This is a genomic window from Paenibacillus farraposensis (assembly GCF_020736845.1).
Taxonomy (GTDB): domain Bacteria; phylum Bacillota; class Bacilli; order Paenibacillales; family Paenibacillaceae; genus Paenibacillus; species Paenibacillus farraposensis.
Genome location: NZ_JAFFQR010000112.1, coordinates 1,072,461 through 1,130,131 on the forward strand (window position 1 = coordinate 1,072,461; position 57,671 = coordinate 1,130,131).

Genomic DNA, 57,671 nt, shown 5'->3' on the forward strand with positions numbered 1-57,671 from the left:
TAAAGAACATGAGGATGAGATTGATAGGGCTGCACAGTGGATGGCACGTTGTTGGATTGTCAACAGTAAATCAGACAGCTTTTTTAAGGGCCTCTTAGCGGTACTGAACAGGTGTCATGTATCCCAGTGTTCCGTGAATGCGATGCTAATTAAATCAGTTGACGTAATCATATAGTTCGACCTCCAAATGATGAAAGCTCTGAAATTCCATCTGGTTTACGAACTCGGTTTTCATGACCTTGTAGGTGGCTTCCGCTACGGCATTGTCATAGGGACAGCCTTTCATGCTCAGAGAACGACCGATCTCAAAGGTTTCCAGAAGCTCGTCCATCTTTTCATTTTTAAATTCACTGCCACGGTCTGTATGAAACCACTGAATTTGATGCAGATCACCCTGTACTGTGCTTGTAAGAACACCGAGCTTCGACGCGAGTACATTGAGAATTTACATGCTGGCGCAGCTCCAAGAGAAGAATTTCAACGATGAAGCCAATTCGTTTCTCGCGAAGCAGCTAAGGGATTTTCAAGCGAAGAAGGACGAGTCTTACAAGATCGAGGGAACAAGGCTAGAAAAGAATCTGCATGCATGAGACTGAGAAGCAGAAAGACAATGCCATCGCTGGCGGCATGACGCACTTGAGGCTACTGCAGAAGCTAGAGAGCCCGGAGCAGCAGAAAGCTTCGATCGGATCATCAAGTCGCTCAACATAATGCCTAATTTAAAAAGCAGCGGTCACAGAGAATTCTCTGAAACAACTGCTTCTAGCGCTTAAATATCATGTAGCCGATCGGAACATCAACGAAATCAAGAAGTTCATCAGCAGCTATGTAGAGAAGGTTATCGTCTACAAGGAGCATGCAGAGCTTATCCTAAAGCTAAGTGTCGATGAAAAGCAAAATCCACAACCTCATGCGGTTGTGAATCTACATGGTGGAAGCGAGCCGTGGTGTGCCAAATCCACATTCGCCGCCGATTGACGCTACGGTTGTTCGAGGGTGTTACATAGACGACTGCTTCTAATCCATGAATTGATCCGAGATGAGTGACGCTCAAAAGCGACGACGATCAGATTATTGAGCGCTTGCCTTGCCAAGCAGTCCCTCCTCTTGCGCTTTGTTTATAGCGTCATCCCTGTTATTGACCCCAAGCTTTGAATAGAGGATCGATACATAGTTACGAATCGTACCTTCCGAGAGGATCATGTTGGCAGCAATAGTTTTGTAACGGAGTCCCTGAAAAAGCTGCTCCAATATGTCCAACTCGCGTCTTGTTAATCCGTACGGATTAGATCCTACAGATCCTCCCCCCTCCATTAGACGCAGGCTTTGCTGCTTCATCTCCTCAAACACCTGTTCCGCGATTTCTTGTGTAATAGACGTACCCCCCATATGAATGAGCCGGATTGTTTCTATTAATTCTTTTGGCTGGATAGACTTCAACAAATAGCCGACTGCTCCGTTCTGAAGTACGGTTACCGCTTGTTCTACCTCACTGAAGGTGCTCATGATAATAACTCGAAGATCAGGCCACTTTTCTTTTATCACTTTCAAAGCTTCGATACCATCCATTTCGGGCATACGGACATCCATTAAAATGACATCCGGATGCACTTGTTCGCACAAGTCGATTGCGGCTTTCCCATTCTCCGCCGTACCTACAATCTGCAGATCCTCTTGTTCATCCAGTATCATCCTAAGGCTGTCTACAATCAACTGTTGATCATCTACGAGCACAATCCGAATCTTGCTCTGCAAATTTTCATGTCTTGGCACGGTACACAGGACGACAGTCCCTTCATCAGGATCAGAATGGACAGACATCTGGCCTGACAGCTCTAACATCCTCTCCTTCATTGTAGAAAGTCCGAAGCCTGGCAGAAGCTGTTCAGCGCCTTTTCCATTATCTTGAATTTGAATCCTCAATTGCTTACTTTCGAAGTGCAGTTGAACCTGAATGGATGTTGCTTGTCCGTGACGCGCCGCATTCGTTAACGCTTCCTGAAGACAGCGGTACAGCGCCAGTTTAATTTGATTGGGCACGGAATATTCATCACCCATTGTACGAAACTTGACTTCTACGCCCGTTGTATCCTGAAATTTGTTCACCAGCTTTTGCAGTGATGAGGTAAAAGATGCATGGAGGCTGGACATCGACATCTGATGCAGATGTTTCCGAACCTCATCAAGCCCATTGCGGGAAGAGTCCAGGAGGGCGTCCAATCGCTCCAAGTGATCGCCGGTGACCGCTGGACGTAACGACTCCATCCCCATAATAATGGAAGTCAGTGTATGGCCGATCGTATCATGCAACTCCTTCGAAAGCCGGTTACGTTCTTCGATTAACGTCATCTGCTCGATTTGGACCACGTGTTGCCTCAGAATACGATTTTGCTCCCGAATGATTCTGCCTTGGTTATGAGCGAGAATAGCTAATTGAAAAGCATAGCCTAATGTAAAAACGATCCCGTAGTTCAACATGACATTAAAGAGGATTTCCGTCCAGTCCTTGCCGGTTACGGAGCAGACGATAAACGGTACGACCCCAATAGATAAAAACGCTGTCCATCGAGAGGACTTGTTAATGCTTAATATGCCGATAACAAAGCCAATCGGGATAAACCCCCATACATTAGATAAAGAATACAGGTTTAAGAAAATAACGAAACCACCCGATAAAACAATCTCTGAAATCAAATACCATCGCAGATGAAATTGTTGAAGCAAGAACGGTATAGAGAAAGGAACAAAGGAAAGCGCAATAGCTACCCAAAGTGGCATCGGCAATTCATTCGTATAATTCCTGCACAAGCCGATAACTTGCGTGATCCACCATACGATACGTATACCAAATACGACCCAATCCGGCCACGACCAGCGTATAATCATTTGTTTCATAGAGTACCTCAATCCTTCACCTGATTGTTATCAGATTGTACCATATTCTGTTCCTTAAGAGGAGCAATCCCTGTCCCGGTTGCCCAAGAAAGGGATTGTCGTCATGCTCTTACTTCATATGGGACGGGCTTGTTTTGCGAATTTGGAAAACAATGTCGAACTGCTCTAACAGGGATGCTTCAAAGTAAACCGGCGCGTTCGGGACGAGTTGTCCCCCAAGGCTCAGCAACGGCCGCTTCTCTTTGACCCATTGATCAGCCTGTCCCTTAAGATGGCGATTATCCAACAAGAACATATCATATGGGACTTTTCCAAGCGTATCATTGGTACTGTTCACATCCTGTGGAATCGTTTCCGCCTTAGTCTTGCCAGAAGCGACATCGCTGAATAAGGTAAACTGGCCCTCCGACGTTGTGCTGCCAACGACGACATAATCATCACCTAAACGTTCTTTCAAAAATTTTCCTGATCCATCAGGGTAGAATTTTTTATCGATAATGCCTTTGGCTACGTGGACATTGTGTGCCCATATCATCGATTTACCGCCTAATGCCTCTTGGGCCCATATTAAATGATCGGCCATAAATTGTTCATGCAGCTTCAACATACTTGGATAGTCACTAGGCACCAACATGGTTGTGAAGTTCTCTATCGCCTTCGCTGTTGCTTTCGCCCAGATTAGCTCAGATGAATCTTTCTCTGTATTTGCCTGTTTGGTCTTGCCATCGAGCAATCGGACCACGTTCTCAGCGTTAGCCTTGAACTTTTCTTTCGCTTCTGGAGTCAGCTTCATATAATCCTGCAAGCTTCCAGTCACAGCCGGCATATCTTTATAATTTTTTTCCACTTCTGCCAGTACATCAGGCTGATGCTTCTTCACATAATCTAACACTTGATTATAGGTATTCTGATCCATCCCCTTCAAGTCAAGCCCGATAAATTGGATTTTCTTCTTGTTTGATGGATCAGCATTATAATCCTTCATCCAATTTAGCATGGCTATAATTTCCTCGTTCGGATACAATAGTTTCAAAAATTCTCTTGGATTTCCTTTTCCTGTTTGTATGTATTCATTCAGCTTTAAACCGTCTCCCCAATCCAATTCTATTCCGAAATTCGTAAAGCCCATCTGGGTGACCATATATTTCACAAGGCGAAACTTCATGGTGAAAATTTCGGAGCTTCCGTGCGTATTCTCCCCCAATCCCACGTAATGGGCACTCCCAATCATGTTCTCAAACGGCTTTAGATCATCGAATGGTTGTGTCGGGTCTATCGTCTTCAACGGCTTTGCCTGTGATTCAATCGATTTGACGATATTATTCTCGACCGGTTGTGCTGATTGGACGACTTCTACTGGTCGAGCTCCCTTGTCCCCGGCGCATCCTGCTGTTAGTATGGCTGCACTAACCAAGGCAACCATTCCACTGTACATCTTTTTCTTATTCATCTTCATCGTTTCCACCCCATCGAATTATTTAAGCAAGATTGGTCTGCAAGCTAACACCATGCATCAATTGCTATAATCCGATTGTCACTCATGCACCATCACTTTTCATAGTTACGAACTGTCATGAATTTTTTTGACAAGCATCACGAGAATTTGATTACTGTTCCTCACTATCGGAGATGACAACCCGTGAATGATAATGGTTTCATCGAATCGATAACAGAGAAGGTTAGAATAAAAAATGGAAAAGGAGTTTTGAAGAGATATCAATCGATTCGACATGCTAACTAATTCATTGGAAAGGAAGAATTTTTAATGAGATCGTACACAGCAACACCACGAACCGAGGATCGAGTCCAACGTGCCAGAACAGGACTTCGGCTCTACCTAGGCATCTTATTCGTCATTAGTATTATCCTGAATACAATAGTAATCATGACTAAAAGCATCCCACTTATCGTGGTGTACATGTTTACACCCGCACTGTCTTCCATTCTAGCGCGCATCCTACTGCGTGAGGGATTTAAAGACGTATCATTCAGTCTTAACAATACGAAAATATGGAAAGGCATTGGATTAGCCCTGCTATTGCCTATGGTCATCTGTGGGATCACTTACTCCATTGCCTGGCTTAGCGGACTGGCTGTGTTTCAACTTCCTCAAGGTGGTACGTTAGAACCGGTCTATCATTTACTTGGACTGCAGTATCTACCGACACCGCTGCACTTCGTTTTAATAGTCGTTGTGACTGGAATCTTAGGAAGCTTGATCAACTTGATCCCGGTTATGGGGGAAGAACTCGGCTGGCGAGGTTATATGCTCACACGGTTGGTCGATGCCAAAGTTAAGCGCCCAATTCTTATTAGCGGATTAATCTGGGCAACGTGGCACGTTCCAATCGTGATTGTCGGTTTATACGCCGCAGGATCGTCTGTCATTCTTTCCGTGCTTGGCATCTACCTATGTATCGTGCCATTCAGCTTTATTACCGCCCGTTTGCGATTAATCACAGGCAGCGTCTGGCCTTCGGTCATCATCCATGCCACATGGAATGCCACTATTCAAGGGCCTTTCACACGTGCAACTACAGGAAATCAATCTGAGATTTGGATCGGAGAATCCGGCCTGATTACCGCTCTGATTATCTTGATTACTGCAATCATTATGTCCCGAGCAACGATGCGCGGGCACAAACCATTAAATAATTGATTTTTAAGTGATGAAACAAAAAAAATAAATTTGAAGGGTTGAATCTACCTGCTGTTCTACAGGATTGCAAATATAGCTATAGTACCCCTCAATGAGATTGTTTACCTGGTCTAATGCTATATCGTCTACAGCACTTCTCTAAAATAATGTTAAAAATCCTTTCGTCTACCAGCCGTCTGCAAATAGTCCGATAAACAGCAAAAAAACCGCTATTAAGCGGTTTTTTCTAATGGAGGTGAGGGGAGGCGAGCCTCTGTCTCAATAATTGAAAACGCCCGATTCAAGAATCAGGCATCTCCCTAGTTAATCTATTAATTCGTCAACAATCGGTCAACTCTACTATTTCCTCGCCACTGTTTCAAGCTTTCAATTCATCTGTACTACTCTCAAAACCCGCTCCAACACTGCAATATCAGCGATCTGTACCATTCCTAACCAGCAAAGCCACCGATTCCACATGTGTCGAGACGATGGAAAGGATATACTCCCTGTTTCCTCCTATTATATGCTTTTTTCTACTCTACATTTCCCTCCCGTATCACCTGCTTCCAAAAATACACATAGTAAATACCCCAACCAATGGGGTCATTCTGTAAAATAAATATCTCTTTTAACCGATAAATACATATGCTGGATTTAATGATAACATTATATGCTAGATGGAAATCTTTAAATGAAATTTACCAAAAACAACTACAAGAAGGAGACTCACATGGAAAACACCGTGACTTACGGTCATATTGAAGTGATACCTTATGAATTCGTTCGCCTTCACGAGCTTAAAATCCTGAAGACATTTAATGATCATGCCCGCATGATTTGTACAGGTATCATTTCGGAAGATAAGCGAGAAATGTATGTACGTGCTTCGGATGAAGAAACTCAGGTCAAAGCTTTTGTCACAGATAAAAATGGAAACCGACACCCCTTGTTTCGAGGTATTGCCTTAGATGTCGAGGAGAAGGTCGTTCATGGCATCCATTACCTGACCTTTGAAGCTATATCTCATACTTATGAACTGGATATCAAGCGGAATAAACGCTCCTTTCAAAATCCCAAGCTCACCTACACGGGGCTGATCGAAAGTATTGTATCTAGCTACCCCAAAGCAGAAGCCATGGATATGGTGTCCCATAAAAAGCCTATCGGCACCTTTATCATGCAATATGATGAAACCGACTGGCAATTTCTGAAACGGATGGCGTCTCACTTCTACTCGCCACTCATTCCTGCGGTGGGTTATGGGGTACCAAAGTTTTATTTTGGCCTACCTATGGGACTCAGCAAAGGAGAAATACATGCTACCAATTATAAAGTAACCAAACGAGTAGCTGACTTCCAAACCGCCTCGGAGAACCATATCCCCGGTGTGCGTGATGCCGATTTTATCCAGTATGAAGTTGAAACGGAAAAGTTGCTAGATCCTGGCTATGAAGTAACCTTTCAAGGTCATAAGCTGATCGTAGCTGAGGTGCTGACAGAGATGAAAGACGGGGTGCTGACCCATACCGCCAAGCTGTCACAACGAAGCGGTCTACGTCCTATTAAAGACTACAATCGTTCCATTATCGGTGCTTCCATTCAGGGCAAGGTACTGAGCGTTCGTCGGGACAAAGTCCGCGCCCAGCTCGATATGGACGATCAGCAAGATCCAAATACCGATTACTGGTTCCCCTACTCTACGATTTATGCATCTGCGGATAACACGGGCTGGTATTGCATGCCTGAAGACGGAGACAGCATTCGTATCTATTTTCCGAGTTATAAGGAAGAAGAAGGGTACGCGATCAGCTCAGTTAAAAGAGAACCGCAGCCTCCCGCCAGAAAATCTTCTGCCGCTTCTGGACATGCGGCAGCTTCTGCTTCACCTACCGGACCAAAATCTAGTGTGCCATTGTCTGCGGCAGCTCCTGCACCGGATCGAATGGCTGATCCCGCCATTAAGACACTACGAACCAAATATGGCAAAGAAATCATGCTCGCCCCGGATCAAATCGTCATCTCCGGCAACGGCATGTCCATTGTCATTAACGATAAAACGGGCATTGATATTGTAAGCGGGAAAAATGTAAGCATTAGCGCAGCCTCCGATATCGTTATGAGTTCCGGTAACATCCAGCTTTCCGCCGGAAAAATCGAGCTATTTGGTAAAGGTAATACCATTACGCTGGATGATAAAACGACCTTCTCTGGTACGGAAATCAAGATGAACTAACGGGAGGTTAGTAGATGGATAAACAAGCAGCATTACACCATTTTAAGGAACATCATTTTACACCTTTGCTAGACATTCAGTTGGACATGCTGGAAGCCAAGTTTCATCGCTACCAAGCTCAACTGATCTCTGATTTCAAAGAATCGTTCATGAATTTGTGTGTACACATTCTGAGCATACAGCAACAAGGTCAAAAAGAACCGATTGGTTATATCCACTATTCTTTCTTGCGCACGCAGATTCTTGAACAATCCTACCTATATATGGTCGAGGCTTATTCAGCAGAATGGTACGAAGATGTTTCGGATTGTAAGTTAACCTATGACGCGTCATGGGCCTATGCACCGATGAGTGCCATGTTGGAAACCTTGGAGCAGGAACGAAAAATATATATGGGGACGATCACTTCTGTGGACGTTGAACGACTAATGCTGGAATCCGCTCCTTTTTTCCACCAGTTTGTGAACTCCCTCCTGCGCTTAGGGATGGCAGAAGTGGTTCAAATGCCTGAGTATCTCGCCATTCATAAAGCTGATCGTTTAGCCATCCGAACGGGCGAGTACAAGGATATCAGCGAGAATCTATATGTCGAAGATCGGGAAGCTCTTCTTGCAGATCATGTGAGAGAGCAATTGATGCAATCCAGTGAAGAAGAGCCTTATGTTTACGAAAACCTAAAGCGGCTCTCTCTTCCCCACCTCCACTTGATCCAAAAGGATTTACGCTATAACGATTTTAGCCACAGTGACTTACGGGAAAGCCAGTTTCACACCTGCATATTGATCGGGAGCATCTGGCAACGAGCGAATCTGGAAGGAGGCAGCTTTCAGGGATGCCTACTGACCGACACGGATTTTAGATATAGCGATTTGAAAGGTGTTAACTTCACCAGTGCCAGCGGACAGCCGTATCGGGAACACGGAGTTCGAGTACCGGGGCTATGCGGGATACGTTTTGAACACGCCAATCTGGATGGGGCTGATTTTACGGATGTACATTCGTTTGAACATGCGTATTTTGAGGGGGCTTCGATGCAAGGAACCCTTGTCCCGCGAAAGTACCAACAACATTGGAAGCTGAATGAAGCACAACGTCAATCCATCGTGTGGACAGAGTAAGGAGGAATGTATATGCGCCATTATTATGTGCTGGTCGACGACAACCGGGTTTCGCGCCATATCAAACCTGTGAATATGGATTCTTTTAAAACGCCATTTGTTGGCATGCCTCCGGCTCAAGTTTTAGATGTTCATGCGACAGAAGATGCCGAGTACACGGACTGGCTACCGTTTTCAACCTCACAACCGCTATTTTCCGATCCTATGAAACGGATTCTAGAACTATACAATACACAAGCCCGTTTTAAGCAGGTGTATATTGTGAACCGGGAACCTAGCCGTCAGGAATTATATTGGATTTCATCTGTTCCCTCTGTGGATGGTATTTCAGAGCAGACTGAATTTTACCCGCATGATCAAACCCTAAAGCGTCTTGTTCTCGATAGCCAAAAGGTGAATGGACACCATTTTTTTCGACTGTCCAACGTGAGGGAACCTTATTTCATCGTTAGCCTGGAGGCTGCTGAAAGCTTGCTGCGGCGGAGCTTGAGTGGTTTTCGGCTGCAGAAGCTAGAACTTGTATAAGGAGGTTCAACCTTGACGGAGCATTGGGATGAATTTTTTTTGAAACTGCATCATCAACAAACATTGAAAGAGCAACTAAGTACAACGGAGAACGATGAAAGCTGGATGATGATATCGATTGAAGAAGCGATCAAGGGAATTTCGAAAGGCTCACTAACGCTACCGAATAAACAGGAAATTCGGTTTCAAACCATTCCTGTTTTTGGAAATCAACTCACCATTTCCCTGCCTAACTCTCTTATTCCGGAAGTTCGGGCTGGACAGACGGTAGATCCGTCGAAAAGCTTCGTTGTCCAGGACAAGCTGGGCGGAGTCCTATTCGGTCTGCACCAAAGTGGGCAAGAACTGGATTCTGAGCAAGTGGAAGTCTATCAAAAACAGATAATTGAGCAAACGAGTCGCGCACAACCAAGTATGAAGCTCGTGGATGAAAAGGCTCTTTCTATTCAAGATACTATCATTGGCTGTTATGAAGCTATTTTTCTAGTTTCCCCCTCTCCCTATTATCAGATTGTCTTTGTGCGTTCCTGGTGTGGCAAGGCTGTGATCGGGAGTTGCCAATTTAAGCTGGAGGATGCTCCCCTATGGGTTCCCTTAACCTATGCCATGCTGCACACCGCGACATGGTCGGAGCTTTCTTAAATGTTTACCTTTTATCCAAGGAGGTTGCTTATATGTTTTTACCCCTACTTATTAAGGCTCTGGCCCAAGGTGCGCTCAGCGGAGAGCATTCCTATGTGGTAAGAGGAGCCAAGTTACAGTGCAGTCAAGGTACAGACCCTGGTGTACTCAATATGATGTACAGCCACGGTGTCTACATTAAAGATAAACCCGTCCTAAACGTGGACGATGCCATTTGTGGAGCGAATATTAGCAAAATCAATGCCTTTGGCTTGTGTAAATTGAAGCAGGGTCTTCCCTGTGAACCAGAAATTGCGTTTGGGTCCAAGTGGACAGGCGGGAAAGAGGATGTGTTGATCGAGGGTGCCCCTACTCTGCTCAGTAATTCGACCTTAATGTGTAGCTGCCAAGGTGTACCTGGCATTTCTTCTTCAGTTCAAGGTGGTGGAGGAATCATCTCCATTATAGATGACGGACAGGATGGTTGAATTTATCAAGCAAGGAGATTATGTAATGAACATCGTAGCGAAAGATCGCTTTACGTATCAGCATTTGCACGTCAACTGGCCCTATGGCAAACTACGTCTTAATAGCATCCACATGAGTCACGAGCTGGGGGAACATGCCAGACTAATGATCACGGGCAGCATGGAAGCCTCACTCGTTAACTCTATCATTACGAAAGCAAGCAGCGACGACGAAGTTGAGCTATGGTATACCGATGCCAAAGACCAGAAGCATCCCTTATTCATCGGGCAACTATACCGCGTAGATGTGCAGCACATACATCATGAGATTAAGGTGACTCTCGACGTCATTTCTCATACTTTTAAACTGGATACACAGCTCAAAAACCGCTCCTTTCAACATATCCATCAAAAATATGTGGAGATTGTAGATGCAGTACTAGCTGATTATAAAGGCTCAGACAAGATCGATGAAGCTTTTGAGAAAAAAGAAACGGGCCAGTTCATCATGCAGTATCAGGAGACGGATTGGACCTTCTTAAAACGGTTAGCTTCGCATGTAGGAGCCCTGCTCGTTCCTAATATCGTTTCACACCATGCGCAAATTTGGATCGGTATTCCTCAGGGCAGGCAGCATATTCAATTGAAAGAGGTTCCTTTTACATTGCAGCGCAAGATTGCTCCCTATCTGGATCAGGAGGCGAACGGCTGGAAATCGGCCACAATTGGAGATTACACCCGGTATACCTTTGAATGGGATCAAATGCTGCAACTGGGAGATGAAGTTGAGCGCAATCACGAAACCTATGTCATTACCAAACGTGAAGGCCAATTGATTGGTGGCTTGATGACCTGGTCGTATGAATGCGCCTTGCCGCAAGGCTTAAAGGTGCCTAAAATATACAATCGAACCATTATCGGTGCATCCATTGAAGGAAAGATACTGGAGGTCAGCCGAAATCAGGTTCGATTGCATTTGGATATGGACGATCAGCAGAATCCCAAGGATGCCCAGTGGTTCCCCTATTCTGCCGAAGGTAATCAGGTCTGGTATCTGATGCCGGAAAATGGTGCGCAGGTGAAGCTGTATTTTCCAAGTGCAGACGAAGACGATGCGATGGTCATCCAATCGGTACGAACGAAACCATCTACGGTTGCCGTCCCTTCATCTCACGCAGTTCATGGTACCGTGGTCGAATCACCAGCAGAACGCCACCAGCGTAAAACTGCCGATCCCGGGGTCAAATCCTTTGCGAACCCGCAAGGAAAAGAAATTTCCTTAGGGAACTCCGAACTGTCGATGATTGCACAAGAAGGATCGCTATACATCTCCATGAACTCCCATCATGGTGTCAGCCTGAACAGCACCCAACGTATACAAATTCAAGCCACAGGCAGTCTTAGTCTTTCTGCAGGTAGCATCCTGCTTAAAGGAACCAACGGCTTACACTTGAATACAACCACCGATACGCTGGATTTGGAACAGGAAGTCAACAGTGTGAGTTCGGAGATTCAACTCAAAGCTTCCCTCCATCAATACTACCCTGAGCCGCTTTTGTCTGATTTTGAGAAGCAGGTAAATTCCATAGGGCTCGAAAAGGTTATACATCAGCGTAAATTATTAAATGAGGATAAGTGGGCTGAAGGAGCACTAAATGTCTTCACTAATGCAGCGAAGGAACTATGGGGAACAATAGTGGATGTCGGAGATATATTAATTACGGACTCCCAAGATAAGCAATCTCGTGAGCTTTACAAAGTATTGAATGGCGGTAAAGAAGTCGCACCTATTCTTGAACGCAATTCCACCCTAGCTGGAATTGAACGTACAGTGAAATACGTAGATGATCTTTCCACAGGACAAAAATCAATTAGTGATGAATTCCATAAGGCCACTGAAAGCTTCAAAGAAGCGGATACAAGTTTTTTTGAACGTTCGTTAAAAGCGAATAATTACAGTAACCCACTGACCAGAACGCCCGAAGAAAGCTATGAAATTGGAGAGACTAAAGCCGGAGAAGAACTCCTTAAGATGGATATAGCCAGTAACTTCATTCCCGGTCTAGGAGCAGCACGAGATTCCAAAAAAGCACTTTCTCTCGCGCGCGAACTTGATCTGCCAGATCCTAAAATACATGTATCCGAAAAACATGTTCCCTCTTCTACCATTCTCAGAGGGTCAGAAAAATTAGATGCACAAGTAGCTAAACTGGGAAATGGAAAATTCAAAACGAACGCCATCCGTCTCCCAACCAATTTCGAATCCTTGGGGAGTTACTTGCAAAGTATATCCCGAAAGATGAATATCCGTATAACTAAAAGATCACCGATCCTCGCAACAGATAGAGGTCATTATCGGTTTCATGATCCTGGTCCTGACGTCCCGCATTCCAAAGGTTCGAGTGCAAAAATTTCACCTGAGAGACAAAAACAGATTGATGCGTTAGAATCAGGAGAGTACTCTGGTAAAAGTACTAAGGGGACGGGTAAAGCTAAAACAGATTATGATAAACTTAAAGAAAGGCTCAATGAACGTTACAAAAAATTTGCCAATGATAAGAAACAAAATATACCTCAGACAAGCAAAGATTTGCTCCCGAACGAATTGAATCATGGGAAATATGGGAAATTACCTAATGTAACTGGCGATAATATAACAGGTCACCATATGCCGTCTAATAAATACATGCAAGATGAGTTTGGTATTAAGACTAAAGATAGCTATTCTATGTTTCTAGAGCACCCACATCCAGGACAGGGCGGTAGACATAGAAGAACATTTACCTATGGGCTAAGTAAAGCAACCAGACCAGAAGATTTTACTTTATATAAATCTTTGATGCCGCGTGATGGCCTAGCATTTGATATTAATGATTTAAGGCGGATTCTCAAAGAAGATAGTTTGTATAACAAAACGACTAGAAAAAGGATTCAGGAATATATTGACTATTATAAAAATTATGAACACAATGGTTTAAATATCTTTAGAAAGTCCAAATAGCAGTTGTGTTAAATAGAGAGGAGAAACCTTATCTTGAATGAGAAAATTAATATACTATATAAAATGCGCTTTATGGAAAAAGAGGGAGACAATATAGAGGTATTTGAGAATATTCTGAATGAATTGTCCCTTGAAGGAACGAATGATATAATTCCCGATCTCTGTACAATCTTCGAAGATGAAGTTGCTGAACCAACAACTGATGATTATCTTATCGAAACTATATTTTATATTGCAAAACGTAATGATTTAGAAGATGGCTTATACAAATTGGCTTTGGGTACTCCCAAGATGCTACCCCATGCGGAATTTTGGGCAGAGAGAATCCATCGGACACTTTTAAATTCAAAAGATTTAGTAATTTCTTACGGTAAAGTTTTGGGCAAATTAGAAAGTTCGACTAAGCAGACGATTAAAGAAATTTTAATGATGATTAAGGATGACGATCCAGATTTATATTTAGAAAAGGCTAATTTCCTTTTAGAAAAATTAAGATGAATAAAGATTAATAGGGTTGAGTATAAATTTTTGCGAAATAAGGTGATATTGCTATGAATTTACCAAAGATTATTTTAGGAATACCTGGTTATTGGAAAACAAGAAATGAATTTATAGAGGCAATGGCTCGAGAGGGAAACGGTTATATATATGCAGGTAACCATATCGGAAACCTTAAAAATCCAAAAGATTTCTTTGACGTGGACATGAGTGAATATAATCCTTATGTTGCAGAAGCTTTTGAAGTAGCTGGAAATGGCTCATTTAAAAGGAAACACATCGACCAATTAAATGAACATAAAAGCATCATTTATCTTTTTGGTGAGGGTGGTTCTATAGAAAAGGTTTTGGATATTATGGAGGCTGCTAGTGCAGTACTACATGCAGGAGGAATCGCAGTAAATGTTGAATCTTCTGGAAGAGCAAGTACAAAAGAGGAATGGTTAGAAATAACAAGTAGTAGAGACATTGCTCAAGTATTTACTGCATTTATCCAAATGTCCCGCGAAGAAAACACATTTTACACTACTGGCATGCAAAGCTTTGGTTATCCTGATGTAGAAATAACATCTGAAAACATAACAGGCTCGGAAGTGTCCACATTATTCAGGGTATTTTGTTTATATAATATTGTAGAAAAACCAAAGATCACTGACGGAGAAACATTTAGTACAGACCCAAGCTCTCCAATATATTTATTAAAGCATAAAAAGTGCAAAATGTTTGAGGAAGAAGATCCATTCTATAATCCACTCGGAGTATGGAATTTAATTCGAAACCACCGTCCTAAAAAATGAGATTTTTTATTTGATATCCAGCTATACTTGATATATTCCTAAAGGCTTATTTCAACTTGATTCATGAGGAGGAATAAGCTTTTTATATGTTCTTAATCAGTAACTAAGTAACAGAGCAAGCCACTTACTGCACAAACAATGACTTGCCATCCCTCCCCATCAGAGTTAACATACACACACCCAAACCACGGAAGGGGAAGCACACAATGTCAAATTGGCCAGATTGGTTTCAAGAAGCATTACGCCAGAGATTTTATCAATTAGAACTCGCCAGTGAACAACAGGCTTCATGTTCATCTGAGGACAACAATCTATTCACTCAAATGAATCAATTCAAAACCGACCAAAACGAGGATATTCAACGTCTGCTATCCGAATGGGAAGAAGCCATAGGCGATCAGCTAAGTCAGGATAAACAATCTATCTATATGGAAGGAGTTAAAGACGGGATTCAATTGCTCCTTCCCGTCATACACTCCACAAATATTCGTTAGCCTATTGATCGTTTTAGCCTATGAATTTCGTTAGTCCAATATTTCCTCTATGCTCATTCCACTTTTCAAGGAGGCTTTATGATTTGATTATTACAATAATTCTATGCAAAGCATTATAGGAGTTCAGTTTGGTTTACATCCTCTAGAAAATTCCTACACTTAGCAAAAACACTCAGGTACATCATTAGATCCCTTTTGAGACTTATTTTCCTCACCTTCTTCGTAGGATATCAGAGCGTTAACTCCGTGGCTGAGAATGGCACCGGCTCGGGTTGATGCTGCCACAAGAAGGGCTTCCATTATTTCTTCCATGGTACCTCCCAGAGCCTTATATTTTTTCACATGAACATCGATGCAATAGGGACATCCCGTTACGTGGGCTACTGTTACGGCAATTAATTCCTTTGTCTTTTGAGGTAACGTATTTGCTGTTTGATAAACTTGATGCTCGAAATGAAAATAAGAAGCGGCTGTCTCGGGACTTAATTTGATTAATTCCGGAATCCGTTGTAGATTAGCTGGGGATAGGTATGATTTCATATCATTTACCTCCTTTTCAATACGATTTGGTAGAGCATGTACGGACGCCAAGAATCCGATAGACGAAGCAGGTACCTAGCAGACTAGTCAGTATAAATGGAATACCTATTAGTCCTACGTATTTCCATGTACTTTCGACAAATACAAGCATTGATACCAGAACAATCCCAATTATGAATCGTATAGTTCGATCCAAATATCCGACGTTTTTCATGTTTTCATCCCTCCTGTGGTCATTTTAAGGAATAAAAACGCTTTGCTTCTGTGACATAATCACTTTACTTGAGCCAACTGTTCAAGCTCGGAGCGCTGTAGCAAATAAATTTTACCTCGTCCCAATTGAATCCATCCAAGCCTCTCAAATTCCTTCAGTACCCTGCTTACTACTTCCCTTGCTGTGCCTAATTCCAAAGACAATGCCTCATGGGTAGCATACAGGGGTGCTTCTGAATTGGTATTGGTATTCGTTTTCCGTAGTAACAGTTCCGCCACTCTGCGGTCCATAGGAAGGAACGTAATATCTTCAATAAGACTAGTAACCGAAATCATTCTTTTAATGAACAGACGGTAAATGAATTGGTTTAGCTCTTTATATGTATCCATCCAGTGTTTAAACAAGGCGACGGGAAGTACGAGCAATTCCGTTTCTTCTTCCGTTTCCGCTAACGCTTCGTACCCTGTTTCACCTAGAATGCTGGCCATCATAATGACGCAAACTTCGCCACTTTTCACCCGATACAGTGTCAATTCTTTCCCAGACGGGCTTATTTTGTAGATGCGCACACTCCCCCGTAACACGAAAGAGGCATGTTCGAAAATGTGTCCCTCCTCCAGAACCGGTTGGGCGGAAAGACTTATGATGGAAGCCCCTGTATTTTGCCACTTTTCGAGAGGAACTACGGAGAAGCAGGGGAATTTGGATACAATGTTAGCGAACTTCTCAGGATCCATTCAAGCAAAACCTCCTAATTAGGTTGTTTTTAAACATATGCAAAAACGATAGATTTCATTTAAAAAACAAAAACCCTTCCGTCATTGCAGAAAGGGACTAGGCATCGATGCTTCTTGTTAAACATCTCACTTTACTCGTTTCAGCAAAGCAACCGACTTACATGTATGGATTACGTATTATTGACAACAAGGAAGTGGCAATTACAACAATACAGGATTAGCAGATGTTTTTCCATTTTCAACCTCTGTTTAGTGACCAGCATCACATTCCAGCCTATAAGCTAAGGTTAAAATATACAGAACTAGCGTATCCTTCATTTTCATCCATTCTTTTTCGCTCAATTTTCATCGTTTTCAAGTCTAAACAACTTTCCATAATGAACTTTTCGTATTCTCTTCTTTAGTGCTAAAGCCGTACTCTTCATACCAATTTTCCTCAACCAAAACATTATTATTTTGAGAATAAAGAATTGGAATAAAAACAGGGGAAAACTTGAGGTTGTTGGTTTTCCCGTTTTCCTCAATCATTTACCCTGTCAGTGTCAGATGTTTATTTTGAATGTCAAAAGTTTATTGCTTGGCTACACCTTAATTTCATCAACGCCACGCACTCCACATGCACCGTATGCGGAAACATATCCACGGGTTGCACTTCCACCGTTCTGTACCCGCCATCCTCCAAAATCCTTAAATCCCGCGCCAGGGTGCTTGGATTGCAAGATACGTACACCACGCGCTCTGGCTGCATCTCCAGAATGGTGTCGAGCAGGCGGGGATCGCAGCCTTTACGGGGCGGATCGACGACGATGACGTCGGCGGTGATGCCCTGCTGTTTCCAGGCAGGAATGACGTCCTCGGACGCGCCTACCTCAAATTTCACATTACGCATGTTGTTCAGCAACGCATTGCTCCGCGCATCCTCAATGGCTTCTTTGACGATCTCCACCCCATACACCTGATCCGCATGCTGAGCAAGAAACAAAGAGATGGTGCCGATGCCACAGTACGCGTCGATCACCGTTTCTTTGCCTGTCAGTCCGGCATATTCGACGGTTTTGTTATACAGTACCTCCGTTTGAACAGGGTTCACCTGATAAAAGGATCTCGCGGAAATCGCGAACTGGACGTTTCCTATATAGTCATAGATCACGTCACGGCCCCACAGCACACGAGTTTCATCGCCAAAGATAACGTTCGTTCGCTTGGTATTCACGTTCTGGCAAATGCTTGCCACGTGGGGGATATGCTCACGGATGCTGCCGATCCAGGCATCGGCATGCGGGATATCTCGTCCATTGGTGACGAGGACCAGCATCATTTCACCTGTGCGAAAAGCGGTCTTCACGACGACATGGCGCAGCAGCCCGCGTCCAGTTTCCTCATTATATGCACTGATGCCCAGCATCCGGCCGATCTCTTTGACACGCGCGACAACCTCGTCGTTACGCTCGTCCTGTATAAGGCAAGTGTTCATATCCACGATCCGATGGCTGCCACGTGCATAGAAGCCGCCGACAAGCCCGCCCTCGGTGACACCAATCGGCACCTGGGCTTTGTTGCGGTACCGCCAAGGCTCGCTCATTCCGAGCGTAGGATGCACCACTACGCCTTGCTCACGCGCCAAATTTACGGACATGCTGTCGGCATTCGGGTCCGCACTTGTCGCCGAGGGGAAGGCCACAGTGGTGTCGGCCTTTACACTCGTATTCGCAAGGGCAGCCAATACCTGTGCTGCCTGGTTACCGGATTCGGTAGTCGCGTTTGCATTCGCTCCCGAATCCTTTTCGGCACTGGCGCTTCCAGCCACGCTCAGCTTGCCGATACGCTCCAGCACATCCACGACATGCTGGCGCTTCCAGCCTAGCTGCGCTTCGTAGCTCATATGCTGAAGCTGGCAGCCGCCGCACTGGTCGTAAATGGCGCAAGGGGCCGCAATCCGGTCACGGCTGGCCTGCACGATCTCCAGCAGCTTGGCATAGCCATACTGCTTTTTCGTTTTCAGCACCTTGACTCGTACCTTTTCCCCCGGCAGCGCGCCTGGAACAAACAGTGTAAAACCCTCAGCACGTCCTACACCCTCGCCATCATGGTTCATGCCGATAATGTCTATTATGACTTCATCGTTTTTTTGCACAGGCAAATCGCTACGATCTGTACGGGAGCGGTTACGATTGGAAGCATGACGGCCCTGTCTATCACCGGAAGAATGGTGAACTTCTCGCTCATTATCGATTCTTTTCCGATTCACACCTCTCATATTTCCGTCCAAATTTCCATGTCCAATTCGCAGTGATTCCTTTGCGGTCCCACCTCGGAACTCTGCTTGTTCTTTTTCCCTTTTCGGCTGCATGTTCTTTTTCTGCGGTTTTCCTTGAACAGGAGCAACTGCATCCCGCCGGCTTTTTCCACGTCCGCTGCGGTTATTCGTCATGATTCATGTCACTTCTTTCTGATCATCTTTTTATATCCAGCTTTTCATTCCATACAAGCCATCCAAACGGCCTGCAATCAATATAAATGTCAAACCCGAAAATGCCGTTACTCCCCACGGAGAACGGCAAGGACCAATAACTAATAGGGGCGAAACGACGTAATTTATACCTCAAATCTCTATGCTTTTCTTATTACCATTAGAAACGTCAACCTTTTCCGAAATTAATATTTGCTCCAACGAAAACATTACTATTCGGAAATAAAAGCCTTTCCACATGATATCTCACCGTAGATTCTGAAAAATTAGATTCTAGTCGCTCCACGGTACAATATATGGACGAATAAAATCATTTCATTCTATCTATTTGCTGATAACAAGCCGCTTTCTAAATTTTCGCAAAATCCTCACCGAAATACATTCAAGTGATGCGGTAAATTCCGGAAGGTTGCAGGCAAAGTCCCCCCCAGTTCGCCATCCAGGTTAAGCTGAACATAGCCGGGTGAGGTGACCTCCATGTAATCTGTTTTGAAATGGATGATTTTCTTGTCCTGCAAATGCTCGCCACGCAGGGCAAGGGTCACCAACCGGATCATTTCGGCCAGGTTACATTTACGGACAGCAATGACGTCGAGCAGCCCATCATCTATTGTCGCCCCAGGAGCGAGCTTTTCAAACCCACCCACCGAATTCGTATTCGTAATCAGGAAGAGCATGAACTCATCATGGATCACTTCCAGCCCCGATGCTTTAATGACCAGCTCTTGCGGAGCAAGGCTGACCATTTTCTCCATGCCTTTAAAATAATAGGCCAACTGGCCGATCATCGTTTTTAGCTTGCTGGGAACTTCATACGTAAGCTCGGTTAAAGTCCCTCCACCCGCAATGTTGATAAAGTAGCGGTCATTGGCTTTTCCGATATCGAGCGGCTTTGGGTTTTGGCGAATAACCAGATCACAGTAATCCCCCCATTGCCTGGGAATTCCCAATGCTCTGGCAAAATCGTTCGTCGTTCCTACAGGGAACACACCCAAGGGCGGGCGGTTTTCCCTTTCAGCCATCCCGTTAATGACCTCATTCAAGGTACCGTCACCGCCAGCAGCGATAATCATATCATACCCACGCTCAACAGCCTCCGTTGCAGCACGCGTCGCATCCCCTTCCCCCGTCGTTGCATGGCAAGAGGCTTCAATGCCGCCTTCATCCAGACGCTGTAAAACATCCGCAAGCCGACGTCTCATTTCCTCACGTCCGGAGGTCGGATTATAAATTAATCTAGCTCTTTTCATCCCGTTACGCCACCCGTATATATAATGATATTTTATTCACATTCCAGTTCATACATTTCGTCTGTACAAAATATCATCATACTGGAATAAGGCCTCTTTTACAATAAAAGAAGCCAACGCCAAACTAAATATGGTAAATTAAGGATTACCATCGTGCTATAGTTAACTCATACGAGTTGAGCTGCGATCTACGGTTTGCCCCTGCTCCTTCTGCATACCTTGCAGCAGCTCGCAAATTTGACTGTCCATCCAGGTGGTGAGCAAAGGATGCGGCAGCAAAGGAGCCCCTGAATAACGGTACTCAAGCCCCTCCAGGCGCTTGGGAATAACGCGGCTTGTAAAATAACCGGAACTCAAAAAAAGCGGCGCCACCAGTACATCATGATTCCGCTCCTGATTCCAGTACGCTGCCTTGTCATGTACACTTTCGGGATTTAGCAAAGCATAGTCTGTTCGTATACCGCTCACGCTTTGCACCGTACGGGCCAACGAAGAAATTCCCTGCTCCCACCGCTGAAGAAAGCTGTTATGTACGCTGCCGTGTCCAACGAGTAAAATGACTTCTTTCGCAGGATCGAGTGACAATGGGCGAACCTTGTCCCATACCATGCGTGCAACATCTTCTCCATCATCCAGCGGGCTGCCAAAATGCACTCGCGCCTTCCTCCGAAAGGGCTTCAAATCCGTTTCTTTGCCCGGTGCATCCTTGACTCCAAGCGCATAGCTAATCTCATCTACATGTGTACTGCCTGATGACATAAACATAGGGATCACCAGTAAATCCGTTACATCCAAAGCTTCGAGATGGTCAATACCATCCTGAATCAATCTTCCTTTAACCGTTTCCAGAAATGAAACCACTACCGGTATATCCTTCGGCAAATGAAGCTTTGCGACTGCCTGATCCACCTGTTCCACCCAATACGGCTCCCTAGAGCCATGGCTGATGACCAGTATACCAGGGCTCCGCATTAGCGTCCCAGACGTTCCAAAGTCATTTTGTACCCGTCATTGCCATAGTTCAGACAACGTTTAACGCGTGAAATCGTCGCTGTACTTGCGCCGGTCTCCGCTTCAATCTGATTATATGTGCTGCCTTTGCCCAGCATACGGGCAACCTCCAGACGTTGGGAGAGGGATTGAATTTCATTTATCGTACACAGATCATCGAAAAATACATAGCATTCTTCCAAATTTTTAAGAGTTAAGACCGCTTCAAACAATTGATCAATACTTTTATCATTAAGCTTTTTGAGCTGCATGGATATCATCTCCCAAGTTACAATCTCTCCTCATTGTACCTGAGAAATAGTTAGTATTTCAAGCATTAACGATTTCACGCATTACAGAATAACATTACATGACATGGCATTACTGTACGAACGCCCAAATCCGCTATTATACCTGATTTCGGGACACGTGCCTAAACCCACTGTGCGTTTGTAACATACAGTAGAGTATCAACCTGCAAAGGAATGTGATCTCATGTCTGGACACTACTATCATCGGAGGCCGCTACAGCGTTCCCTTTCCGATCCGTATAGTTCAACCCCTTATCCCGGAATCGCTCCATACAACGAGGTTCCACAAGCGGATGCCTCCGCGGTCGTGCCTTATGAAGCACCATCGACTATTACGGATGCCGCTGTCGTTACACCGGATCCCGCTCCAGCGAAAGGCGGACTGCTCGGCAACCTCGGCAACCTCGGCAATCTCAATAATCTCAACGAGATTAAAGGTTTTATTGACCGCATGGGTGGTATTGACGGAATTGTGGCTACCCTCGGCAAGGTACAAAAAGTCATGAGCAGTGTACAGCAATTTGCTCCAATGGCAAAGCTCATTATGGGTGCGCTCCCCGTATTTGGCAAATCGGGTAGCAAAAAGTCTTCTTCCGCATCCGAGGAATTGGATGAATACACACCACCTTCACGCCCCCGCCGGAAAAAAAAGCAACGCAAAAATACCAGTACAACACGTAAACGTTCGCTTAAGCGCAAACGCCGTTAGTCCATGTTATTTGAACCAGCCTCGACGCATAAACCAGACCACCATCGCGACACTCAGCAAAAGCATGAGCAAGAGTACGCCAAAATAGCCGTATTTCCAGCTTAACTCGGGCATATACGAAAAATTCATGCCATAAATACCGACAATGAGCGTCAAGGGCATAAAAATCGTCGTAATGACGGTCAATGTCTTCATGATCGAATTCATGCGGTTGGAATTGAGCGAAATATAACTGTCTCTCAGGTCGGCTGTCATTTCGCGGTCGGCCTCCAGCATGTCCGTCAGCTTTAACAGGTGGTCATAAATATCCGTAAAATAGGCGGTATGCTCCCCTTTGCCCTGCACATGCTGCGAATTCAGGACCCGGTACATCAGATCACGCATCGGCACAATTGTACGCCGCAGCTTAAGCAGTCTAGCTCGCAGGGCAAATACCTGCTTCATCAATTCCTCTACCGATTCGTGCCGGCCCAGGCCCTCCAGTTCGGCCAATTCATCCTCAATCATGAACAAACTTGGAAAATAGTTATCCACCAGTTTATCCATCACAGTGTAGGCCGCAGCCAGCGGTCCGCGCGACCATATTTTGCGTTCATTCGCATGCTGAGCAATCCGTTCCCAGGCCTGATTGATCTCCTCCAGTTCACGATTGTGATAGGTCACCAAAAAACGGTTGCTAATGAACAAATCCACTTCTTCCGCATCCAATGTATCTGCATCAAGCGCGTGCACTACCAGGAACTGTACATCCTCGTAATAATCCAGTTTAGGACGTTGCAGGACATGCATACAATCCTCCACAGCTAATGGGTGGAAGTGGAAATAACTCGTCAGCAGTTCCGATTCATGATCTGTAGGCTCGCTAAAATCCACCCATGTCCATATGTAATTTTCCATGTCTATTTGCTCCAGTGACTGTCCTACCTTCACTTGATGATCGCGACCTATAGCCATTGTACGTATCACCGAATGTCCCCCTCGTCTACACTGCTGTATGTAATGTTTTTTATATTGTATATAAGCCATTTCGGATTATACAAATTTCAAGCTCTATATTCCACACGCTGAAATAAGAAAAGGATATCTCCGGGCTAACCTGCCTCTCCAAGATATCCTTATAAGATGATAAATTCGTTATCACTTAAATCTTTTTTCATTTCTTCTACAAATGTGGCATACCCGAATTCCAGTCATTCAAATCGAATGATGCTTACCTCGCTATTTCCCCCGGCGCAGCAAGCAAAGCGCTGCGCCAATCCTCTTTCTGCTCCACCCCCAAATGAATGGGGCAGGCTTTGTGAAGAAAGGAGGGGTCAGCGAGTAGTAGCGCAGCGGTACATTTGAATCTGGAGGAGCGAAGCGCTCACCTTTTACCTTGAATTTCAACCTTTTCATGTCTTATATAATCCATGGAAATTCAAGGGCAACAGCGATCGTAAGATCAAATGGACCGCGGGGCGTTCACACGAGCACGTTGCCGACCTCATCCATTTTGCCTGCCTCAACTACAATACTTTTTCCAAAAAACTGATCGTCCGTTCATTTTTCGGATTACCAAATACCTCTTGTGGCGTTCCTTCTTCCACAATGTAGCCACCGTCCATAAACACGACCCGGTCGCTGACTTCACGTGCAAAACCCATCTCATGCGTGACGATCATCATCGTCATGCCTTCACGCGCCAAATCCTTCATTACACCCAGCACTTCGCCGACCATTTCCGGGTCAAGCGCCGAGGTAGGCTCGTCGAACAGCATGATGTCCGGGTTCATCGCCAGTGCGCGCGCAATCGCTACACGCTGCTTCTGACCGCCGGAAAGCTGGCCTGGCAGTGCATCTGCCTTATCAGCCAAACCTACACGCTCCAGCAGCTTCATAGCCGTTTCCCGGGCCTCTGCCTTCGTCTGCTTGCCCAGTTCTGTCGGGGCGAACATAATGTTCTTAAGCACCGTCATATGCGGGAACAGATTGAAATGCTGAAACACCATCCCTATATTTTCACGGACCTTGTTAATGTCCACGTTTTTGTCGCTCAAGTTGTAGTCGTCGACGATGACCTCACCAGCGGTAATTTCCTCAAGCATATTCATACAACGCAAAAACGTGCTTTTCCCCGAACCCGAAGGGCCGATGACGCATACAACCTCGCCTTCGCGCACTTGCATGTCAATGCCTCTCAGCACTTGGTTGCTGCCATAGCTTTTTTTCAAATCCTTGACGATAATTTTACCCACGGCGAGTTCTCCCTTCAAGACGGTTGGAAATTTTGGTCAGGACTGTAATGACGATAAGATACATTATCGCAACGACCAGCCAAATATCAAAGGATTGGAACGTCCGCGCAATAATAATCTTACCCGATTGGGTCAACTCGACCAGACCGATAACAGACAAAATGGACGTATCCTTCAATGTGATAACCAACTGATTGATAAACGACGGGATCATCACTTTTACAGCCTGCGGCAAAATGATTTTGAGCATAGCCGTCCGGTATGGCAAACCAAGCGAGCGAGCCGCTTCCATTTGTCCCGGATCAATCGACTGGATACCCCCGCGGATAATTTCCGTCACATAAGCGCCCGCATTTAGGGACAGCGTCAATACAGCTGCGACAAAAAGCGGCATTTTGAAATCCAGTGCCTGTGGAATACCAAAGTAAATAAAGAATGCAAGTACGATCAGTGGAATACCGCGGAATACATCAACGAACACGGTCGCAATACCACGGAGCGCCTTGTTATGGCTCACCTTCATAAAGCCAAACACCAGCCCGAGCAAGAAGGCTATGAGAAGCGATACCAGGGTATACAGGAGTGTATTCCCCATCCCTTTGATCAATGCAGGCAGCGAAGCGGAAATCAGCTCCCAGCGTCCGCGCTCGACAGGCGCCACGCCTTTGCCGGATTCGCCCAGGTACTTGGACATGATTTTGTCATATTCTCCGTTGTTGCGAAGGTTAACAAGCCCGGCATTGAATTTCTCCAGCAGTTCCCGATTATTGCCTTTGTTGACAGCAAAACCGTAAGAACCGCCTTTTTCCTTATCCGTCACCAGCTTGAGGCCATTATTTTGCGTCACCCCGTATGCCAATACCGGAAAATCATCAAAGCAGGCAACTGAATTCCCCGTTTTGACTTCATCATACATTTGGGAAGAATCATCGAATGGTACCAATGTAAAGCCGTATTTGTCCTTAATGGATTCTGCAAAGGTGTAGCCTTCCGTTCCTGTTTTTACAGCTACACGCTGGCCCTTCAAATCCTCATAGCGTTTAATCGTGTCATTATCCTTACGGACCGCCATAACGACCCCTGAATCAAAATAAGGCTCGGAAAAATCGAAACTTTGCTTGCGCTCATCGGTGATGCTCATGCCGGCAATGACGCCATCCACTTGATTGGTTTCAAGGGCTTGTACTGCTGCGTTAAAGCCAAGAGGTTTAATGGTATATTCAAAATTCTGGTCCTTGGCAATAGCCGCCAGCAGATCCATGTCAATTCCGACAAACTTGCCATCTACATCTTCGAACTCAAAGGGCGCGAACGTCGTATCCGTGCCGATATCATATTTTGTTTTGTTTTCTGCATGGGCCACTGCACCGAAATTACCGGCCAGGGCAACTACAAAAAACAAACAAATCATGAGAGCTGTTAGTTTTCTAGATTTTTGCATGATTTCCTCCAGTCAGTTGAAACGGAACAAAGTTTTCTGTTTATTTTACAGGAGTTATTAAAAATTGACTACTTTGATGTCAGCTATTTAAAAAAAAATATTTCATGGAACTATCTGGGCTGTAAACTTTGAAGGTGAAAATATGGCACCATAATGCCAATAAGCCCCTGCCGCAAAAACGGACGGAAGCTTATTGTGTATGCTATAGTGTATGTTTTTTTTATAAAAAATATAGAAAATTAGAAAAGAATTTTAAAAATCAATCCGGACAGCAGTGCCGAAATAGGGATCGTTATTACCCAGGTTATCACAATACGACCAGCTAATGACCAGCGTACAGCACTGAATCGTTTTGCAGAACCAACCCCCAAAATAGCCGAAGTAATGGCATGAGTGGTACTTACTGGCAAATGGAGCATTGTGGCTGTAAAGATAACTGACGCTCCCGACAGATCCGCTGCGAAACCATTAATCGGATCAATTTTAAAGATCTTGGTTCCCATCGTCTTGATGATTTTCCAGCCCCCGATGGACGTGCCCAGCGCCATGGCTGTAGCGGCTGAAATTTTTACCCACATCGGTACTTCCAAATGATCCTGATAGCCTGCCGAGACGAGTGCAAATGTGATAATTCCCATCGCTTTCTGAGCATCATTCGTACCATGCGTGAACGATTGAAGCGCCGCCGTAATGACCTGCATCGTTCGAAACCCTTTGTTCACCGTATGCGGACTTCGATAAGCAAAGATGTATTTCAAAATCATCATCACGATGTAACCGACAACAAAAGCAATCAGCGGAGAGAAAACAAGCCCCTCCACAATTTCGATAAAACCGCTCCAATTTAACTTATCCGCTCCCGCCCCTACATACACCGCTCCGGCCAGCGCACCAATAAGCGCATGGGAAGAGGATGAAGGAATACCGAACCACCAGGTTAGAAGATTCCAGATAATCGCTGCAATCAGTGTTGCAATGACGATATCAATCCCGTTCGTAAGCTTGGCAGGATTAGCAACGCTCCCGCCAATCGTCTTGGCAACCCCCGTGAACATGATGGCCCCGAGAAAGTTCATGATCGCAGCCATAATAATGGCACGCCGAGGCGTCAAGGCACGAGTCGACACTGAAGTTGCAATCGCGTTGGCCGTATCATGGAATCCGTTAATAAAATCAAAAGCCAGAGCAAGAAAAATAACTATACCCAGTACTAATAAACTTGTATCCATTTATAAAGGACTCCCTTACGAGTTACGCATAATAATGGATTCCAGCACATTAGCAACATCCTCGCATGAATCCGTTGTCGTTTCAAGGCGTTCGTATATTTCTTTACGTTTGATCAGTTCAATTGGATCCGTTACAGTTGCAAACAGGTTTTTGATGCAAATACGCAGCAATTCATCCCCCTGATTTTCCAAATCATTCAGGCGAATGGTGTACTCACGAACAGCCAGCAATTTCTTTTGCGAAAGCAGATGTACAGCTTTTTGAATTTCGTAAGCTGATTGGCGCAAAATATCAGCGAACTGCACAATATACTCATCCAGCTCCGTAATGTTGTACATATAAAAACGTGAGGCAGTTGCTTCCAGACCGTCCAGCACATCATCCATGGTTGTTGTCAGTTCCATGATATCGTCGCGTTCCAGCGGCGTGATGAAAGTCTTGTTCAGCTCTGTAATAATCGTGTGTGTGTAATCATCACACTTATTTTCATACTTCTTCATCTCATTGGTAAACAAAGTTACATCTTGAAGGTTTGAAGTATGTTGGGCAAAATAATCCGCTGCTTGCACGATCGTATCTGCCATATTTTCCAACGTCTCGAAGAATATATCCTTTTTCTTCAATCTCATAGCGATTACCCCTTTACGAAAATATCCGCAACCTGTTTCGACTGCAATAGACAACCTTTGCTATCTTATCACACTCATCAATGTTTTTGTAATGTTTACAAAAGCAAATTTCAGGAATACGTATACAGTACCCGACAAAAAAGTCCATTATCCGACACTTGTCATTTGGCTTATGTAGTCACGTGCTCTTGTAGTGGGGTATCTGCCGGTACCACATGAATATAGGATGTACCTGGAGTTAACGAAATTTCAACCCCATTTTTCATAAAACGAACCACATCACCAGACGTATGCTGCCACCCTGCATGTATGAGCTGTCCTTGCTGAAACACCATAGCCTCTCCACTGCCGTTCAGTTCAACACTCAACCTGCCTGCATCATCCAATGTTCGGTGTGTGGCGCTCATTACAATAACATTAGCCGCAGATAGCTGCTGGTTATTATTTTGATCCAGATGTGGCTTTCCGTTTACAAAACGTTTATATTGCTTATTCGCCGGATCGTAGGTGTATGAAACGCGATAGTTTTTGAGCAAAAAGCGGATTTGCAAAGATGCTGCACTCTCATCGGCCATGACTGGAGTTTCTCCAGATTTAAGGTAACGATATACCGGAACCTCCGTCTGCATGATATATCCTTTACGATCGATTCCTTCGCGCAGTCTGCTTACATCCGTATACAGATTATGGGGAGGACGGCGATCCTTGCTTCGCCAAAAATAAGCCCCTGCATTTGAAATTTCATCCAGATGCTCCTTGTGCTGCTGCTGTAAAATCGCATAGGCATCCGTGCTTCCCCCAGCATGTACCGGCAACGCACCATAAGTTTCGCCAAGCTCAATCAAATAAGGCCGGATGCTGCGAACCGGACCGATCTTCACTTTCCCGCCATAACTTTGGAAAAAAGCGATCAAACGGGTAATTCCCCCTTCGGCAAGCACCTCATAGACCATATCTGCCTGACTTAGCCCTGCCTGTGGACGTGCAGCCGGAGCATTGTTGATCATAATCGCGAGCGGTCGCTCCACAACAGCGTGATCTGCCGGAAGACCGGTTAGAGGAGCTGTAAATGCCGGAATGGACGGCTCCTTGGGCGGATTAAGCGACTCCAGTTCTGTTTTTGGCTTGTTAGGTTGGGGTGCGGATTCAGATTCACCCGTTTGGGACAAAGCAGAACAAGATACCAGCGTCATGCATAACAGAGTTGAAACCAGCATACGCAACCATGGGCCTCGTTGGGAAATGAGCCTGGACAAATTCATCCCTCCACTTAGATATTTTTTCTCATTATAAGCTTTATTTCCTGTATTTGTCTTGAGTAGGTCCTGCCTTCCCATAGAATGCTTATCTGAAGACATTAAAATTTAAGAAAATATGTCAACCTTGTGATTTTTATCACAAATAAGTGTAACTGAACCTAATACAATAAAGGTATAACAGAGCTGATCATCCCAAACCCGATGAAATAGATCCAGCATATTGAGATAAGAAAGAGGAGTGGTTTAAATGTTTAACAACTGGTTGCGTGAAAACAAAGTAGCAATGTGGCTTCTGACAGTAGTCCGGGTTTATCTCGGATATGAATGGATGAGCCATGGACTTAAAAAGCTGACTGGCGGATTTGATGCTGCTGGATTCATCTCGGGGGCCATTGCCAAAACAGGTGGCGAACATCCCGATGTACAAGGATGGTGGGGATCGTTCCTTGAAGCCTTTGCCCTGCCGAATGTCGGTTTGTTCAACGTCCTGATTCCACTGGGTGAGTTCTTGGTCGGGGTTGGCCTGCTTCTCGGTACGTTGACTACACTGGCTGCTTTGATGGCAATGGTGATGAACTTCTCGTTCCTGTTCTCGGGTACAGTAAGCATCAATGCAATCTACCTGCTGTGTGAAATCTTCCTTGTAGTTGCTGGTACAAATACCGGACGGGTTGGCTTGGATCGTTGGGTACTGCCTTTCCTGCGTGGACTGTTCCGCAAAAATAAAAATACCTTTCCAGCGGACCCCGCTCGAGAAACAGCTTAACTTATTCAAAAAATAACCGTTACCCTTCGGGTAACGGTTATTTTTTGCGCGGCTATGACCGCTTCTCACTCTAATGGTTATTTTTTGCACCGCTATGACTGCTTCTCATTCTAAATGGTTGTTGTTTTACAGGGTTCTTTTGGCCGGTTCATGATTTCTGCCCATATTTACAAGTTGGAAACAGCGTTATATCCAATTTCGGTTCAAAATAAGCTTAGTCGCATCTACAAGCCTGGCGATACGTTCAACAGTCTAATTAGTCGTACGAAGGATGCGGGCCTGAAAAAATTACTAATTCAAACCAGAGATGCCGGATACAGACTTGAAACTGCAGAAGGGATGTACTATCCGGTTATAAACTATGGAAAAATACATAGCATTCAGCACAGGGAACATTTTTAAGTCAATATCCGCATTCCAAGAGTACCTACATCCAGAAGCTGAAGACCTTTATGACCCTGCTGGATCAACGCGGTTATCGAGGAAGCAGAAGACACAAAAGAACTTCCATTCCCACACACCGCGTAGCTTTGGAAGTTCTTTTTCATATTACAAATCATTTTCTTGACCAAAAGCCCAACAATTCAGGCTAAGCGAGCCAAGCACATAAGTCTGAAAAAGCTTGCGCGCCGAGCGCTGATCGTCCGCAGCCCCCATCACATAAAACAAGGGCGAAAAATGCTCAACTCCGTAAGAAGGAACCGCCTGCTTGACATAAGGTGCCTTCTTGTCATATTGAAACAGATTGCGTAAATTCCAGTCTTGAAGCTGTTGTCCAATCCAGTCATCATATTGAACCGCCCACTCGGCCGGCTCATTCGTTTCCTTGAGTGTGCGTAAATTATGCACCAATCCACCGCTGCCGAGAATCAAAATGCCTTGTTTCCGCAACGGTGCCAGCATCCGCCCAATCTCATACTGCTCCTGCGGAGCGCGCCGGGAATCAATGGAGAGTGGAACGACAGGTATGTCTGCATCAGGATATATATGTCGCAAAACCACCCATGCTCCATGATCCAGTCCCCGGTTTCGAACCGGCTGATGAAACAGGTTATGCTGACTGAACAGATACTTTATCTCCTCACACAGCTTAGGATCGCCTGGTGCAGGGTAATCAAGGGTGTACATTTGCTCAGGGAAGCCATAGAAATCGTGCAACGCGGCATGCTGATCATCCGCACCGATACATTGATCGGGACTATCCCAATGTGCGGAAAAAATGACTATTCCTTTGGGTCGGGGCAGGCTCGCGCCCAGCTCTGCAAGAAAGCCGGTGTATGCGTTATTTTCTACAGCCAGTGTCGGTGAACCGTGCGCAACAAAAATTGAGGGTAATGTCATTGCTGCCAACCTCCACACGCCAGTATAGTGTTACTCTTCCATTTTACTCCGGCGGAGGCGCAATTTCCAATACAATCCCTACAACCTCAAATCAGATCATCCAATGCTGCCAATCCCGATGAATATTTTCCTGCTCACCCAGCCATTCCAGCGTCCGATCAACCAGCTGTTGCCGCTCCTTGCCTGAAGAGAAGGTGTGGTCCCCTTGGAAAATAATCTCTTTATCGCAGCGCCCTTCCGGACGCATCCAGAATACCTTTTGAAATAAAAAGGCATAATCCACAGGAATGATATCATCCGAGGTTCCGTGAATCACGAGCACATCCCCGTGAAATTTGACGGCCTCCTGGAACGGCTGAAACTGGGCTAACGACTCAAAATAAGCAGGTGTGAACTTGTAGCCCAAATAGTCAGCCTGACCATGCTTAACAGACTCATCGTATACGCTTCGCTCCGTAATTTTGACGATATCGTTAAACGGGTAGCCGACCGCTGACCAGAGGACCAGATTCTGCACTCTCTTGTCCCGCACAGCTGTAAGAATGGCAACCGCACCTCCCAAGCTGTGACCGATCAGCGTCACCTTGGTCGGGTCGATGTCCGCGCAATTCAAAGCGTAATCCAGCACGGTACGTGTCTGATTAATCATCGATTCCAGCCCTTGCTTGCCATAATCGCCCGTACTTTCCCCGCAACCGGCAAAATCAAAGCGCAGGACAAAATATCCCCCTGCCGCAAGCTCACGCGCAGTCTTAACAAATAACCGGTCTACCCCGATACGATTGCCTACAAACCCGTGGCATATCACGACGAGCGGTACTCGTCTCTGACGGCCTTCTTCACCCGGATTGCCCGGATAATGGATCGTTGCGGACAGCTCTTCATCTTCAAAACGAATTCCAATTTGCCGTTCCATCATGATTGCCCTCCTGTTTCGAGCTTCACTTCACCAGTCTGCTATACTACATTGGCTTCCCTACCCTGCAAAGCTTCATTTGATTAATAATGGATGCTTGAATCCCAAAATTATCATTTCACTTAATTCCGATAAATTTAATGAGTTTTATAGTAAAATCAGTCTATCATCGCCCCGCTTCCTTGTCAACCTGTCATCCATATCGATCATGAAGTAAACAATGGCGTTCCCCGCCAAGATACCGGAGAACGCCATATTACATAGTTACTAAGGCTGGGGTGAATCCTCCACAGTAGCGTAAAAGATTTGCTACTCGTAGCTATGTCTAAACATCTGGTGGGTTTCGATTCGTCCTTCCCACTCCAGCTTGCAAGAGGCGCCGCTGTCTTGATCCTCATGCCATAAGCTGCGATAGCCCTCTTCCCCCAGTTCTCCCGCAAACTCCGTATCCTGGGCTACTTCAGCATCCTCCAGTATACGATACGTTGGGGATGACCCTTGAACGCCCCGGCGGCTCACATTTACAGAGGAGGCCGCCCCGCTGTTCCCGTTCGGAGCGCCTGCCAGTCGTTTTTGGACTGAGTAATCTGCATGGTTCTCCAGTTTCATGATGCTACATCCTCCCAACGTTAATATTCAGGTTGCTCTATATGCTCACCCTACATCCAGTTTGAGGAGAATGCAGCGCTAATATACATTCCAAGAAATAAAGCCTTTTGCTATCCGCCGCTTTCTCACGTATACTGTTTTTGGTTCAAAAGCCGGCTTATCTGCCGGGTTACGCTTGCGAGCAGGAGGAAGAAATGAATAAAGTAAAATATTATACTTTTATTGCATGGATTGCCTTGTCCATGTTTTTTTTGACACAGGCGATGATCGGAGGGTTTGTCTCCTTTACAGGCGGAGATATCACACCCTTTGAAAAAGTGAACCTGTCCACCCTTATAATCATCGCCGCAGGAGCGATTTTATTGGTTGAGGCACTAATGAATTTTATGGACCGTCCGCGAGAAGAAGAGGAATTACAGTCGCCAGGCCAAGTTCCAACCAAGCCACAGATGAGTTTCAAATCCATCTTGATCTATGTTGTACTCGTTGTCGCGATTCTTGTCTCAGGGTTGGCACTGCGCAGTATACTGCCTGTCTTCAGGATTTCACCGTGGGTACATCTGATTGTCGCTGCTGTCGGTTTTATCGGGCTCAAACCGATTTTTCTGCGTAAAAAACGTTCTTAAGTCCAGAGGCTCACCAAAAAAATCCGTATTCCCGCCTGCAAGAAAATGCATGGAGAATACGGATTTATATGTTTTAACATTTATTTGGAAAATAGCTGCTCTGCATTATCCAGAGCGATTTTGTGCCCCATCGCGGAATAGTCCAGCCAAGGCTGTCCGTCCAGCATGTAGACATGACCTTGCTTAACGGCTTTAAGTCCTTGCCATACTGCATTTCCTTCCAACTGCTTGTATACCTTTTGCGCATCCGCGCCTTTACTGATCATGACAAGGATTGCATCGGCATCATAATCAGGCAAAACCTCTTGGGACACGACCTGATAGGCCTTGTTGATTTTTTCTACACCCTTGGCTGGCTTTAAGCCCAGGTCCTGATACAACAGCGGTCCTACCGGGCGTTTCATGCCCATGACCCGAACTTCCTTCGCCGTTACACGTACAGCCATAACCGTTCCGTCTCCAATTTTGGCGTGAATCAGTTTTTTCACCCGTTCCTTCTGTGCATCATAATCTTTCAAAAACGTATCGGCCTGTGCCTGACGATTGACCATGGCGGCGATTTTTTTCAGTTGGTCCCTCCACGTGCCTTCATCCAGATCAAAAACCTCGGTCGGGGCGATTTTTTCAAACTTGGCTACATCTGTTCCTGAATATTTTTTGTCGAGGAAAATATGATCAGGCTGAAGCTCCAGGACCGCTTCCATATCCGGGTCTGTGACAACACCCAGCTTGCGGGTATTTTGGAGACGATCTTTTACATGAGGCAGAAAATCCTTTACATCTCCGCCAATGACCGAACCGGCTGGCGTAATGCCCAGGGCCAGCAGGTTGTTCGTCAAATGAATTGACATCGAAGCAATCCGCGAATCGGCGCCAATTGTTGTCTGGCCGCTGCCAGTTGCTTTAGGATCTGCTGCTTTGTTGTCTGCAGCCTGTCCACAAGCGGACAACATAATCATACATAAAACAAGCAGCATTGCTGCCCATGAACGCTTAAAATTCAAAACTTTAAACTCATATTTTCTCATGTTTCTTCTCTCCTATACCTTAGAACCCATATATGAATCATATACAAAGTTCCTGCTTGTTGTTACTTCAGCAATTTGCAATATTCAATTCCATATGTGATTCTTCAGTCATTTGGTACGGGACAGCAGGAACAAAAAATACGGAGCTCCTACCACCGCAACTACCACCCCTGCGGGAATCGCGTTGGGCTGAAATACCGAACGTCCAATCGTATCGGATATGACCAAAATGACGATCCCGACAAAACAGGCCACAGGCAGCAAATGCTGATACATCGGCCCAACCAGACGGCGTGCCAGATGCGGTGCGATCAGCCCGATAAAGCCGATGCCTCCGGCCATCGATACGCTGGCACTGGATAATGCTACGGCTGCGCCCAGCAGCATTAGGCGTTGACGCTTCACATTCGTGCCGATTCCGGCTGCTGTCTCGTCGCCCAGCGACAGGTTATTCAGGGTGCGCGTCCGTGACAGGACGTAGGGCAATACAATGGCGATCCACGGCAGCAAAGCCACCGCATGGATCCAGTCCCGGCCCCATACGCTGCCAGCCAGCCAGCGCGCAGTGAAGGCGTACGTGTCCTCATCCAGCCGCAGCGACCAATACAGCGTTATTGCGCTAAGCCCTGAGGCTACACCGATGCCGGACAGAATCAGACGCACGGGTACGAGCCCCCTGCTGCGGTTATAGGACAGCAGCACAATCAGCACCGCCGCGACGACACCTCCTGCAAAGGTACACAAGGGGATAAGCACGGCTGCCGAGCCCTCCAGATCGCGAAAAAAGCTGACGAACATCACCAGCCCGAGCGCAGCCCCAGCGTGAAGCCCCAGCACCCCGGGATCAGCGAGCGCATTCCGTGACAAGCCTTGCATGACAGCGCCGGCTGCGCCCAATCCCGCTCCAGCCAGCACGGTTACGACGATACGCGGCAGACGGTATTCGAAGAGGACCATATGGTCACGTCCGCTGCCACCACCAAACAGCGTATCCAGCACACGCAGCGGAGGAATGCGAATCGTCCCGGTACTCAGCCCCAAAACAATGACGATAAAGCTGATCCCCGCCAATACCAAACAGACGAGCCATGCCCTGGTCTTTCTTACATCTCCCGTTCCTATAGAGCGGCTCACTACAAATCCCTCCTTTCCTTACGAGCGAGAAAGAGAAAAAAGGGTACTCCGATAAAAGAAACCATAATTCCAATGGCCAGCTCCTCCGGCGGATTGGCCATTCTCGCCCCCAAATCGGCCAGCACCAGCAGCACTGCCCCCAGTAGCGCAGACAGCGGAACAATCTGACGATAATCCACACCGATCAGCTTGCGGGCAATATGCGGAATGACCAGTCCTACGAAGCTGATGGCCCCTGCCGCCGACACGGACAGTCCTGCCAGTACCACCACGGTCAGCAGGCCAAGCAATCGGATGCGCTTGAGATTTAGACCCAGGTTCAGCGCCACCTCATCCCCCATAGCAATCAGCGAAATGGAGCGCGCCAGTCCCATCGACCAAGCCATCACAATCAGCAGGATCGGCGCCAGGATCTCAAGCTGCGACCATTTGATTCCGGCAACACCGCCCGCATACCAAAAGGCCAAATCCTGACTGAGATCAAAATAAATCGCAATCCCCGAAGTCATGGAGCCGAGCAGGGCAGCCGTCACCGCTCCGGAGACCGTGAGCCTCATTGGCGTCAATCCCCCCGGCGCGGAGGACCCAAGGCCGAATACCAGCAGGGTGCTCATCAGTGCACCGAGGAACGACAATAGGATTAACATGCCGTAAGGCAGATTGGGAAAAAAGGCAAAACTCACAGCGACTACAAACATCGCTCCTGCGTTAATGCCTAGCACACCTGTATCTCCCAGCGGGTTGCGTGTGATACCCTGAATCAAAGAGCCGGCCACGGCGAGTGCTGCCCCAATGACGGCTGCACCGAGCACACGCGGCAATCTCAGCTCATGAATGATCTGATGTGTTATCAGTGAGCGGTTATAGTGGAAGACTGCCGCCCATACCGTGCTTAGAGTCAAGTCCTTGGCTCCAATAGAAATAGCGGCAAACATGGACAAGACGAGCAATACAGCCGAAGCTGTGAACAGCAGCACCTGCCGAATCCTACCTGCGCGAAGCACCGGTCGGGCTACAGAGGCGGCGTCAGAAGCCGAGCTCTCTGTTGAATCTTCATGGTCGACTGCTCTAGCTTTTAACCGCATTTGTGAGGTCACTCCCTCCATACCTGAAAATCACCATGCATTCCAATTCGATAATGATAATTATTATCAGCTTGATACATAATAACATGTTTTTTGGACTTTGCAAGCCAAAAACTGCTCCTTATCAGAAGGAGCAGTTTTTGGCATACATCTATAAGAGCTGGCTGTGTGGATGGCTTCAAGCTGCCTGCTTTTTAGTACGTAGGCCAGCCTGCCGAATCCCATTTCAAATCACTGATGAGAAGTTTTGGCTTTCCGTTGTCGGTGGCATCATAAGCATGACGCGCTATGACACTATTATTATAGATGGATTGGCCGCCTGGTCCCTTCCAGCGGTCATTTCCCGCATCCAGCACGGTTCCGCCGCCATCCATCAGATTTCTACCATTCTTGTCTACATACGGTCCAGTGATACTCTTGGAGCGGCCGTACATGATTTTATAATTACTGTCTACACCTTTGCAGCAGTTATCTATAGAAGCAAACAGGTAATAATAGCCGTTGCGGTATGTGACATGCGGCGCTTCCAAGCCACCGGCCGTCCGCTTGGCGATCGAATAAATCTGGCCCGTAGGTTTCATGGTATTTTTGCCCAGACGAGTAATCTTCAAGCCTGAATTCCAGGAGCCGAAGGAAAGCCATGGATTGCCAGAGGAATCGATGAGCAGATTCGGGTCAATGGCATTATAATCATCGGATTGCGTCGTACGCAGCACCAGACCATCATCTCTCCATTTCCCTGCTCCTATGCTCGTTGCAGAAGTCAATCCAATGGCCGAAGTGCGTGACCCGAAGGTAGAAATGGAGTAGTACACCCATACTCGTCCGTTATACTCTTGGGCATCCGGTGCCCAGACATCATTCGGGGTTTGTTTTGGCACATACGTTTTCCACCATGGCAGTGGAGAGAGGAATATTTGCGGCAGCCTGTAAAAATTGCGTCCATCATCCGACCTCTGAACCTGTATCCCTTGCCCTGTGGAGAAAATATACCATGCATTGCCTTCCTTTGTGATAGATGGATCATGCACCGCCACATCTCCAGTTAACGGCCAATGCTCCGCTGACGCGGACGGTATCTCGGACAGCAATAATGCAGCCGAGATTACGGCAGCGAACGCCATTCGGGCCCATTTGCCCTGCACCGATTCTTTCCAATTTTCCAACACATCTACGCACCTCCAATTCGTTTTACTATAATAAGAATCAGGTGTAACACAGCATTAGTTATTGTTTATACTTATAAAGTTACACATATATTAACCTATCGCTCTCAGCTTTGTAAACGCTTTATTCCAAATAAAAAGAAATTCATATCCTACGCATAACGTTGGTATACAAAAAGGAGCCCGCAGGCTCCTTTTTAGATCATCCTTGTTAAATCAGCATATTAAATAGATTCTCATTTTTGTTCAGTTCCGTATATTGAATTCCCTTGCGGTTCATTCGTTCAATCAAAGGAAGATAGTCTTCCTTGTGAAACAGCTCAATGCCGACCAGCGCCGGGCCGTTTTCCTTATCGTTCTTTTTGGTATACTCAAATCTGGTGATGTCGTCGTTCGGTCCTAGCACCTCTTGAAGGAACTCACGCAGCGCCCCCGCTCTTTGCGGGAAATTTACCATAAAATAATGCTTTAATCCTTCGTATATCAGAGACCGTTCCTTAATCTCCTGCATCCGGTCTATATCGTTGTTGCCGCCGCTAATGATGCAGACAACCGTTTTGCCCTGAATCTGCTCACGATACAGATCAAGTGCTGCTACAGGCAGCGAGCCCGCAGGCTCCACTACAATCGCATTTTCATTATATAGCTCAAGAATGGCGGTGCATGCCTTGCCTTCCGGTACCTTCACAATGTCGTCCAACGTATTTTTGCAAATGTCATAAGTCAACTGACCGACACGCTTCACCGCTGCTCCGTCAACAAACTTATCTATTTGCTCCAGGGTAACGACCTTGTTCAGTTGCATCGCTTCCGTCATTGAGGCGGCCCCAAGCGGTTCCACACCGATCACCTTGGTGGACGGGCTCACTGTTTTCACATACGTACCTATACCTGCCGCCAAACCGCCGCCGCCAATGGTGACAAACACATAGTCCGCAGGTGTATCCAGACTCTCCATCACTTCCATCGCAATCGTACCATTGCCTGCAATAATTTTCGGCTGGTCAAACGGATGGATAAAAGTCATCTCCTGCTCCCTGCACACCTTCATGGCTTCATCATAGGCGTCGTCAAATGTATCACCGGTCAATATGACCTCTACACTGCTACCGCCAAAACGGCGAACCTGCTTGACCTTCTGATTCGGCGTTGTGCTCGGCATGAATATTTTCCCGCGAATCCCCAGCGCATTACATGAAAAGGCCACGCCTTGTGCATGATTGCCCGCACTCGCGCACACAATGCCCTTTTCCATTTGCTCGGGAGTCAGACTGCGAATCATGTTGTAGGCGCCGCGAATTTTAAAGGACCGCACGACCTGGAGATCCTCTCTTTTCAGATATACATTACAGTTATATTTGACCGACAGGACGGCATCCCTCTGTAAAGGTGTACGTACAATCACCTCGCGCAGCATATGATGCGCCCGTACAATATCCTCCATAGCAACGGTCGACGCCGTGGCCGTGCCAATTTTCTGGGTTTCTGTTGGTTCCATAGGTTCTCCACCTCCGCCTGAATATTTCTGTATTTGAAATCTTTCAAATATCATACCACGTTTACCTAGGGCTTGTGCAGACTAGAAATGAAAACGAGAATGAAAATCAATTAAAACAAAAAAACAGACCGGGCGGCGCCCGGCCTGCTTCTGTCTCTTTGTTCAATGCTGCATATTTTTGGTTATTGAGTGGTCAGGTTATCCCTTAACCCCGCCTGCCGTCATACCTTCAATAAAATAACGCTGGAAGAACAGGAATACGACCAGAATTGGCAAAATGGCCAGCACCGAGCCGGCAATCAGCACATCATAATTGTTGCCATATGGCGTCAGCAGGCTGGACAGGCCAATCGGCAATGTCAGCATGTCGTTGGTACGCAATACGATCATCGGCCACAGGAAGTTGTTCCAGCTGTTCATTGCCTGTAAAATAGCCATCGCCGCAAATGCCGGCGCCATCAGAGGCATCATAATCCGCACAAAAATACCGTATTCCGAGCAGCCGTCAACCCGTGCAGCATCCATAAAGTCCTTGGGTACTCCGCTCAAATATTGACGGAAGAAGAAGATGGGAATTGGCGCAACAACGAACGGCAGTATGACCCCCCATATCGTATTGATCAGCTTCATGCCGATCATCAGCTTGTAGAGAGGCAGCATAATAATTTCGACCGGAATCATCATCACGACCAGCACCAGCGTAAAAATTATATTTTTAAATCTGAAACGGTACATCTCCAGACCGTAGCCCACCATCGCGGATAATATCAAACACAGCACCGTAAACAAGGCAGTAATGACCATGCTGTTCCAGTACCATTGAAAATAGTCCGTCGTCCTCTGAAAAATGAAGGCATAGTTTTTCAGGGACATGATGCTCCACTCCAGCTTGAGATTCAAGCCGTACCGCAGCAGCTCCGTTGATGGCTTGAACGAGGCAAGCGTCACGGCAAATAGCGGAAACAGGGCAAACCCGGCAAACAGAATGAACAGGATAACGAGCAAGACAGATAACGGGTCTTTTTGCTTCTGCGCCATCGCTTAATCCTCCTTCCGAAACATGCCAAAAAATTTGAGTTGAATCAGGTTCAGCACCAATGTAAATACGAGCAAGACAATACCCACCGCAGCTCCAAAGCCCATGCTGTTCTGCTCCAGACCTTGTCGATAGAGATAACCAACCATCGTCAAACCGATATCATTCGGGGAGTTATTTCCGTTCCACAGCATATAGCTCTCTGTGAACATCGATAAACCCGCGTAAATACTAATTGTAAATACGTAGATCGTCACTGGCTTCAGCATGGGAATTGTAATCCGCCAAAAAGAATCGAAACGACTGGCTCCGTCTATCTGTGCTGCTTCATACAGCTCGGGGGGAATATTTTGCAGACCCGACATGTAATACAGCATGTTTACACCAAGCCATCTCCACAGAGCCAGCACAATCAGCGCTAGGAAACCGGTGTTGGCATTCATCAGCCATTTATACGGTTCCAAGCCGAATACGCTTAATAGGGAATTCATCAAGGAACCATCCAGCTCCCCGAACATGAGCCGAAAAATGGTGCCTGCCACCACCACCGAGGTCAGTGCAGGTATGAACATAACAGAGCGGAACAGCCCTCTGCCCGGCATCTTGGGCGAATTCAGCAGTACCGCCAGTACCAGCGGCAGAGGAATCAGCACCACCAGCGTAAGCACGGTGTACAGGACACTGTTCAATATCGCTTTTCCAAACGCAGGATTCACTAAGTCCTTGTAATTTTCCAGTCCAACATACGTTGTGATCCCCGGCAGCACTTCCTGAAAGCTCATAATGACCGTCGAGATTACCGGATACGCAAAAAATAGCGCAAAGGACAATAAAAATGGAAGGACAAACACATACGGTGCCGTACGGCTGGAATGAATAAAGCGGCTCCATTGACTTCTGGTCGGACGCTGAATTTGTGGCGGCTGACCTGTCGGTACATTTGCGTTCGTATGAACGGGCGTTGCCATAGATCTCACTCCCTTTCCTGTTGGGTCTATCTCAGTTCATCTGCCAGCTCATGCAGCACTGTAGCTGGGTCTTCGCCATTAAGCAGTGTCCGATAAAGTATTTTATTGCGGACCGCACTGGCGATATCAGGTGTTTTCGGTCCGATATGCACCACATTGATTTCATCTTTTACTTCGATGAGCGTATCAAAAATATTCGGCCCGAAGTAATCCGTAAATTTGTTCTTGGCTTTGACTTCGGGCATCGTCCATACCTCACTGCGGATGGGATCAAAACCAAGCTGCTTCCATATCTCCACATTCCCTTGCTTGGACAGCTTGGCAAAGGACAGAAAGCGCATAGCCAAATCCGGGTGCTTTGATTGGTTCGTGACCACCGTACCGGTTCCGCCCATACCCGCTGAGCGAAATCCGCCTTTTTCCCAGGCCGGCAACGGTCTGATGATGATTTTCCCTTTCAGGTCAGGCATATAATCCGTAAAACGTCCCATATACCACATCGGCATCCACACTGAAGCGGCACCACCTTTGTTCATAAACCCGTAGTATTCCTCCATATGATGTCCGCCGCCCGGTGCGGGAATAGCAATTTTGTCTTTGACCATCTGCTGAAGAAACTCAAGCGTTTTGATATTCGTTTCGTTATCCAGCGTCAGCTCGCCCTTGTCATCCAAAAAATCCGAGTTCTGCTGGGAAATCATCGGCCAGTAGTTCCACAGGTCATTCGTCTCCACAGTCGCCATCGGCTTGCCTGTCTTCGCTAGCACTTGCTTGCCTGCTGCAGCATAATCTGCCCACGTGACGATGGAATCCGGGTCCACTCCCGCCTGATCCAAAATTTCCTTATTGTAATACATCACTTCGGCCCCGACATGAAAATCAATGCCGTAATATTTGCCGTCTTTGCCGTAAATCTGTACTCTAGAGGGCACAATGTTCTTTATCTCCGGATCAATCACCGGATTGAGCGGAATAAGCTGCGGTATCCCTTTGAGGAAATTACCGATCTTGTTTACCTCGATATCCGCGATATCCGGCGCCCCCACCCCTGATTGCAAGGCAATCGCAAGCTTGCTGTGGTGGTTGTCATAAGGGAATGTATTTGCTTTCAAAATAATTTGTTCATCAGGGTGCAGTTGGTTCCATTGGTCAGCCATTTGCAGAAAAAACTTCTCATGCAGTTCATTAAACGTCCACAATACCAGTTCTGTTCCTGGCCCATCCTTTTCGTCGGCCTTGAAAGAACAGCCTTGCAGCAGTCCTGTCATCAAAACCACCGCCATGAGCATCAACGCCATGCCTTTTCTTCGCAGCAGCATATTCTTCCCCCTTCGCATGATGGAAAAATGATTTTCAAATGATTGCGCTTTCTTTTATTATTTAACATCAAGCCAAATTAGTTTACAACAACATTATTAAAAAAATATATTTAACGCGAAGCGGCATCTCCATTGCATTATAGAGGAAGAATGAATTGGGTCGGATTAGGATGTTTTTTGCATAAAAAAAACGCGATCCTCCGCCTATGAAACTTGGCGTTGATCGCGTTTTTTACCTATTCTTGAGCGTGTGCTGCTTCGTCCTTTACTTCTTCTCGAAACGCTCTAATGCTTTCTTTGCGGCGGTTATTTTTGTCTTCGATCTGCTTGCGCTCCTCGTTGCTGATTTCAGAGGAAAATTCGTTCAGATAGCCTTCAGCCTCGTGAAGGTTCTGCTGTGTATTCTGAATGCTTTGCTGCAAATGTTCAACATTATCGGCCCGATTATCCGGCTTTGCCATTTCGTTTGCCGCCTCCTAATTATAGAATCGCTCACTGGAGCGCTAATCGGTAGCTTGAACGTTATCGGGCCTTTTTATGCATTCCAGCGCTCTCCAAACCATTTTCTTGCGGCTTCGGCTTCTGTACGCGTCAATTGATGACCATTGCGTTCCCAGTGTACTTCGACCTGGGCTCCGGCCCCCTCCAGTAAAGCTTGCAGCTCACGGGATTCCGCAGCCGGTATGATCGGGTCATTTTCACCAGAGGACAGAAACACAGGGACACCATTCAGGTCCGGCAATTGCAGCCCGCGCAACGGTACCATCGCATGATGGAGAATGGCTCCGCGCAGCGCCTTGGCATCGTGAAAAAGCATGCTGGCCGCTATGTTCGCGCCATTGGAATATCCAAGAGCCACAACGTTACTCCGGTCAAAATGGTATTGCTTTGCAGCCGTATCCACAAATTCACTCAGTTCTTTGGTACGGAATACGAGATCCTCCAGATCGAACACTCCCTCTGCCAAACGGCGGAAGAAACGCGGCATTCCGTTTTCCAGTACATTCCCTCTAACACCTAACACAGATGCTCCTGGTGCGACCAAATCTGCCAATGGCATCAGATCCTGCTCATTCCCGCCAGTACCGTGCAAAAGCAAAATAACCGGGGCTTGCGGATGACTTCCCTTACGAAAAATATGTTTCATATCCATTTCCTCCTTAGAAGTATTGTTTATATATTTAAATATTAAGATTCTTATTTTTGTATAATAAATTATAGCGAATTTTATCGCCGTTTACAAATAGAAATGTTGCCGCTGCTTAGCCATTTTTTTGACTTTCCTTATTTTACCTGTTGACACGTAATTGCATCTGTTTTAGTATCTCATTAGATATTTAGAAAATTATCTAAATATCTAAAGGAGTGAGCGTACATTGAATGATGCCTTTAAAGCCTTGGCTGATCCGACCCGGCGCAAAATATTGCAGCTTTTGAAAGACAAAAGCATGAGCGCAGGCGATATCGCCGAGCATTTTCAAATCAGCAAGCCCAGCATGTCCCACCATTTGAGCATTCTGAAGCAAGCTGGGCTGGTGCTTGATGAACGGCAGGGACAAAACATCATTTACACCCTGCATACGACAGTGGTGGCGGATGTCATCGGTTGGATGTTCAGCATCGTCCAATCCGATGTCCCTGTTGAGAAACATTCAAATGATATTAAGAAAATGGAGGAGTCTGAATGAAATTTCGAATACCCTGGAGCCTTAGCGATGTTTTGATGACCTTGATTGCCTTATCACCTGCTATAGGCGCTTTACTCCTGTATAATCGGCTTCCTGATGTTCTGGCCTCTCATTTTAGCTTTGACAATACAGCTAACGGATATATGAGTAAAAACGGTTCTATTCTCCTACTGGTGCTGTTGGGTCTGGTGCCTCTGCTTCTTCGGCTAGTCCGCTACATGGACCCCAACAGGGCCAATTACGAGAAATTTTCCAAAGCCTATGAAGTTGCGCGGGTAGGCACTTCCCTTATTCTCGCTGTAGCTGGTTGGGGAATGCTGCTGTATAACCTGAACCTCCGGCTGCAAATGAACACTATCATTTGTGGAGTAATCGGCATGCTGCTGCTGGTTTTGGGTAATTATATAACTCAGGTACAGCCGAACTATACCTTTGGTATCCGTACACCGTGGACTCTGTCCAACCCGGAGGTGTGGCGCAAAACGCACCGTTTCGGCGGACCTATGATGATGCTCGGTGGTGCTTCGGGTTTGGTGGGGGCATGGGTTGATGGCGTGGCGGGAGCGGTCATTTTTATAATCGGGCTGGTTATATCCGTAGTCGCCCCTGTACTCTACTCCTACCTCCTGCATCGCAAATTAAACCATCAGTAGGCATCTCTGTCTCAGATGAGCAAGGCAAAAAACGTATGAGACTATCCCGATGGATAAATCAAAAAAGCACCCCCCGAACTACGGTTAACGCAATTTGGGAGGTGCTTTTGTATATTTGAATGTTAAAACAACAGCTTATCGGGATGAGGACCTACACGCTCATCCAGATGAAGTGCATTGATTCGGCCCATATCCTCTGCTGTCAATTTAAAATCGAACAAATCCGCATTTTCACGGATACGATGCGCAGTGACTGATTTGGGTATCGTCACAATGCCCCGATCCAGGTGCCAGCGCAAAATAACCTGCGACGAGGTTTTGCCATATTTGGCAGCAATCTCAACGATGTCCGCCTGCTCTGTCAGTTTCCCCTTCATCAGCGGACTCCACGATTCAAGCTGAATCTGGTGCTCCCGGCAATACTGATGCAGCTCTTGCTGTGTCAGACGCGGGTGAAGTTCCACTTGGTTGATGACAGGGACAATGTTGCTGTCTTTCAGGAGGTTCTCAAGATGGTGGATGTGGAAGTTGCTGACTCCGATAGCACGTACGCTTCCTTCTTCATACAGCCGTTCGAACGCCTTCCAGGTTTCCTTGTACCTGTCCTTGCCAGGCCAGTGAATAAGGTACAAATCAATGATGTCCAGACCCAGTCGCTTACGGCTTTCTTCAAAGGCGCGCAGTGTCGAATCGAAGCCTTGATCCTGATTCCACAGCTTGGTAGTCACAAACAGATTTTCTCTGGCTGCCCCACTGTCACGAATGGCTTGCCCAACCAGCTCCTCATTGCCGTAAATGGACGCCGTATCAATGCTGCGGTAGCCGACCTCAATAGCTGTTTTGACTGCTTCGTAAACCTCATTACCTTCCGCCTTGTACGTACCAAAACCGAGCCAAGGCATCTGAACTCCATTATTCAATACCGTTGTATCTGCAATGTTCCCCATCCTATCTCCTCCTGTTCCTGATTATCATATATCCAGCGGGTTGATTACAGTTTGGTTGCATCCTGAAAAGCATTCACTTGAAGCGGAGCGGCCAGCAAATCCTTGGCTGCGGCAACAAATGTCTGGAAATGGGCAGACTTGTTGTGGAAATCTACAGCAGCTGCATCCTTCCATTCTTCGACCATCGTAAATGCGTTCGGATCATTCAGATCCTGCATCAGCGTGTATCGTACGTTGCCTTCTTCAGCCTGTGATGCGCTGATCAATCCTTGTGTTTGTTGCAGAAAAGTCTCTCTTTTTTCAGGTAAAACCTTCATATCAGCATGAATAATAACCATGGCCATATCCTCCTCACTTTATGTAACTATTTCTATTATAGATCATTCTTCCCACAGATTAAAAGTGCGGAGGTTCCTGTAATACAGTAAAATGGATCGTATGGAGGAGATGATCGCGGTGATCAGCCCCTCCTATTATCTTGCTTGACGGCGGTGAAGGCATGTGCGTTTTCAGACAAAACTAATGATTTTTATTTCTCTTTTAGTGCTGATAGTTACCGGACTTTTGGGATTATCCTTTCGATATATGATCACTTCTGCTCTATACAAAGAGATCGGAAAAAGGGCACTGACCGTTGCCAATATACTTGCGGTAGATGCACAGATCAAAGACGCTCTGGAGCAGACCGACACGGCGCAGCTGCGTTTGCGCATCAACGAGGCGGTAAAGCCAGTCCAGGCCAGCAGCGGCGCTGATTTTATTACCATTGCCGATCGCCATCTCATCCGGCAATGGCATGTGAATCCGAAGCGCATCGGTCAGCCAATGATGGACCCGCTGAATGACAAGGTGCTGCAAGGACAGGCCATGATTACAGAGTCCACCGGCTCTCTCGGGCCGTCACTGCGGGCCAAAACTGCGGTTTATGATGAACAAGGACAGGCCATCGGGCTCGTCTCTGTAGGTTACTTTATGACAGATGTGGAGCAAAATATTCGTACATACACCTATGCATGGCTGTGGCTCATGGCGGGTGCGCTGGTCATCGGTATTCTAGGGAGCCTGCTTATAGCGAAAAGAGTACGTCTGGAGCTGCATGGGCTGGAGCCAGTGGAAATTGGACGGCTGTACCATGAAAAGCAAGCCATTCTGGAATCCATAGGCGAAGGGATTATCGCGGTGAATGGCAGCGGACAAGTCACACTTGCTAATCCGCAGGCCGTCCGTTTGCTCGGCCTTCCCTTGGGGACTGCCCTGTACGGAAGCGAGCTGCGTCACTTGCCGGGTGCCGCAGGCAAACTGGCCAATGTACTTGGTGCAGATTTCATCGTAAATAGCGAAAATATGAAGCCGGACCAGGAACCTATCGCATCAAATGAGGAAATCGAGGTGCAGCAACGAGTGGTAGTCGTCAGCCGTGTTCCGATCAAGGATCGTTCCGGGCGCAGGATGGGCACAGTTGCCAGTCTGCGTGACAAAACAGAGCTGCTCCGTATGGCACGGCAGCTGACGGAGGCCAAAGATTACGCGGAAGTGCTGCGGTCGCAAACGCATGAATACACCAACCGGCTGTATCTCATATCCGGTCTGATTCAGTTGGAGTGTTATAACGAAGCAGTGGACTTCATTACCCAGGAATCGGAACAATATCGCATGCAAAGGCCAGGCGCCTCTACCTCTTTACCTGATTCCATGATCGCCAGTCTGTTAATCGGCAAGAAAAAACAGGCGCTGAGCAAGGGAATTGTTTTACATTCTACAATTAGCGGGACATTCTCTGCTTTTTCCCCTGCGCTGGATTGGCCGCTTCTCGCTGCCATGGCCGGAAACCTGCTCGATAACGCTATGGAAGCTGTCGCGCTGCTCCCTATCTCTACGAGACAGGTCTGGTTCAAACTTGAAGAAACAGCTGAAGCCATAACCATCGAGGTAGCGGACAACGGAACGGGAATTGCGGAGGATATCCGGGAAAAGCTGTTCGTCAAAGGAGCATCGACCAAAACAGAAGCTGGTCACGGGTACGGCCTGGCTCTTGTGTACGAGTATGCAGAGCAAATGGACGGCTCCATCCAAGTGTATGAACGGACAGGGGGAGGTACGATTTTTGAAATACGCATACCTTTAAATAGATCAGGCATGAGTGATGATGCAAAAGGAGGCTACGTCCATGAATAAGCCGGTTTTATCGGATATTGAGGTGCTTATTATTGAAGATGATCTGCGAATTGCGGAAATTAACCGACGATTTATTGAAAAAGTGAACGGGTTCACCGTATGTGCGATGGCAGCGAACGAATTTGAGGCCAAGCTTCAACTGGATGTACTGCGTCCTCATTTGGTTATACTGGACGTTTATTTTCCAGATACCGACGGCCTGTCTCTGCTCTCATTCATCAAGCAGCACTATCCGGACACAGATGTCATTATGCTGACTGCTGCCAAAGAAGCGGACACCGTGGTACAAGCCGTTCGCGCAGGTGTGTTTGATTTTATCGTGAAGCCGCTGGTGTTTGAAAGATTGCGTGCCACGCTGGAGGAATACGCCCGTTTTCGGCAGCAGGTCAAGGCATGGCAGGAGCAACCATCGACGGTGGAGCAAGCTGAAATTGACAGCCTGCTTCAAAACGCAGGCACCGGCCGGATAGCAGGCCATGGAGCCGGGGAGCTATGGGCCAAGGGCATCGATAAAGTAACCTGTGACAAGGTGCTTGATCTCCTGAATCGACGGGAAGAGCTGACTACAGGAACGGTCGGAAGCGAACTGGGCATGAGCCGTTCCACAGCCAGACGATATCTGGAGTACCTAGTGGAAAATGGTGATGCTCACCACGACCAGGTCTACGGAACAGTCGGCAGACCCGAACGTATCTATCGACGGCAGCGGACAGATGAATAAACGAAATTTTAATGAACTTAATTCACTTTATCCATCAAAATAGTTTAAATGATCATATGGTTTACGTCTCCCCTCCCGGTTGCTAGAATGATCAACAGTTGGTTAATTGATAATGATTATCAATTACTATGATGAGCATATTTTGGGACGGAGGACAACATATGGAAACACCCAAACAACCACTTCGCACGGCTGTGATGCTTGCAGCAATCGTTACGCTGCTGACGTTCATTATGGCCGGATGTGGCAGCCAGTCAAAAGATAACAACACAGCAACATCTCAAGCAACAGGCGACACCCGCGTGATTAAGCATGAGATGGGAGAAACCAGAATTACGGGTAAACCCAAAAGAATCGTAACGCTGGAATTCTCTTTTGTTGATGCGACAACCCAACTGGGTGTAACACCTGTCGGAATAGCCCAGGAAAATGATGATGATATCGACGGATTGCTTGGTAAAAAAATCGACTTCACGCCTGTAGGCACGCGCAAGCAGCCGAATCTGGAAACGATCAGCTCCTTGAAGCCGGATTTGATCATTGCCGACCTGAACCGTCATAAAGGCATATACAAAGAACTTAGCGAGATTGCTCCAACCATTGTTCTGAAGAGCCGCAATTCCTCCTATGAACAAAATCTGGCATCCTTCGGTGTCATTGCCGATGCGCTCGGCGAGAAGGAAAAAGGTGAACAGATTCTGGCTGCTCATAAAGCTAATATGAAAAAGCTGAAACAAGGAGTCAAAGCTGGTGAGCCACGCAGTGTACTGGTCGGGGTATTTCGCTCTGATTCACTGACTGGTCATGCCGCATCTTCCTTTGATGGACAACTGCTGGAGCAGGCAGGCATCCGTAATGCCCTTCAAAATACAAGTGAACCTACCGTCAAGCTGACCCTGGAGCAGATAGCACAGGCCGATCCAGACGTCATCTTTATGGCTGAAGCTGATGAGAAATTGATTTCAGAATGGAAGCAAAATCCGCTGTGGCAAAACATTACGGCTGTCAAAAAAGGGGAAGTTTACGAAGTGAACCGGGCACTATGGACCCGGTACCGTGGACTCGGTTCAGCCGAGAAAATACTGGAGCAAGCCATTTCGCTTCTGTATCCCGTGCAAAGCAAATAAGGCGCCTCCCATTGATCGGACAAGCCTCAAGCGACCGGCTGAATAAGCCGGTCTTCTTTGCACTTGTATTCGCACTGCTGGCCGGACTGCTGCTCAGCGTGGCGATTGGCCCGGTCAGGATGGATATCCCCACCATGCTGGCCGCGCTTTTCACCGAGCATCCGTCCAAGGATCAGCTCATTATTCTGACGGTTCGCCTGCCGCGTGCTGTTATCGGGCTGCTCGTCGGCTCCGGTCTGGCCGTGGCCGGAGCGCTCATGCAGGCCATCACACGCAACCCGCTGGCTTCGCCACAGGTGTTCGGGGTCAGCTCGGGCGCTTCGCTGGCGGTCGTGCTGTCCGTTGTGCTGCTGCCGAATATCGGTTCGTCCGGCAGCATTTATTTTGCTTTTGCCGGGGCAATCGCGGGCGGCTCCTTCGTATATGTCCTGGCCGGAACGGCAGGCATGACGCCGGTCAAGCTGGCCCTGGCCGGAATGGCCGTGCATCTGCTGCTGGCATCGGTCACGCAAGGACTGCTCGTGTTCAACGAGCAAATATCCGATGTGCTATATTGGCTCGCAGGAGCCATAGACGGCTCCACTTGGGCTGATACACGCCTGATACTGCCATGGTTCGCCGTAGGGATGATCCTTGCGCTGGGACTGGCTCCCTCGCTGTCTGTGCTCAGCCTCGGAACGGAGGTCGCCCAGGGGTTGGGACAGAATGTCCGGCTTGTTCGTCTTCTGGCCTCGGCTTCGGTCATTATGCTGGCAGGCTCTGCCGTAGCGGTAGCCGGTTCCATCGGCTTTGTGGGCCTGATGGTGCCGAATATCATCAAGATGTTTACGGGCGACAATTACAAACGGGTCATCCCGCTGTCTGCGATCTGCGGAGCCCTGCTGCTGACATATGCAGACGTGCTTGGACGTTTTATCGCATATCCGTATGAATCGCCTGTTGGTATTGTCACCGCGCTGGCAGGTGCACCCTTCTTTTTATATCTGGCGCACAAGAACGGGAGGGCTGCACGATGAAAAAGCTGTGGATTCTTCTCACGCTTATGCTGGGAGTTTCTTTTATAGCCATTGGTGTAGGCAGCACCTACATTACGCCCTCCGAGCTAATGACCGCTCTGACCGACCGCGCTGCTTCGTCCTGGTTCGTTGTTCACCATTATCGGCTGCCTCGCGGTCTGCTGGCCATCATGGCCGGAGCCGGACTGGCAGTAGCCGGAGTGCTGCTGCAAGGCATGATCCGCAACCCGCTGGCTTCACCGGACGTGGTAGGCGTATCCAAAGGAGCCGGCTTCGCAGCGGTTATCGTCATCGTGCTGCTGCCATCATCCCCGGTGGCACTCCTGCCTGTAGCTGCCTTTGTCGGAGCCGGGCTGGCCGCGCTGCTGCTCGTACGGCTTTCCATGAAGGGCGGCATACGCCCCAATATGCTGGCCTTGACCGGGCTGGCGGTAGGTGCCATTTTTCAGGCTGCGACCGATTATATTCTGGTCAAATATCCACTCGAAGCCAGCGATACGCTGACCTGGCTGGCTGGCAGCCTCTGGGGCAAAGGCTGGGACGAAATATACGGGCTGCTGCCGTGGTTAATCGTCCTGCTGCCTCTTGCCTATACGCTGCAGCGCAAACTGGACATTATGGGCCTGGACGAAGAAAGCTCGGCCGGGCTGGGACTTAGCGTGAAACGCGTGCGCACAGGGCTTCTGGCCGTGTCTGTGGCCTTGGCTGCCTCCTGTGTCGCTGCCATCGGCTCCATCGGCTTTATCGGCCTGCTGGCCCCGCATCTGGCACGGCGATTGTTCGGCAACCGCCACCGTTACCTGTTGCCCGGTGCGGCGATGATCGGCGCCCTGATTCTCGTCCTCGCCGACGCACTCGGACGAGGCTTGAAGCCGCCGCTCGAAATTCCCGCCGGCATCGTGACAGCCGTCATTGGTGCTCCCTATTTTCTCTATCTGCTGCTGCAGGAGCGCAAGCAAAGAGGGAATGGGTAGAAAGTTAAAAGAAAAAAGAGAGTCCCTGTCTATAAACTGATCCCTGTCAAGGGTACCGATTCCATTCCACCTTTCATATCATTAAGAGCTTTTTCAGCAATTCATTTTCTGCCTCAAGCCGTACCAAAGAGTGACCGATCCCTGGCTCTTTTGCTACAGTTTTGTAACCCATCCCGTCTTTTAAATATAAATCCGCAGCTTTTTTCTTAAACGTTATGTCATACGTTTTTCTAATTTTCCCCATAATAAATCCCCCCATAATAGACAGAATAAAGTGCTGCTTTTTTCTGTCTACAATGAGGGGATCATATCAGAAAAGATCCTCTTTATCTTTTAAAGCTCTGCTACAGCAGTGCTTTTGCTGCAATATCCGTACGGTTATGCTTGCCTTCAAAGGTAATGCGTGCCGCCTGCTCGTAAGCTTGATCACGCGCCTCGGCAATATCGCGTCCCAAGCCGACCACGCCTAATACGCGCCCGCCGTTCGTGACCCATTCACCCTGTTCATTGATGCCTGTTCCGGCATGGAACACGATGGCTTCGTCTGCCTGGTCCAGCCCGTGAATCGGAATACCTTTGGCGTAAGCTGCGGGATAACCCCCGGAAGCCAACACTACGCACACCGCCGCTTCATCCTTCCATTCGATCTCCACTTGATCCAGCGTGCCGTTCACGGCCGCGAGAAAAATATCGAGCAGATCGGACTTAAGACGCGGCAGTACAACCTGTGTTTCCGGATCGCCAAAGCGCGCGTTAAACTCAATCGTTTTGGGCTTGCCATCCGGCGAAATCATTAATCCAGCGAATAAAACCCCCCGGAACGGTCGTCCTTCAGCAACCATGGCCTTAGCCGTTGGCTTAATAATCGTCTCGATGGCTTCCTCAATAATGGAATTGGCGATGTGCGGCAATGGAGAATAGGTACCCATGCCTCCGGTATTTGGGCCTTTATCCCCATCGAAAACCGGCTTGTGGTCTTGCGCCGCTGCCATCGGTCGCACCGTTTCACCGTCCACAAAGGAAAGAATCGACATTTCCTGTCCGGCGAGGAATTCCTCAATCACGACCTGTGCACCCGCTTCTCCAAACACCTTTGCTACCATAATATCGGACAGAGCCTTTTCTGCCTCCTCCATCGAGTAGGCAACTGTTACCCCTTTGCCTGCTGCCAGTCCGTCTGCCTTGATGACTACGGGAATCGGCTGTTCCTTCAAGTAGGCATGTGCTTCGTCGTAGCTATAAAACTTGCGATAGGTTGCTGTCGGAATATGGTATTTGTGCAGCAAATCCTTCATGAAGATTTTGCTGCCTTCGATTTCCGCCGCATTTTTACGCGGTCCGAATACCGGAATGCCCTTCGCTTCAAAGGCATCCACGATGCCGTCTGCCAGTGGATCATCGGGGCCCACCACGACCAGACCGACTTTTTTGGATTCCGCCAGCTCTATCAGTGCGTCAAACTCACTTACCGGAATCGGAACGCACTCCGCTAGCTGTCCAATGCCGGCATTGCCCGGCGCGCAATAGATTTTTCCGGCCTTGGGGCTTTTCTTCAGCGCCCACACAATCGCATGCTCGCGGCCGCCCCCTCCGATAACCAAAATATCCATTCAGGTGATTCCTCCGCTTCCATTATGATCATTCAGGTCAGGATTTTGCAAAATCCTCAGGTGTGAAAATGCTGCTTCATCCTCAACCGCTGCACTTTAGTGCTTGAAATGGCGCACGCCCGTAAAGACCATGGCGATGCCGTATTCATTAGCCACCTTGATGGATTCTTCGTCCTTGATGGAGCCGCCCGGTTGAATGACTGCTGTAATGCCTGCTTTGGCAGCCAGCTCCAGCGTATCACCCATCGGGAAAAAGGCGTCGGATGCCAGCACAGCGCCCTTTGCTTTTTCCCCAGCCTGTTCAATGGCAATCTTGGCCGCTCCGACACGGTTCATTTGCCCCGCGCCCACACCAATCGTCATATTATCAGCCGCTAATACGATCGCATTGGATTTCACATGCTTAACCACTTTCCAGCTAAACAAAAGCTGCTTCAATTCCTCTTCGGATGGCGCACGCTCTGTTACGACTGTAAGGGCATCCGGGTCTACCGCATGGATGTCATTTTGCTGAACGACCATGCCGCCTTCAATCGAAGTTACAACAAAACGGCTCTCTGCATGTTCAGACGGGGAAATCTCACCCAGATCAAGCAAGCGGATATTTTTCTTTTTCGTCAAAATCTCCAGCGCTTCTTTCGTAAAACCTGGCGCCAGTACAATTTCCAAAAAGATCTCGCTCAGCTTTTTCGCCGTATCGCCGTCAATAATCCGGTTGGCCGCTACGATGCCGCCAAAAATCGAGGTTGGATCAGCCGCATACGCCTTGCTGTACGCTTCATAAATACTTCCGCCGATTCCGACGCCGCAAGGATTCATATGCTTCACCGCCACCACGGCCGGTTCGCTGAATTCCTTGACGATTTGCAGTGCCGCGTTAGCATCGTTGATGTTATTGTAGGACAGCTCTTTTCCGTGAAGCTGTTTTGCCGTTGTCAATGTACCTTTCGCTGCGAGCGGCTGACGATAAAATGCCGCTTGCTGATGCGGATTTTCACCATAACGCAAATCCTGAATTTTTTCATAGGTTACCGTGTAACGCTCAGGCAATGGCTCGCCTGTCACATTTGACAAATAATCGGAGATCAAAGCGTCGTATGCAGCCGTATGACGGAACACCTTGGCTGCCAAACGCTTGCGGGTATTCAGCTCCGTATCGCCATCTTTACGGATTTCCTCCAGTACAGTGCTATAATCATCCGCATCGACCACTACACTTACAAAAGCATGATTTTTCGCCGCAGAACGCAGCATAGTTGGACCGCCGATATCGATGTTTTCAATCGCATCCTCGTAGGTTACACCGGGTTTGGCAATCGTTTCCGCAAAAGGATACAGATTCACAACGACCAGATCAATATAATCCAGGCCCAGTTCCTTCATCTGACGCTGATGCTCTTCATTATCCCGAACAGCCAGCAAGCCGCTGTGTACCGCTGGATGGAGCGTTTTAACACGTCCGTCCATAATTTCAGGAAATCCCGTCACCTCTGAAATCCCGATAACAGGAATGCCCTCCTTCGACAGCAAGCTGCTCGTTCCCCCTGTCGAAACGATCTCCACACCTAATTTGGACAACTCGCGGCAAAACTCCACGATTCCCCGTTTATCCGATACGCTAACGAGTGCTCTTTTAATAGCCACCTTGTCTCCTCCTTTAGCTCTTTATCAATTTATTTCCCGAGAAATATCGGAAAATGCCTGCACACCATTCTTGATATGACAAATTACAATCATGATTAGGGAAGTGAAACTACTTTACGGCCATCCAAATGGATTTTGCCTTGAGCCAGTCTGCCCACCACTTCCGGATAGAGCTGGCGTTCGACGGCTTGAATAGCTGCCGATAGCGAATCCGCTGTATCATGATCCTGTACTTCCACCACACGCTGGCCAATAATGGCCCCGGTATCCATACCTCCATCCACAAAGTGAACAGTGACTCCACTGACTTTAACCCCATAGGCCAACGCCTGTCCGATCGCATCTTTCCCAGGGAATGCAGGCAGCAGTGACGGATGAATGTTAATGATTTTTCCGGCGTAAGCATCGACCATAACACTGGATAACAAACGCATGTAGCCTGCCAACACGATGAGATCAATTGATTTCTGCTCCAGCAATGCAACCAGTTCACGTTCATAGTCTTCTCTGGCAGCATACTCCTTGGGGCGGAACGTGTGACAAGCAATCCCGGCTTTCTCTGCTCGAACTACAACAGGAGCCGCAGGCTTGTCACATATTAACAGTTCTATGGATGCGCCGCCCAGTTCTCCTCGCGCGGCCGCATCTACCAACGACTGAAAATTCGTTCCCTCACCTGACGCAAAAACAGCAATCCGGTAGCTGTTCATTACACTTCGGCTCCCGTAAAGGTTACTATTGAGCTGCCTTCCGTTACCTTCCCGATCACATAAGCATCTTCGCCTTGCTCTTTCAGCACGTTCAATGCAGTCTGTGCATCTTCTTGGCCCACGACGATGACTAATCCGATCCCCATATTAAAGGTCGTAAACATGTCTTTGTTGGAAATGGCCCCTTTTTCCTGCATAAGCTGAAAAATCGGCAGAATCGGCCAAGAGCCGTACTCTATATCCACATTGACGTGATCCGGCAGCACTCTCGGAATATTTTCGATAAAACCGCCACCTGTAATATGTGCCATGCCTTTGACCTTTACCTTCTCCAGCAAAGCCAAAACCGATTTCACGTAAATCTTGGTTGGCTCCAGCAAGACATCGCCTAGCTTACCGTTCAAGCCTTCGATTTCGTCATGCAGATCGTATCCCTGTTGTTCCAGCAGCAGCTTGCGAACCAGTGAAAAACCATTGCTGTGTACACCGCTGGAGGCCAGTCCAATTACGGTATCTCCGGGAGCAATCGAGCTGCCGTTAATGATTTTGCTTTTATCCACAATGCCGACAGTGAATCCGGCAATATCATATTCACCATCGCTGTACATGCCTGGCATTTCTGCCGTTTCACCGCCGACCAGCGCGCACCCCGATTGGTGGCAGCCCTCTGCGATTCCGGTGACAATCGCTTCGATCTTTTCCGGCACTACCCTGTCACAAGCGAGGTAGTCGAGGAAAAAGAGTGGCTCTGCGCCTCCAACGACAATGTCGTTCACACACATCGCAACTGCATCGATACCAATGGTGTCATGGCGATCCATCGCGAAAGCAAGCTTCAGCTTCGTGCCGACTCCATCCGTACCGGAAACGAGTACAGGCTCCTCGTATTTATCCTTATTCAGGCCGAACAATGCACCGAATCCCCCCAAATCGGTCAGCACTTCGGGACGGAAGGTACGCTTGACGTGCTTTTTCATCCGTTCTACTGCTTCATTCCCCGCAGCGATATCTACTCCTGCATTTTTGTATGCTTCGGACATTCATGAACACTCCTTCAAAAAATTGACCCTCCTAAGTCCTCCCTAACAGGGAGGATTCCATGGGGCTGCTCCCCCTGGACCCCTCAAGAGTCGGTCAGATGCGTAGGATTGGGTGCTGCTTGGTATATGGTTCGTGCTGTGAGTCGCGTTTTCCGTTGTCATTTTTGCGGGCATCCCCGGCAAATGACAAGGATACGCTTTGGTGCGTGGCCGCCTATGCAGCGCGGCGGCGGGGGCACGTCCCGGGCTGTTTGCTTCGCAAAGGCGGGGACGTGCCGGGCAAAGAAGTGAGCGACGCCAACGGCGGGCTTACTTCTTTGCCCTTTAGGCAGGCAGCTTCGCCCTGCCTGCTGGTGAGCTTCGCTTCGCTGGCTCAACCTTAAAGAGCAGGGTGACTTTTTATGAGTCACCGCTCCGTCAAAAACTCATGGCATGAAATAGTTATGCCATGAGTTTTTAACTGCCTTTCCCCTCCTCTTCCCATAGGGACAAAAGAGGGGCTGGCACTGCTGCAAAATGCTGGACACCTGAGAAACGCAGCGGGTGGAAGGATTCTGGAGAAGCGAAAGC

General features: G+C 47.3%; 57 protein-coding genes and 1 pseudogene. 21 read left to right on the forward strand and 37 right to left on the reverse strand.

Features of this window, described 5'->3' with window-relative positions; translation table 11 throughout:
- Positions 1 to 157: 157 nt before the first annotated feature.
- The 3 genes and pseudogenes from JO375_RS23930 to JO375_RS23940 form a co-directional block, all read right to left on the reverse strand.
- Positions 158 to 403, reverse strand: a pseudogene (locus JO375_RS23930) (IS3 family transposase); the annotation flags it as partial.
- 668 nt (positions 404 to 1,071) lie between these two features.
- Positions 1,072 to 2,895 (reverse strand): hybrid sensor histidine kinase/response regulator transcription factor, encoded by a 1,824-nt coding sequence (locus JO375_RS23935; RefSeq protein ID WP_229526800.1) that lies wholly within the window; start codon positions 2,893 to 2,895, stop codon positions 1,072 to 1,074.
- 109 nt (positions 2,896 to 3,004) lie between these two features.
- Positions 3,005 to 4,345: an erythromycin esterase family protein gene (locus JO375_RS23940; protein ID WP_229526801.1), complete on the reverse strand. Its 1,341-nt coding sequence runs from the start codon at positions 4,343 to 4,345 to the stop codon at positions 3,005 to 3,007.
- Between the two features lie 315 nt (positions 4,346 to 4,660).
- On the opposite strand from JO375_RS23940, the gene JO375_RS23945 reads away from it, so the two are divergent.
- From JO375_RS23945 to JO375_RS23990, 10 genes are all read left to right on the forward strand, one after another.
- Complete coding sequence (locus JO375_RS23945) at positions 4,661 to 5,554, forward strand: type II CAAX endopeptidase family protein (protein ID WP_229526802.1); 894 nt, start codon at positions 4,661 to 4,663, stop codon at positions 5,552 to 5,554.
- Between the two features lie 712 nt (positions 5,555 to 6,266).
- Positions 6,267 to 7,769: a hypothetical protein gene (locus JO375_RS23950; protein ID WP_229526803.1), complete on the forward strand. Its 1,503-nt coding sequence runs from the start codon at positions 6,267 to 6,269 to the stop codon at positions 7,767 to 7,769.
- 14 nt (positions 7,770 to 7,783) lie between these two features.
- Entirely contained in the window at positions 7,784 to 8,887 is a 1,104-nt protein-coding gene (locus JO375_RS23955) for a pentapeptide repeat-containing protein (RefSeq protein WP_229526804.1), read from the forward strand.
- Between the two features lie 12 nt (positions 8,888 to 8,899).
- A complete protein-coding gene (locus JO375_RS23960) occupies positions 8,900 to 9,412 on the forward strand; it encodes an imm11 family protein (RefSeq protein ID WP_229526805.1) in 513 nt (170 codons plus the stop codon).
- A 12-nt stretch (positions 9,413 to 9,424) separates the two neighbouring features.
- Positions 9,425 to 10,054, forward strand: coding sequence for a hypothetical protein (locus JO375_RS23965; protein WP_229526807.1), 630 nt, complete (start codon positions 9,425 to 9,427; stop codon positions 10,052 to 10,054).
- A gap of 32 nt (positions 10,055 to 10,086) precedes the next feature.
- Complete coding sequence (locus JO375_RS23970) at positions 10,087 to 10,521, forward strand: DUF4280 domain-containing protein (protein WP_229526809.1); 435 nt, start codon at positions 10,087 to 10,089, stop codon at positions 10,519 to 10,521.
- A gap of 25 nt (positions 10,522 to 10,546) precedes the next feature.
- Positions 10,547 to 13,501 carry a contractile injection system protein, VgrG/Pvc8 family gene (locus tag JO375_RS23975; RefSeq protein ID WP_229526810.1) on the forward strand — a complete coding sequence of 985 codons (2,955 nt, stop codon included), beginning with the start codon at positions 10,547 to 10,549 and terminating at the stop codon, positions 13,499 to 13,501.
- Positions 13,502 to 13,564: 63 nt separating this feature from the next.
- Positions 13,565 to 13,999 carry an Imm30 family immunity protein gene (locus JO375_RS23980; protein ID WP_322098785.1) on the forward strand — a complete coding sequence of 145 codons (435 nt, stop codon included), beginning with the start codon at positions 13,565 to 13,567 and terminating at the stop codon, positions 13,997 to 13,999.
- Positions 14,000 to 14,052: 53 nt separating this feature from the next.
- Positions 14,053 to 14,796: a DUF4261 domain-containing protein gene (locus tag JO375_RS23985; RefSeq protein ID WP_229526812.1), complete on the forward strand. Its 744-nt coding sequence runs from the start codon at positions 14,053 to 14,055 to the stop codon at positions 14,794 to 14,796.
- Positions 14,797 to 15,002: 206 nt separating this feature from the next.
- Positions 15,003 to 15,290 carry a hypothetical protein gene (locus JO375_RS23990; RefSeq protein ID WP_229526813.1) on the forward strand — a complete coding sequence of 96 codons (288 nt, stop codon included), beginning with the start codon at positions 15,003 to 15,005 and terminating at the stop codon, positions 15,288 to 15,290.
- Positions 15,291 to 15,449: 159 nt separating this feature from the next.
- On the opposite strand, the gene JO375_RS23995 is transcribed toward JO375_RS23990, so the two are convergent.
- The 8 genes from JO375_RS23995 to JO375_RS24030 form a co-directional block, all read right to left on the reverse strand.
- A complete protein-coding gene (locus tag JO375_RS23995; RefSeq protein ID WP_229526814.1) occupies positions 15,450 to 15,830 on the reverse strand; it encodes a carboxymuconolactone decarboxylase family protein in 381 nt (126 codons plus the stop codon).
- Between the two features lie 16 nt (positions 15,831 to 15,846).
- Positions 15,847 to 16,044 carry a YgaP family membrane protein gene (locus JO375_RS24000; RefSeq protein ID WP_142613176.1) on the reverse strand — a complete coding sequence of 66 codons (198 nt, stop codon included), beginning with the start codon at positions 16,042 to 16,044 and terminating at the stop codon, positions 15,847 to 15,849.
- Between the two features lie 59 nt (positions 16,045 to 16,103).
- Complete coding sequence (locus JO375_RS24005; RefSeq protein ID WP_229526815.1) at positions 16,104 to 16,781, reverse strand: Crp/Fnr family transcriptional regulator; 678 nt, start codon at positions 16,779 to 16,781, stop codon at positions 16,104 to 16,106.
- A gap of 360 nt (positions 16,782 to 17,141) precedes the next feature.
- The gene (locus JO375_RS24010) at positions 17,142 to 17,309 is read right to left on the reverse strand and encodes a hypothetical protein (protein ID WP_229526816.1); all 168 of its coding nucleotides are present in this window, start codon (positions 17,307 to 17,309) and stop codon (positions 17,142 to 17,144) included.
- A 34-nt stretch (positions 17,310 to 17,343) separates the two neighbouring features.
- The gene (gene rlmD, locus JO375_RS24015) at positions 17,344 to 19,212 is read right to left on the reverse strand and encodes a 23S rRNA (uracil(1939)-C(5))-methyltransferase RlmD (protein ID WP_229526817.1); all 1,869 of its coding nucleotides are present in this window, start codon (positions 19,210 to 19,212) and stop codon (positions 17,344 to 17,346) included.
- Positions 19,213 to 19,619: 407 nt separating this feature from the next.
- On the reverse strand, positions 19,620 to 20,501 hold the full coding sequence (locus JO375_RS24020) for a diacylglycerol kinase (RefSeq protein WP_229526818.1): 882 nt from the start codon (positions 20,499 to 20,501) through the stop codon (positions 19,620 to 19,622).
- 162 nt (positions 20,502 to 20,663) lie between these two features.
- Positions 20,664 to 21,473, reverse strand: coding sequence for a sirohydrochlorin chelatase (locus JO375_RS24025; protein WP_229526819.1), 810 nt, complete (start codon positions 21,471 to 21,473; stop codon positions 20,664 to 20,666).
- Positions 21,473 to 21,763 carry a YerC/YecD family TrpR-related protein gene (locus JO375_RS24030; RefSeq protein ID WP_229526820.1) on the reverse strand — a complete coding sequence of 97 codons (291 nt, stop codon included), beginning with the start codon at positions 21,761 to 21,763 and terminating at the stop codon, positions 21,473 to 21,475. Before JO375_RS24030 ends, JO375_RS24025 begins: the two co-directional genes overlap by 1 nt.
- A gap of 223 nt (positions 21,764 to 21,986) precedes the next feature.
- Between JO375_RS24030 and JO375_RS24035 the strand changes: the two genes are divergently transcribed.
- Complete coding sequence (locus tag JO375_RS24035; RefSeq protein WP_229526821.1) at positions 21,987 to 22,511, forward strand: tyrosine protein kinase; 525 nt, start codon at positions 21,987 to 21,989, stop codon at positions 22,509 to 22,511.
- A gap of 6 nt (positions 22,512 to 22,517) precedes the next feature.
- Here JO375_RS24035 and corA read toward each other — a convergent pair whose 3' ends face one another.
- The 6 genes from corA to JO375_RS24065 form a co-directional block, all read right to left on the reverse strand.
- Entirely contained in the window at positions 22,518 to 23,477 is a 960-nt protein-coding gene (gene corA, locus JO375_RS24040) for a magnesium/cobalt transporter CorA (protein ID WP_229526822.1), read from the reverse strand.
- Positions 23,478 to 24,016: 539 nt separating this feature from the next.
- Positions 24,017 to 24,745 (reverse strand): amino acid ABC transporter ATP-binding protein, encoded by a 729-nt coding sequence (locus JO375_RS24045; RefSeq protein ID WP_229526823.1) that lies wholly within the window; start codon positions 24,743 to 24,745, stop codon positions 24,017 to 24,019.
- Entirely contained in the window at positions 24,738 to 26,186 is a 1,449-nt protein-coding gene (locus JO375_RS24050) for an amino acid ABC transporter substrate-binding protein/permease (protein ID WP_229526824.1), read from the reverse strand. Before JO375_RS24050 ends, JO375_RS24045 begins: the two co-directional genes overlap by 8 nt.
- A gap of 239 nt (positions 26,187 to 26,425) precedes the next feature.
- Entirely contained in the window at positions 26,426 to 27,415 is a 990-nt protein-coding gene (locus JO375_RS24055) for an inorganic phosphate transporter (RefSeq protein ID WP_229526825.1), read from the reverse strand.
- Positions 27,416 to 27,430: 15 nt separating this feature from the next.
- Entirely contained in the window at positions 27,431 to 28,045 is a 615-nt protein-coding gene (locus JO375_RS24060; protein ID WP_229526826.1) for a DUF47 domain-containing protein, read from the reverse strand.
- A 170-nt stretch (positions 28,046 to 28,215) separates the two neighbouring features.
- Entirely contained in the window at positions 28,216 to 29,301 is a 1,086-nt protein-coding gene (locus JO375_RS24065; RefSeq protein ID WP_229526827.1) for a DUF3048 domain-containing protein, read from the reverse strand.
- A 250-nt stretch (positions 29,302 to 29,551) separates the two neighbouring features.
- Between JO375_RS24065 and JO375_RS24070 the strand changes: the two genes are divergently transcribed.
- On the forward strand, positions 29,552 to 30,070 hold the full coding sequence (locus tag JO375_RS24070; RefSeq protein ID WP_229526828.1) for a DoxX family membrane protein: 519 nt from the start codon (positions 29,552 to 29,554) through the stop codon (positions 30,068 to 30,070).
- Positions 30,071 to 30,619: 549 nt separating this feature from the next.
- Here JO375_RS24070 and JO375_RS24075 read toward each other — a convergent pair.
- The 3 genes from JO375_RS24075 to JO375_RS24085 form a co-directional block, all read right to left on the reverse strand.
- Positions 30,620 to 31,411, reverse strand: coding sequence for a dioxygenase family protein (locus JO375_RS24075; protein ID WP_229526829.1), 792 nt, complete (start codon positions 31,409 to 31,411; stop codon positions 30,620 to 30,622).
- A 91-nt stretch (positions 31,412 to 31,502) separates the two neighbouring features.
- A complete protein-coding gene (locus JO375_RS24080; RefSeq protein WP_229526922.1) occupies positions 31,503 to 32,327 on the reverse strand; it encodes an alpha/beta hydrolase in 825 nt (274 codons plus the stop codon).
- A gap of 309 nt (positions 32,328 to 32,636) precedes the next feature.
- Complete coding sequence (locus JO375_RS24085; protein ID WP_229526830.1) at positions 32,637 to 32,936, reverse strand: hypothetical protein; 300 nt, start codon at positions 32,934 to 32,936, stop codon at positions 32,637 to 32,639.
- Between the two features lie 194 nt (positions 32,937 to 33,130).
- Here JO375_RS24085 and JO375_RS24090 point away from each other — a divergent pair, with 194 nt between their 5' ends.
- Complete coding sequence (locus JO375_RS24090) at positions 33,131 to 33,562, forward strand: hypothetical protein (RefSeq protein ID WP_229526831.1); 432 nt, start codon at positions 33,131 to 33,133, stop codon at positions 33,560 to 33,562.
- 80 nt (positions 33,563 to 33,642) lie between these two features.
- Here the strand turns inward: JO375_RS24090 and JO375_RS24095 are convergent, their stop codons facing one another.
- The 10 genes from JO375_RS24095 to JO375_RS24140 form a co-directional block, all read right to left on the reverse strand.
- Complete coding sequence (locus tag JO375_RS24095; RefSeq protein WP_229526832.1) at positions 33,643 to 34,590, reverse strand: ABC transporter substrate-binding protein; 948 nt, start codon at positions 34,588 to 34,590, stop codon at positions 33,643 to 33,645.
- Positions 34,591 to 34,698: 108 nt separating this feature from the next.
- Positions 34,699 to 35,724 carry a FecCD family ABC transporter permease gene (locus tag JO375_RS24100; protein ID WP_377570901.1) on the reverse strand — a complete coding sequence of 342 codons (1,026 nt, stop codon included), beginning with the start codon at positions 35,722 to 35,724 and terminating at the stop codon, positions 34,699 to 34,701.
- Positions 35,724 to 36,809: a FecCD family ABC transporter permease gene (locus JO375_RS24105; protein ID WP_229526833.1), complete on the reverse strand. Its 1,086-nt coding sequence runs from the start codon at positions 36,807 to 36,809 to the stop codon at positions 35,724 to 35,726. The genes JO375_RS24100 and JO375_RS24105 overlap by 1 nt, the downstream gene beginning before the upstream one ends.
- A 194-nt stretch (positions 36,810 to 37,003) precedes the next feature.
- On the reverse strand, positions 37,004 to 37,933 hold the full coding sequence (locus JO375_RS24110) for a glycoside hydrolase family 43 protein (RefSeq protein WP_377531965.1): 930 nt from the start codon (positions 37,931 to 37,933) through the stop codon (positions 37,004 to 37,006).
- A 253-nt stretch (positions 37,934 to 38,186) separates the two neighbouring features.
- On the reverse strand, positions 38,187 to 39,473 hold the full coding sequence (ilvA, locus tag JO375_RS24115; protein WP_229526835.1) for a threonine ammonia-lyase IlvA: 1,287 nt from the start codon (positions 39,471 to 39,473) through the stop codon (positions 38,187 to 38,189).
- A 198-nt stretch (positions 39,474 to 39,671) separates the two neighbouring features.
- A complete protein-coding gene (locus tag JO375_RS24120) occupies positions 39,672 to 40,511 on the reverse strand; it encodes a carbohydrate ABC transporter permease (protein ID WP_229526836.1) in 840 nt (279 codons plus the stop codon).
- A 3-nt stretch (positions 40,512 to 40,514) separates the two neighbouring features.
- Positions 40,515 to 41,477: a carbohydrate ABC transporter permease gene (locus JO375_RS24125; protein WP_229526837.1), complete on the reverse strand. Its 963-nt coding sequence runs from the start codon at positions 41,475 to 41,477 to the stop codon at positions 40,515 to 40,517.
- A gap of 26 nt (positions 41,478 to 41,503) precedes the next feature.
- Positions 41,504 to 42,796, reverse strand: a complete 1,293-nt coding sequence (locus tag JO375_RS24130; RefSeq protein ID WP_229526838.1) for an ABC transporter substrate-binding protein — start codon at positions 42,794 to 42,796, stop codon at positions 41,504 to 41,506.
- 236 nt (positions 42,797 to 43,032) lie between these two features.
- A complete protein-coding gene (gene tlp / locus JO375_RS24135; protein WP_229526839.1) occupies positions 43,033 to 43,257 on the reverse strand; it encodes a small acid-soluble spore protein Tlp in 225 nt (74 codons plus the stop codon).
- Between the two features lie 74 nt (positions 43,258 to 43,331).
- Positions 43,332 to 43,943 (reverse strand): alpha/beta hydrolase, encoded by a 612-nt coding sequence (locus tag JO375_RS24140; RefSeq protein ID WP_229526840.1) that lies wholly within the window; start codon positions 43,941 to 43,943, stop codon positions 43,332 to 43,334.
- Positions 43,944 to 44,172: 229 nt separating this feature from the next.
- On the opposite strand from JO375_RS24140, the gene JO375_RS24145 reads away from it, so the two are divergent.
- Entirely contained in the window at positions 44,173 to 44,484 is a 312-nt protein-coding gene (locus JO375_RS24145; RefSeq protein ID WP_229526841.1) for an autorepressor SdpR family transcription factor, read from the forward strand.
- Positions 44,481 to 45,137 carry an SdpI family protein gene (locus JO375_RS24150; protein WP_229526842.1) on the forward strand — a complete coding sequence of 219 codons (657 nt, stop codon included), beginning with the start codon at positions 44,481 to 44,483 and terminating at the stop codon, positions 45,135 to 45,137. The genes JO375_RS24145 and JO375_RS24150 overlap by 4 nt, the downstream gene beginning before the upstream one ends.
- A gap of 122 nt (positions 45,138 to 45,259) precedes the next feature.
- Here JO375_RS24150 and JO375_RS24155 read toward each other — a convergent pair whose 3' ends face one another.
- Positions 45,260 to 46,084 (reverse strand): aldo/keto reductase, encoded by an 825-nt coding sequence (locus JO375_RS24155; RefSeq protein ID WP_229526843.1) that lies wholly within the window; start codon positions 46,082 to 46,084, stop codon positions 45,260 to 45,262.
- A 44-nt stretch (positions 46,085 to 46,128) separates the two neighbouring features.
- A complete protein-coding gene (locus JO375_RS24160; protein WP_229526844.1) occupies positions 46,129 to 46,422 on the reverse strand; it encodes a putative quinol monooxygenase in 294 nt (97 codons plus the stop codon).
- Between the two features lie 184 nt (positions 46,423 to 46,606).
- On the opposite strand from JO375_RS24160, the gene JO375_RS24165 reads away from it, so the two are divergent.
- From JO375_RS24165 to JO375_RS24185, 5 genes are all read left to right on the forward strand, one after another.
- Positions 46,607 to 48,259, forward strand: a complete 1,653-nt coding sequence (locus JO375_RS24165) for an ATP-binding protein (RefSeq protein WP_229526845.1) — start codon at positions 46,607 to 46,609, stop codon at positions 48,257 to 48,259.
- Positions 48,252 to 48,980 (forward strand): response regulator, encoded by a 729-nt coding sequence (locus JO375_RS24170; protein ID WP_229526846.1) that lies wholly within the window; start codon positions 48,252 to 48,254, stop codon positions 48,978 to 48,980. The genes JO375_RS24165 and JO375_RS24170 overlap by 8 nt, the downstream gene beginning before the upstream one ends.
- A 161-nt stretch (positions 48,981 to 49,141) precedes the next feature.
- Positions 49,142 to 50,107, forward strand: coding sequence for an ABC transporter substrate-binding protein (locus JO375_RS24175; RefSeq protein WP_229526847.1), 966 nt, complete (start codon positions 49,142 to 49,144; stop codon positions 50,105 to 50,107).
- Positions 50,108 to 50,118: 11 nt separating this feature from the next.
- Positions 50,119 to 51,123 (forward strand): FecCD family ABC transporter permease, encoded by a 1,005-nt coding sequence (locus JO375_RS24180; protein WP_229526924.1) that lies wholly within the window; start codon positions 50,119 to 50,121, stop codon positions 51,121 to 51,123.
- Positions 51,120 to 52,097: a FecCD family ABC transporter permease gene (locus tag JO375_RS24185; RefSeq protein WP_229526848.1), complete on the forward strand. Its 978-nt coding sequence runs from the start codon at positions 51,120 to 51,122 to the stop codon at positions 52,095 to 52,097. Before JO375_RS24180 ends, JO375_RS24185 begins: the two co-directional genes overlap by 4 nt.
- Positions 52,098 to 52,170: 73 nt before the next feature.
- Here the strand turns inward: JO375_RS24185 and JO375_RS24190 are convergent, their stop codons facing one another.
- The 5 genes from JO375_RS24190 to purM all read right to left on the reverse strand — a co-directional run bounded on the left by JO375_RS24190 (position 52,171) and on the right by purM (position 57,101).
- The gene (locus JO375_RS24190) at positions 52,171 to 52,341 is read right to left on the reverse strand and encodes a hypothetical protein (RefSeq protein ID WP_229526849.1); all 171 of its coding nucleotides are present in this window, start codon (positions 52,339 to 52,341) and stop codon (positions 52,171 to 52,173) included.
- A gap of 100 nt (positions 52,342 to 52,441) precedes the next feature.
- Positions 52,442 to 53,707 carry a phosphoribosylamine--glycine ligase gene (gene purD / locus JO375_RS24195; protein WP_229526850.1) on the reverse strand — a complete coding sequence of 422 codons (1,266 nt, stop codon included), beginning with the start codon at positions 53,705 to 53,707 and terminating at the stop codon, positions 52,442 to 52,444.
- Between the two features lie 96 nt (positions 53,708 to 53,803).
- On the reverse strand, positions 53,804 to 55,351 hold the full coding sequence (purH, locus tag JO375_RS24200) for a bifunctional phosphoribosylaminoimidazolecarboxamide formyltransferase/IMP cyclohydrolase (RefSeq protein ID WP_229526851.1): 1,548 nt from the start codon (positions 55,349 to 55,351) through the stop codon (positions 53,804 to 53,806).
- A gap of 95 nt (positions 55,352 to 55,446) precedes the next feature.
- The gene (gene purN / locus JO375_RS24205; RefSeq protein ID WP_229526852.1) at positions 55,447 to 56,061 is read right to left on the reverse strand and encodes a phosphoribosylglycinamide formyltransferase; all 615 of its coding nucleotides are present in this window, start codon (positions 56,059 to 56,061) and stop codon (positions 55,447 to 55,449) included.
- Positions 56,061 to 57,101, reverse strand: a complete 1,041-nt coding sequence (gene purM, locus JO375_RS24210) for a phosphoribosylformylglycinamidine cyclo-ligase (protein WP_229526853.1) — start codon at positions 57,099 to 57,101, stop codon at positions 56,061 to 56,063. The genes purN and purM overlap by 1 nt, the downstream gene beginning before the upstream one ends.
- A 98-nt stretch (positions 57,102 to 57,199) precedes the next feature.
- On the opposite strand from purM, the gene JO375_RS24215 reads away from it, so the two are divergent.
- On the forward strand, positions 57,200 to 57,484 hold the full coding sequence (locus tag JO375_RS24215; protein WP_229526854.1) for a hypothetical protein: 285 nt from the start codon (positions 57,200 to 57,202) through the stop codon (positions 57,482 to 57,484).
- Positions 57,485 to 57,671: the final 187 nt, after the last annotated feature.

What these genes read in the sequence shown, in the direction of transcription:
- JO375_RS23935 (WP_229526800.1), bottom strand. Translation starts at nt 2,895, where the DNA reads ATGAAACAAATGATTATACGCTGGTCGTGGCCGGATTGGGTCGTATTT.
- JO375_RS23940 (WP_229526801.1), bottom strand. Translation starts at nt 4,345, where the DNA reads ATGAATAAGAAAAAGATGTACAGTGGAATGGTTGCCTTGGTTAGTGCA.
- JO375_RS23945 (WP_229526802.1), top strand. Translation starts at nt 4,661, where the DNA reads ATGAGATCGTACACAGCAACACCACGAACCGAGGATCGAGTCCAACGT.
- JO375_RS23950 (WP_229526803.1), top strand. Translation starts at nt 6,267, where the DNA reads ATGGAAAACACCGTGACTTACGGTCATATTGAAGTGATACCTTATGAA.
- JO375_RS23955 (WP_229526804.1), top strand. Translation starts at nt 7,784, where the DNA reads ATGGATAAACAAGCAGCATTACACCATTTTAAGGAACATCATTTTACA.
- JO375_RS23960 (WP_229526805.1), top strand. Translation starts at nt 8,900, where the DNA reads ATGCGCCATTATTATGTGCTGGTCGACGACAACCGGGTTTCGCGCCAT.
- JO375_RS23970 (WP_229526809.1), top strand. Translation starts at nt 10,087, where the DNA reads ATGTTTTTACCCCTACTTATTAAGGCTCTGGCCCAAGGTGCGCTCAGC.
- JO375_RS23975 (WP_229526810.1), top strand. Translation starts at nt 10,547, where the DNA reads ATGAACATCGTAGCGAAAGATCGCTTTACGTATCAGCATTTGCACGTC.
- JO375_RS23980 (WP_322098785.1), top strand. Translation starts at nt 13,565, where the DNA reads ATGCGCTTTATGGAAAAAGAGGGAGACAATATAGAGGTATTTGAGAAT.
- JO375_RS23985 (WP_229526812.1), top strand. Translation starts at nt 14,053, where the DNA reads ATGAATTTACCAAAGATTATTTTAGGAATACCTGGTTATTGGAAAACA.
- JO375_RS23990 (WP_229526813.1), top strand. Translation starts at nt 15,003, where the DNA reads ATGTCAAATTGGCCAGATTGGTTTCAAGAAGCATTACGCCAGAGATTT.
- JO375_RS23995 (WP_229526814.1), bottom strand. Translation starts at nt 15,830, where the DNA reads ATGAAATCATACCTATCCCCAGCTAATCTACAACGGATTCCGGAATTA.
- JO375_RS24000 (WP_142613176.1), bottom strand. Translation starts at nt 16,044, where the DNA reads ATGAAAAACGTCGGATATTTGGATCGAACTATACGATTCATAATTGGG.
- JO375_RS24005 (WP_229526815.1), bottom strand. Translation starts at nt 16,781, where the DNA reads ATGGATCCTGAGAAGTTCGCTAACATTGTATCCAAATTCCCCTGCTTC.
- JO375_RS24010 (WP_229526816.1), bottom strand. Translation starts at nt 17,309, where the DNA reads ATGATTGAGGAAAACGGGAAAACCAACAACCTCAAGTTTTCCCCTGTT.
- rlmD (WP_229526817.1), bottom strand. Translation starts at nt 19,212, where the DNA reads ATGACGAATAACCGCAGCGGACGTGGAAAAAGCCGGCGGGATGCAGTT.
- JO375_RS24020 (WP_229526818.1), bottom strand. Translation starts at nt 20,501, where the DNA reads ATGAAAAGAGCTAGATTAATTTATAATCCGACCTCCGGACGTGAGGAA.
- JO375_RS24025 (WP_229526819.1), bottom strand. Translation starts at nt 21,473, where the DNA reads ATGCGGAGCCCTGGTATACTGGTCATCAGCCATGGCTCTAGGGAGCCG.
- JO375_RS24030 (WP_229526820.1), bottom strand. Translation starts at nt 21,763, where the DNA reads ATGCAGCTCAAAAAGCTTAATGATAAAAGTATTGATCAATTGTTTGAA.
- JO375_RS24035 (WP_229526821.1), top strand. Translation starts at nt 21,987, where the DNA reads ATGTCTGGACACTACTATCATCGGAGGCCGCTACAGCGTTCCCTTTCC.
- JO375_RS24050 (WP_229526824.1), bottom strand. Translation starts at nt 26,186, where the DNA reads ATGCAAAAATCTAGAAAACTAACAGCTCTCATGATTTGTTTGTTTTTT.
- JO375_RS24055 (WP_229526825.1), bottom strand. Translation starts at nt 27,415, where the DNA reads ATGGATACAAGTTTATTAGTACTGGGTATAGTTATTTTTCTTGCTCTG.
- JO375_RS24060 (WP_229526826.1), bottom strand. Translation starts at nt 28,045, where the DNA reads ATGAGATTGAAGAAAAAGGATATATTCTTCGAGACGTTGGAAAATATG.
- JO375_RS24070 (WP_229526828.1), top strand. Translation starts at nt 29,552, where the DNA reads ATGTTTAACAACTGGTTGCGTGAAAACAAAGTAGCAATGTGGCTTCTG.
- JO375_RS24075 (WP_229526829.1), bottom strand. Translation starts at nt 31,411, where the DNA reads ATGACATTACCCTCAATTTTTGTTGCGCACGGTTCACCGACACTGGCT.
- JO375_RS24080 (WP_229526922.1), bottom strand. Translation starts at nt 32,327, where the DNA reads ATGGAACGGCAAATTGGAATTCGTTTTGAAGATGAAGAGCTGTCCGCA.
- JO375_RS24085 (WP_229526830.1), bottom strand. Translation starts at nt 32,936, where the DNA reads ATGAAACTGGAGAACCATGCAGATTACTCAGTCCAAAAACGACTGGCA.
- JO375_RS24090 (WP_229526831.1), top strand. Translation starts at nt 33,131, where the DNA reads ATGAATAAAGTAAAATATTATACTTTTATTGCATGGATTGCCTTGTCC.
- JO375_RS24095 (WP_229526832.1), bottom strand. Translation starts at nt 34,590, where the DNA reads ATGAGAAAATATGAGTTTAAAGTTTTGAATTTTAAGCGTTCATGGGCA.
- JO375_RS24105 (WP_229526833.1), bottom strand. Translation starts at nt 36,809, where the DNA reads ATGCGGTTAAAAGCTAGAGCAGTCGACCATGAAGATTCAACAGAGAGC.
- JO375_RS24110 (WP_377531965.1), bottom strand. Translation starts at nt 37,933, where the DNA reads ATGGCGTTCGCTGCCGTAATCTCGGCTGCATTATTGCTGTCCGAGATA.
- ilvA (WP_229526835.1), bottom strand. Translation starts at nt 39,473, where the DNA reads ATGGAACCAACAGAAACCCAGAAAATTGGCACGGCCACGGCGTCGACC.
- JO375_RS24120 (WP_229526836.1), bottom strand. Translation starts at nt 40,511, where the DNA reads ATGGCGCAGAAGCAAAAAGACCCGTTATCTGTCTTGCTCGTTATCCTG.
- JO375_RS24125 (WP_229526837.1), bottom strand. Translation starts at nt 41,477, where the DNA reads ATGGCAACGCCCGTTCATACGAACGCAAATGTACCGACAGGTCAGCCG.
- JO375_RS24130 (WP_229526838.1), bottom strand. Translation starts at nt 42,796, where the DNA reads ATGCTGCTGCGAAGAAAAGGCATGGCGTTGATGCTCATGGCGGTGGTT.
- tlp (WP_229526839.1), bottom strand. Translation starts at nt 43,257, where the DNA reads ATGGCAAAGCCGGATAATCGGGCCGATAATGTTGAACATTTGCAGCAA.
- JO375_RS24140 (WP_229526840.1), bottom strand. Translation starts at nt 43,943, where the DNA reads ATGAAACATATTTTTCGTAAGGGAAGTCATCCGCAAGCCCCGGTTATT.
- JO375_RS24150 (WP_229526842.1), top strand. Translation starts at nt 44,481, where the DNA reads ATGAAATTTCGAATACCCTGGAGCCTTAGCGATGTTTTGATGACCTTG.
- JO375_RS24155 (WP_229526843.1), bottom strand. Translation starts at nt 46,084, where the DNA reads ATGGGGAACATTGCAGATACAACGGTATTGAATAATGGAGTTCAGATG.
- JO375_RS24160 (WP_229526844.1), bottom strand. Translation starts at nt 46,422, where the DNA reads ATGGTTATTATTCATGCTGATATGAAGGTTTTACCTGAAAAAAGAGAG.
- JO375_RS24165 (WP_229526845.1), top strand. Translation starts at nt 46,607, where the DNA reads ATGATTTTTATTTCTCTTTTAGTGCTGATAGTTACCGGACTTTTGGGA.
- JO375_RS24170 (WP_229526846.1), top strand. Translation starts at nt 48,252, where the DNA reads ATGAATAAGCCGGTTTTATCGGATATTGAGGTGCTTATTATTGAAGAT.
- JO375_RS24175 (WP_229526847.1), top strand. Translation starts at nt 49,142, where the DNA reads ATGGAAACACCCAAACAACCACTTCGCACGGCTGTGATGCTTGCAGCA.
- JO375_RS24185 (WP_229526848.1), top strand. Translation starts at nt 51,120, where the DNA reads ATGAAAAAGCTGTGGATTCTTCTCACGCTTATGCTGGGAGTTTCTTTT.
- JO375_RS24190 (WP_229526849.1), bottom strand. Translation starts at nt 52,341, where the DNA reads ATGGGGAAAATTAGAAAAACGTATGACATAACGTTTAAGAAAAAAGCT.
- purD (WP_229526850.1), bottom strand. Translation starts at nt 53,707, where the DNA reads ATGGATATTTTGGTTATCGGAGGGGGCGGCCGCGAGCATGCGATTGTG.
- purN (WP_229526852.1), bottom strand. Translation starts at nt 56,061, where the DNA reads ATGAACAGCTACCGGATTGCTGTTTTTGCGTCAGGTGAGGGAACGAAT.
- purM (WP_229526853.1), bottom strand. Translation starts at nt 57,101, where the DNA reads ATGTCCGAAGCATACAAAAATGCAGGAGTAGATATCGCTGCGGGGAAT.
- JO375_RS24215 (WP_229526854.1), top strand. Translation starts at nt 57,200, where the DNA reads ATGCGTAGGATTGGGTGCTGCTTGGTATATGGTTCGTGCTGTGAGTCG.